We start from the raw sequence: 56,275 nt of genomic DNA, 5'->3' as shown, positions 1-56,275 counted from the left end.
GGATCACCCGCTGGCAGGACATCGAGTACCACGCGCCCTGCCTGTACCTGCTGCACAGCCGCATCGCCCCGGTCGGTGTGCTGCCCGAGGCGGACGGCAGCGACCCGAACGGCTTCCACACCGAGATCACGTACGCCATCACACCGTCCGGCGACGGCAAGGTGTACGACTTCTGGGCCGTCTCCCGCGACTGGGCGACCGACGACGCCGAGGTCACCGAGTTCCTGCGCGGCAACAACCACACGGTCGTGATGCAGGACGTCACCGCCCTCAACCTGCTCCAGAAGACCCTCGGCACCGAGCGCACCGGCTACCAGGAGCTGAGCATCAACATCGACACCGGTGGTCTGGCCGCCCGCCGTATCCTCGCCCGGCTGGTCGAGGAGGGCGAGAAGCCCGTGGAGAAGGTCCAGTGACGAGCCCGACCGGCGAGATCTACCGCATCGACTGGCTGCCCGGCACCGACGTCCTGCACGGCACCTGCCACTGCGGCCGCGAGCACACCGCGCAGGACCCGGTGGAGATGTGGGAGTGGATGCTCGCCCACCCCCAGGGGCACGACGTCGACGAGCCACGAGGAAACAGTTCATGAGCGTCTACGAAGCCGAACTCGTCGTCGAGCGGCGTGAGTTCGCCGCCGACGGCGTGCTCGCCCTCACCCTGCGCCACCCGCTCGGCGAACCGCTCCCGGCGTGGGAGCCGGGCGCCCACATCGATGTCGTGCTCGGCCCCGGGCTGGAGCGGCAGTACTCGCTGTGCGGCGATCCGGCCGACCGGTCGGCCTGGCGGATCGCGGTGCTGCGCGAGCCGGACGGCCGGGGCGGCTCGGCCCATGTGCACGAGCAGGTGGGGCAGGGCGACAAGGTCCGCGTGCGCGGCCCCCGGAACAACTTCGGACTGGAGCCCGCCCCCCGCTACCGCTTCGTCGCGGGCGGCATCGGCATCACCCCGATCCTGCCGATGCTGGCGGCGGCCGAGACCGCGGGCGCCGAGTGGACGCTGCTGTACGGCGGGCGCAGCCGCCGGTCGATGGCGTTCGGCGAGGAACTCGCCCGGTACGGGGACCGGGTGACGATCGCGCCCGAGGACGAGACGGGGCTGCTGGACCTGCCCTCCGTGCTGGACGACGTACCCGAGGGCACGCTCGTCTACTGCTGCGGCCCCGGCGCGCTGCTGGACGCGGTCGAGGAGCGCTGCCCGTCCGCGGTGCTGCGCGTCGAGCGGTTCCGGCCGAAGGAGCAGGAGACGGGCGGCGACACCGGGTTCGAGGTGGAGCTGGCGCGGAGCGGCAGGACACTCACCGTGGCGCCGGACGTCTCCGTGCTGGACGCCGTGCGCGACGCCGGGGTCGAGGTGCTCTTCTCCTGCACCGAGGGCACCTGCGGCACCTGTGAGACCGACGTCCTCGACGGCACCCCGGAACACCGGGACTCCGTGCTCACCCCTCAGGAGCGGGAGAGCGGCGAGACGATGATGATCTGCGTGTCCCGGTGCCTTGGGCGGCGGCTGGTGCTGGACTTGTGATCCGCAGGTCGGCCTCGATCCCGGCGACGGTCGCCAGCAGGTGCGGCAACAGGTCGCGGCGTACGGAGTCGACGGAGTTGCGCCCGGCGTGCACGGCGATGTTGACGGCCGCGACCACCTCGCCGTCCCGGTCCCGCACCGGGGCGGCGACCGACCTCAGCCCCTCCTCCAGTTCCTGGTCGACGACGGCGTAGCCCTGCCGGCGGACGCGGCACAGCTCCGCCCGCAGGGCCTCCGGCGTGATGAGCGTGCGCGGGGTGAGGGGCTTCAACTCCCCCTGGGCGAGCCTGGCTTCGACGTCCTCGTCGGGCAGATGGGCGAGGATCACCCGGCCCACCGACGTCACGTACGCCGGGAACCGGGTGCCGACCGTGATGGACGCGGTCATGATGCGGCGGGTCGGGACCCGGGCGACGTAGACGATGTCGTCGCCGTCGAGGACACAGAGCGAGGACGATTCCCTGACCCGCGCGACGAGTTGCTCGAGGTGGGGCTCGGCGATCTGGGGCAGCGTGTAGCCGGCGAGGTAGGAGTAGCCCAGCTCCAGCACCCGCGGGGTGAGGCGGAAGCGTCGGCCGTCGCTGTGCACGTAGCCGAGGTCGGCGAGGGTGAGCAGGAAGCGGCGCGCAGCCGCGCGCGTCAGTTCGCAGGCCCGCGCGACCTCGCTCAGGGTCAGCGCCGGATGCTCGGCGTCGAAGGCGCGGATCACGGCGAGGCCGCGCTCGAAGGACCGGACGAAATGCGGTGCGCGGGCTTCAGCGGACATCCTGGGCCTCCGGCGTGACGTACGACCGTGCGCTGTGCGCACGCTAGGAGTGCGGATCTCGTGATGTCAACGAGCGGTGCCGGCAAGGGCATTGACCATGGAGCGGACACGGCCATACGTTCTCGCTGAGCACAAGCGTGCTGTCTGCGCACAACCTGTCGGAGAACCACAGCCGGTCCCACAGGAGGAGTCTTGCGTCGTCGTCTCTTCACCCGTCTCGCGGCCGTGTCCGTCCTGCTCGCCGCGGCGGCCTGCGGCTCGTCCGACGGCGGTGGCACCTCGGACGCGGGCGCCTCGTCCGGCGGTGTGACCACCGTCGAGGTCGGGCTCATTCCCATCGTCGATGTGGCACCGCTCTATCTGGGCCAGGAGAAGGGCTTCTTCGAGAAGCAGGGCCTGAAGCTGCGGTTCACCACCGCGCAGGGGGGCGCGGCGATCGTGCCCGGTGTGGCCAGCGGTCAGTTCCAGTTCGGTTTCTCCAACGTGACGTCGCTGATGATCGCCCAGTCCAACAACGTGCCGATCAAGGCCGTCTCGAACGCGATCGCCTCGACCGGTGTCGAGGGCGAGGACTTCAGCGCGATCACCGTGGGCAAGGACAGTCCGATCAGGTCGCCGAAGGACCTGGCGGGCAAGCGGGTCGCCATCAACACCTTGAAGAACATCAACGAGACGTCCGTCCGCGCGTCGGTGCGCAAGGCGGGCGGCGACCCGGACAAGGTGAAGTTCGTCGAGCTCGCCTTCGACCAGATGCCGGCCGCCCTCGACAGCGGGCAGATCGACGCCGCCCAGGTGGTCGAGCCCGCCCTCGCCACCGTCAAGAGCCAGGGCGGACGCGTCATCGCCTCGCCCTTGGTGGACGTGGCACCCGACCTCACCGTCGCGCTGTACTTCACCTCGACCCGGTACGCCCAGCAGAACCCGCAGGTGGTCGAGAAGTTCCGGAAGGCCACCGCCGAGTCCCTCGCCTACGCCGACGCCAACCCGGACGAGGCCCGCCGGATCGTCACCACGTACACGAAGATCCCGGCGGCGGTGCTGGAGAAGGTGACCCTGCCCAAGTGGCCGGCGGAACCGAACCGCGCCTCCATCGAGGCACTGATGAAGCTCGGCGAGGACGACGGCCTGTTCAAGTCGACGCCCGATCTGGACAAGCTGCTGCCGTGAGGGACACCGACGCATGAGGGGTGTGAACGCCGCACTCGGTGCGGCCGGACTCGCCGCCTTTCTCGCCCTGGGCGAGGCGGTGCCGCGGCTCGGCCTGGTCGAGGAGACCTACTTCCCGCCCACCAGCCGTATCGCCGCAGCGCTCGCGGACGAGACGGCCGACTCGGCCTTCTGGACGGCGCTCGGCGACACGCTCACCGGCTGGGCGCTGGGCCTGGCGATCGCGTCCTGCGCGGGGATCGTGGTGGGTGTGCTGATCTCGGTCGTGCCGCATCTGCGCGAGGCGACGGCCTCCACCATCGAGTTCCTGCGCCCGATCCCCTCGGTCGCGCTGATCCCGCTGGCGGTGCTGCTGTACGGCACCGAACTGCGCTCGGTGCTCCTCCTCGTCGTCTACGCGTCGTTCTGGCAGGTCCTGATCCAGGTCCTGTACGGCGTCCAGGACGTCGACCCCGTCGCCGACGAGACGGCGCGGTCGTACGGTCTCGGTACCTGGGCGCGGATCCGGCACGTGCTGTGGCCGACCGCGCTGCCGTACGTCATGACCGGCGTCCGGCTGGCGGCGGCGGTCGCGCTGATCCTCGCCATCACCTCCGAACTCGTCATCGGGGCACCGGGGCTGGGCAAGCGCATCGGGGTGGCACAGGCCTCGCAGGCGGTGCCCGAGATGTACGCGCTGATCGTGGTGACCGGCCTGCTGGGTCTGCTGATCAACGTCGGCGCGCGCACGGTGGAGCGGCGGGCGCTGGCCTGGCACCAGTCGGTGCGCGGGGAGGTGGCGGTGTGAGGCGTCCGCTGCTGCGGCTGGTGTTCGCCGGCGCCCTGCCGGCCCTGCTGGTCACGGTCTGGTGGGTGGCGTCCGCCGGCAGTACGGACGTGTACTGGCCGCCCCTGCGGACGATCCTGGAGGCCTTCCCGGACGTGTGGACGGCGGAGCGCCTGCGGGGTGACGTACTGCCCAGCGTGCTGCGGCTGGCGGGCGGTTACGCGCTGGCGGCGGTCGTGGGGGTGGCGCTCGGCACGGTCATCGGGTCGTACCGGCGGGTGCGGGCGGTGTGCGAGCCGGTCCTGGAGTTCCTGCGGGCGGTGCCGCCGCCGGTGCTGGTGCCGGTCATCATGCTGTTCGCGGGGATCGGCGACACGATGAAGGTCACGGTGATCGCGGCCGGCTGCGTGTGGCCCGTCCTGCTCAACACGGTCGAGGGCGTGCGGGCGGTGGACCCGGTGATGGCCGAGACGGCGCGCTCGTACGGCATCACGGGTGTGGCGCGGCTCAGGAAGCTGGTGCTGCGGTCGGCGAGCCCGCAGATCTTCGCGGGTCTGCGCCAGGCCCTGTCCATCGGCATCATCCTCATGGTGATCAGCGAGATGTTCGCCGCGAGCAACGGGCTCGGCTTCACCATCGTCCAGTTCCAGCGCGGCTTCGCGATCCCGGACATGTGGACCGGCATCCTCGTGCTCGGTCTGCTCGGCTTCCTGCTGTCGGTCGTCTTCCAGTGGGTCGAGCGGCGGGTGCTCGGCTGGTACCACGGTCTGCGCGCCTCGGCCCGGCGATCGCCGTGAGCCTCTCGAAAGGGCGGTCCATGCTCGACGTACGGGGTCTGAAGAAGGTCTACGCGGGGTCGGGGCGGCGGGTCGAGGCGGTCCGCGACCTCACCTTCACCGTCGGCGCCGGTGAACTCGTCTGTCTCGTCGGGCCGTCGGGCTGCGGCAAGACGACACTGCTGAAGTGCGTGGGAGGGCTGCTCGCGCCGACCGGCGGTGAAGTGCTGCTGGAGGGGCGCAAGGTGAGCGGTCCGCCGCCCGGAATGGCATTCGTCTTCCAGGAGTACGGGCGCAGCCTCTTCCCCTGGATGCGGGTCGGCGAGAATGTCGAACTTCCGCTGAGGAAGAAGGCCTTGAGCAAGGCCCGGCGCCGGGGCCTGGTCCGCGACGCGCTGGAGTCGGTGGGGCTGGCTGACGCCGTGGGGGCGTATCCCTGGCAGCTGTCGGGCGGTATGCAGCAGCGGGTCGCCATCGCCCGGGCGCTGGCGTACGAGCCCCGCGTGCTGCTGATGGACGAGCCGTTCGCGGCGGTGGACGCGCAGACCCGGGCCGATCTGGAGGACCTGGTCCGGGGGCTGTGGCGGGAGCGCGGCATCACGATCCTGTTCGTCACCCACGACATCGACGAGGCCGTCTACCTCGGGGAGCGGGTGATCGTGCTGTCCGCGTCCCCCACGGTTGTCCGGGAGCAGCTGAAGGTCGATCTGCCGGTCGAGCGGGATCAGTTGCACACGAGGGTGGATCCGCGGTTCGCCGAGCTGCGTACGCATGTGTACGAGCAGATCCAGGCTGCGAAGAAGGGGGCCGTCGCGTCCTAAGAGCTCGGTCCGGTCTGCCGTCTGGAGGCTGCGGGTCGTGGGGGCTGGTCGCGCAGTTCCCCGCGCCCCTAAGGGGCGCTTGCCCACAGTCCCCGGATGTGTCCGAGGTGACGGGTCATCACCGCCCGTACAGCCTCCTCGTCCCGGGCGAGCAGCGCGTCGAGGATCTCCAGGTGTTCCTCGGCCGATGCCTCCAGCCGTCCCTGCTCGGCTAGCGCGGTCAGGCCGTACAGGCGCGAGCGGCGTCTGAGGTCCCGTACGACGTCGACGAGGTGGTCGTTGCCGGCGAGGGCCAGCAGGCCGAGGTGGAAGCGCAGGTCGGCCTCGACGTAGGCGATGAGGTCGCCGGCCGCGGCGGAGGTGACTATCTCCTGTGCGACCGGCCGGAGTTCCTCCAACGCCACCGGGTCGGCCGTGGCGGCGAGGCCCGCCGTCGTGGGGATCTCGATCAGCGCGCGGATGTGGGTGTACTCGTCGAGCTGCTTGTCGGAGACGGCGGTGACGCGGAAGCCCTTGTTGGGCACGGTGTCGACGAGGCCTTCCTTGGCGAGGTCGAGCATGGCCTCACGCACGGGGGTGGCGGAGACCCCGAAGCGGGCGGCGAGGCCGGGGGCCGAGTAGACCTCGCCGGGGAGCAGTTCGCCTGCGATCAGGGCGGCTCGCAGCGCGTCCGCGACCCGCTCCCGGTGGCTGGGTTTCCTGCTGCCCAGCACGGGCAGGGCGGGGGTGTGCTGCGGGGCCATGACGGTCGGGGTTCCTCTCGTGGTCGGACGTGTGCGGCTTACAGGACGAACCCGGCCGGGAACGGGTCCTCGGGGTCCAGCAGGTACTGGGCGGTGCCGGTGATCCAGGCGCGTCCGGTGAAGCTGGGCAGCACGGCCGGGTGACCGGCCACCTCGGTGGTGCCGAGCAGTCTGCCGGTGAACCGGGTGCCGATGAAGGACTCGTTCACGAACTCGGTGTGCAGCGGGAGTTCGCCGCGCGCGTGCAACTGTGCCATGCGGGCGCTGGTGCCCGTGCCGCACGGCGAGCGGTCGAACCAGCCGGGGTGGATGGCCATGGCGTGCCGGGAGTGGCGGGCGGTCGAGCCGGGGGCCGCCAGGTAGACGTGGTGGAGGCCGTGGATGGACGGGTCGTCCGGGTGGACGGGCGGGTCCTCGGCGTTGACGGCGGCCATGAGGGACAGGCCGGCCCGGAGGATGTCGTCCTTGCGGGACCGGTCGAAGGGCAGGCCGAACCGCTCCAGCGGCAGGATGGCGTAGAAGTTGCCGCCGAAGGCGAGGTCGTACGTCACGGTCCGGCCGTCGGCGAGGGTGGCCTCGCGGTCGAGGCCGACGGCGAAGGAGGGCACGTTCCGCAGGGTGACCGATGTGGCGGCCCCGTCCGCCACGGCCACCTCGGCGACGACCGGGCCCGCCGGGGTGTCGAGCCGGATGGTGGTGACCGGCTCGGTGACCTCGACCATTCCGGTCTCGACGAGCACGGTCGCCACGCCGATCGTGCCGTGCCCGCACATCGGCAGATAGCCGGAGACCTCGATGTAGACGACGCCCCAGTCGCAGTCGGGCCGGGTCGGCGGCTGGAGGATCGCGCCGCTCATGGCGGCGTGACCGCGCGGCTCGTTCATCAGCAACTGCTTGATGGTGTCGCGGTGTTCACGGAAGTACAGCCGTCGCTCGTTCATGGTGGCGCCGGGGATGGTGCCGATGCCGCCGGTGATGACGCGGGTCGGCATGCCCTCGGTGTGCGAGTCGACGGCGTGCAGGACGAGTCCGCTGCGCATGATCCCGCCTTCCCTCACGCCAGTCCGGCCGCGACGGCCTTCTCGGTTGCGGTCCGGACGGCGGCCTCCTGCTCGGGCGGCAGCGGCATGCGCGGCGGGCGGCAGGGTCCGCCGTGGCGGCCGACCAGGTCCATGGACAGTTTGATGGCCTGGACGAACTCCACGCGTGAGTCCCACCGCAGCAGCGGATGCAGCTGCCGGTACAGGGACCGCGCGGTGTCGAGGTCGCCGTCGACGGCCGCGTGGTACAGCTCGACCGAGGCCTGCGGCAGCGCGTTCGGGTAGCCCGCCACCCAGCCCTTGGCGCCCGCGACGGCCAGCTCCAGCAGGACGTCGTCCGCGCCGATCAGCAGGTCGAGTTCGGGGGCGAGCTCGGCGATGCGGTAGGCCCTGCGGACGTCTCCGGAGAACTCCTTCACCGCACGGATGTACCCCTCGCCGTGCAGCCGGGCGAGCAGCTCGGGCACGAGGTCGACCTTGGTGTCGATCGGGTTGTTGTACGCGACGACCGGCAGGCCCGTCTTCGCGACCTCGGCGTAGTGGGCGAGGACGGAACGCTCGTCGGCGCGGTAGGCGTTCGGCGGCAGCAGCATCACCGCCCGGCAGCCCGCCTCGCCCGCCTGCTCGGCCCAGCGCCGGGACTCGGCGGACCCGTACGCGGCGACGCCGGGCATGACGCGCTGCCCGCCGATCGCGGCGACGGCCGTCTCGACCACCCGGGCACGCTCCTCGGGGGTGAGCACCTGGTACTCGCCGAGGGAGCCGTTCGGCACGACGCCGTCGCAGCCGTTCTCGACCAGCCAGGCGCAGTGCTCGGCGTACTTGTCGTAGTTCACGGAGAGGTCGTCGTCCAGCGGGAGCGCGGTGGCGACGAGGACGCCGTGCCAGGGGCGGTGGTCGGTCATGACAGTTCCTCCTGGGTGTGTTGCCGTGCGAGGACGCCGAGCGGTACGGGACGGGCGAGGGGCCTTCTGGAAGGGGCGGGCGGGCAGCCGGCGAGACCCGCGACGGCGGACTGGCACATCCGGCCCTGGCACCAGCCCATACCGGCCCGGGTCAGCAGCTTCACGGTGCGCTCGTCGCCCGCTCCGAGGTCCAGGGCGTCGCGCACGGCACCGGCGGTGACCTCCTCGCAGCGGCAGACCACGGTGTCGTCGGTGACCTGCTCGGGCCAGTGCGCGGGCGGCGCGTACGCGGCGTCGAGGGCGGCCGCTGAACGCCTGAGGTTCGTGCGGGCCTTGAGGGCGGTGGGCGCCGGGGCGGGGGTGGTGCCGCGCAGGTGGGCGGCGGCGGAGCACCCGGCGATGTGCCCCTCGGCGAGGGCGAGGGCCGCGCCGCCGATACCGGTGGACTCGCCTGCCGCCCACACACCGGGGACGTCCGTGCGCTGCTCGGCGTCGACGGCCACCGCCAGCCCGTCCAGGCCGCAGCCGAGGCCCTCCGCCAGGTCGGTGTGCGGGAGCATGCCGTGGCCGACGGCCAGGGTGTCGCAGGGCAACTGCCGCTCGGTGCCGGGCCGGACGCGTCCGGCGGTGTCGAGAGCGGCGACCGTGACTCCGGTCAGCCGGTCGTCGCCGTGGGCGCGGACGACGGTGTGGCGGGCCAGGACGGGCACGCGGTGACGCAGCAGCCGGGCGGCGTATCCGGCGCCCTCCGGGAGCCTGCCGGCCAGGGCCCTGCCGTGGCGGGCCAGGCGCCCGGGGCCGGTGGACTCGACGAGTGCGGCGACCTCGACGCCGGCCGCCGCGAGCCCGGTCGCCACGGGCAGCAGCAGCGGCCCGGTCCCGGCCACGATGGCCCGCCGTCCCGGCACCACAAGGCTGCCCTTGAGCATGGCCTGGGCGCCCCCGGCGGTGACGACGCCAGGGAGGGTCCAGCCGGGGAAGGGCAGCACGTGTTCGTATCCGCCGGTGGCCAGGAGCACGGCACGGGCGTGCACCTCGGCCGGCTCCTCCTGCTCCGGGCCGAGCAGCGCGTGCACGGTGAAGCCGCCGGACGTCCGCTCCACACACCACACATGGTGGTCCGTCAGCACACGGACGGAACTGGCGGCGAGGCCGTCCCGCAGCCGCTCCCAGGTGCGCCACCGGTGGTGCAGCGTCTCGGGCCGCCCGGCCCCGAGAGCGGCGGCGGGCTGCCGGTAGAACTGTCCGCCGGTCTCCGTCGCCGCGTCGACGAGCACGACCCGGGCGCCGCGCGCGGCCGCCGCGAGTGACGCGGCCAGCCCGGCCGGACCGGCGCCGATCACGACGAGTTCAGCCCGCATGACCGTCTCCCCCGTCGTCCGCCCTCACCTGGTCCACGCCCGCATGGCCCGTCCCCTGCTGCGTGCCGATCACGTCTCCCGGCCGCACCGCTACCAGACAAGCGCGTTGGTTGGGGCGGTCGTTGACGGTCACCAGGCAGTCGAAGCAGACGCCGATCCCGCAGAACACTCCCCGCGGACGGCCCTCGCCCCGGGTGGTGCGCCAGGAGGTGACGCCCGCCGCCCACAGCACGGCGGCGACCGTCTGACCCGGCAGCGCCCGGACCGGCCGCCCGTCGAACGTGACCGTGAAGGCGGGGCCGGGCCTGGCCCCCGCCAGCTCCAGTGGATTCACTCGGCCTCCTCGGGAAAGCGGTCGGGCCGGAACGGGACGAGATCCAGATCGGGCGTCCGCCCGGTCAGCGCCTGCGCGATCAACTGCCCGGTGCCGGTGGCGAGACCGATGCCGGCGCCCTCGTGCCCGCAGGCGTGCAGCAGTCCGGGCGCCCGCGGGTCGGGGCCGATCGCGGGCAGATGGTCCGGCAGATACGGCCGGAAACCCGCGTACGTCCGCATGGCCCGGACTCCGGCGAGGAACGGGAAGAGCCGCGTCGCACCCGCCGCCAGCGCCCGCAGTGCCGGGAGCGACAACGAGCGGTCGAAGCCGACGCGTTCGCGGCTGGCGCCGATGAGGACCGGCCCGGCGGGGGTGCCCTCGACGACCGGGGAGGTCTGGAGGGCCGCCGAGTCGCTGGCGACGTCGGCCACGTAGTCGGCGGCGTACACCTTGTGCCGGATGCGGGGCGGCAGCGGCTCGGTGACCAGGACGAAACCGCGCCGGGGCAGCACCGGCAGCGACACCCCGGCGCGGGCCGCCACCTCGCCGCCCCAGGTGCCGGCCGCGTTGACGACGGCCGGGGCGTGGATGTCGCCCCGTCCCGTACGCACTCCGCGCACCGCGCCGTCGGGGCCGCGCAGCACCCCGGTCACCTCCCGGCCGGTGAGCAGCCGGGCGTTCGAGGCGCGCAGCAGGTGGGCCGCCGCCAGAGCGGGCATCACTTGGGCTTCCTGCGGGTAGTGCACGCCGCCCGCGAGGCCGGGGGCCAGACACGGCTCCAGGTCGGGGAGCCGGTCGGGCGCCACCGGGACCGCTTCGACCCCGGCCGCGCGCTGCCCGGCGGCGAGTCTCTCCAGCCCGGCCAGCGCCTCGCCGGTGCCGGCGACGACGACCCCGCCCTTGGCCTCGTACTCGACCGCCTTCCCCAGCCCCTCCCGGGCCAGTTCGGCCCACAGCCGGGCGGACAGCAGGGCCAGGTCGAGCTCGGGGCCGGGTTCCTTGTCGGAGACCAGGAGGTTGCCCTCCCCCGCGCCGGTCGTGCCGCCGGCCACCGGGCCCCGGTCCACCACGACGGTGTCCAGGCCCGCGCGGGCCGCGTACAGGGCGCAGGCGGCGCCCACCACTCCGGCTCCGACCACTACGACATCGCAGGTCAGCGGCTCGCTCACGTCAGTACTATGTCACACACCACAGTGTCTGGGAATGGGGCGAACGCCGGGGATGCGGTGCTGTGGTGACGGGGAACCCGGCGGGGCTCAGTCGGCCGCGGGGACGACCCTCAGATGGGAGGCGGTACGGCGGGTCCGGCGGTCCCGGGACGGGGTGCGGCGGGCATCGCGCAGCGTGAAGGTGAGCCGGGTGCAGCCCAGTTCCTCGAGCGTCCTGGACGTCTCGACGACGATCCGGCAGTCGGTGGCGCCCCAGCGCGGATCCGGGTGCAGCAGCGGCCGTACGGCGCCGTCCTGCTCGACGGCGCTCTCGCCGACCGAACGGATCCAGTGCGGCAGGCCGTGCCGGTAGGCGGCCTCCATGATGGGGTCCTGGGCGATGTCGCGGCGGATGGCCTGGAGGCCGTGGTCGGGGCCGTGGCTCTCCACGGTCCGCGCGAAGTGCGCGAGCATCGGCAGGCACCAGCTCGCCTCGTGCTCGCCGAGCACCGTGGGAGCGTCGGGGTGGAACAGCACGAACCTGAGGAAGTTGTCGCCCGGCATGGCCGTCGGGTGCGGACCGACGCCACCGAAAAGCGACCGGAAGGCGCTGTTGGTCAGCAAGACGTCCCAGGAGCGGTCGACGACGAGCGAAGGGAAGGAGACGGCCTCCAGAAGCCCGGCGTAGTCCCCCAGGTAGGCCTGGACATCGGAAGTCTCGGGGACGGGCCGCGGTGCCGGCCGCTGCCCTCCTGCCTGATATGCCATCGGGAGGTCACCCCTCTTGCCTGTGCGGCCTTGACGCGGCGTCCCGATCCTGCTGCCCCGAGTTGAGGCGTGTCAACTATCGTGGCATTTTATGCCTGTTGACGGCTGAAATTGGCCACAGTTGTGGCGAGACCTGGATGTGAGTTCGAACCACCCGCTACGCTCCGGGAAGTTAACGCCGGGGTAGGTCACGGCATCCACTTGTGAGAAGCCTGTGAGAGACGTAGGAGATCTGTCGGTGACGGGTGGCTTCGTCGAAGGTCCGGGCGCCACGCCGACGGCCGTGCTGGCGGCCGTCGTCTCCCGTGTCACCGCCCTCGCCGACCGCCTCGGCGTGCCGCACGCCGAGGTCTTCGACATCGGCCGGCTGTCCGTCGCCTCCGGAGTTCCGGAGCCCGTGGTCAAGGCCCTGCTCGGCGGCAGGCCGGCGGGCGAACCCGATGTGCAGGCCCGCTTCCTCCAGCGCCTGGACCTGCTGCGCCGGACCCGGCTCAAGCCCAACGGCCGCAAGTACACCCAGCAGGAGATCGCCGACGGAGCGGGCATGTCCCGGCAGCAGGCCGGCGCCCTCATCAACGGCGATCGGCGGCCGACCATGGAGCACTGCGACGCCCTCCAGCGGTTCTTCCGGGTGCATGCCGGTTTCCTCACGGCCGAGGACCCCGAGGCGCTGGTGAGCGCCCTCCAGCACACCGAGCAGGAACTGCTCCAGAAGCTCGCCGACCGCGAGCGGGAGGCGGCCGCGGCGGCCGACGACCCGCTGGAGCGGCTGTTGCAGGACCACGGCGTGCGCGGCATCGCCTGGCGGGCCGCGCAGCTGCCCACCGACCAGCACCGCGACAAAGTGGCGGAGTGGCTGGACATGCTCCTGGAGAGCGTCAAGCGGCCCGAGTCGTGACCGTGGGGAGAACTGTGGGCATCGGTAAGGAAATGCGCCGCCTGTGCGGTGAGCTGGTCGCGGAGCTGACCCTCCCCGCGCCGGCGCGGCCCGACGAGCTGTACGCCGCGCTGTGCGACGCCATGAGCAGACGCCGGGGCCGTCCCGTCCACTTCCGCACGGCCGCCTTCCCGCCCGGGACCGCGAGCGGGCTGTGGCTCGACATGGCCGAGCAGGATCTCGTCGTGATCGAGGAACGCACGGCTCCCGATCACCAGTTGGTGATCCTGGGGCACGAGCTGTGGCACATGAAGGCCGGACACTGCTCCCACCACGTCGAGGGCGCCGCTGTCGCGGCCCGGCTGCTCCACGACGACGCCGACCTCCAGGCGACGGTGCACAAGGTCGCCGCGCGCACCCGCTTCGACCTCGACGACGAGAAGGAGGCCGAGAGCTTCGGCCTGCTGCTGGCCAGCAAGTGCCGGGCGTGGCTGGCGGGTTCGTCGTCGCGGGGGCCGGTGCAGCGGGACCACCTGGCGGGACGGATCGAGGCGTCGCTGGGGTACCCGGGGCCGCAGGGCTGACAGGCGCTGCGCCGGGTCGAGGCGGGGTTTCCCCTCCGCCGAGCGGGCGAACCGACGGGCTGCGGGGCCGGATTGTCAGTGGTGGACGGCAAGCTGGAGGTGCGCCCCCTTTGCGTGCGGGGCGTGACCGATGACTCCGACACGGGGAGAGCCGACCGATGCCCACCGCCGTACTGACGGACCGCGAACGCACCGCCGTCCAGGCCTACCTGCGCCTGCTGCACACCGTCCGGGCCGCCTTCGACCTGGAGACGGACCCGCGCGGCTCCCACCGGCCCCCGGTCGTCCCGCCCGGCGTCCTCGCCGAGGCGGAAGAGGCCCTCGAACGAGCGGGCCTGACCGGCAACGAGGAGGAATTCTTCCGGCTGCTCCAGAACTGGTGCCCGGAGCCGGGGCCCTGAGCCGGCGGTCGACGGCCGGGGGGCAGCCGGGCACCGGACCGGCGGTGGGCAGGGCGCCCTGAGTGCAGGTCCGCAGGCCCGCCCGTCGCGCGGCGGGCTCAGCCGTGCGGTACTGCGACCGCCGTCGCGACCAGGCCCCGGTCGGCGGTCCAGTGGCCGTCGAAATGGCCGAGGCGGCGGTCGCCGACCCGTGGGCCGGGGACGAGGAGTGTGGCGCGGAAGGTGCCGCGCAGGTGTTCGCCGGGGGCGGCGGAGATCTCGATGTCGGCCTCCGTGAAGTCCAGCCACTTGCCGGTGAGGGGGAACCACGCCTTGTAGACGGACTCCTTCGCACTGAACAGCAGCCGGTCCCAGTGGACGTCGGGGCGCTGTGCGGCCAGCCGCCGCAGGCGCTCGGCCTCGGCCGGCAGGGAGACGGCGGGCAGGACCCCTTCGGGGAGCGGCCCGTGGGCCTCGGCGTCGATGCCGAGGGAGGCGAGGTCGGTGGCACGGACCACGGCGGCGGCGCAGTAGCCGTCGCAGTGGGTCATGCTGCCGGCCAGGCCGGCCGGCCAGCGCGGGGCGCCGCGTTCCCCGGGCAGGATCGGCTGCGGCGGCACGCCGAGCTTCTCCATGGCACGGCGGGCACAGGAGCGGACGACGGCGAACTCCCGGCGCCGCTTGGCGACCGCCCGCGCCACGAGCGCCGCCTCCTCGGGGTACAGCGGGGCGTCCACGCTCTCGTGGCCGTATGCCTCCACCGTGACGACGGTCTGTGGCAGCAGGACTTCGATCACCGCTCCTCCCCCTCCGCCGGCAGGATGCGCCGCAGCCGCCCCGGCTCCCCGGACCGCTTGCGCCACTCGCGGGGGTAGCCCACCGACACCTCCTCGAAGCGCACGCCCTCGTGCCAGGTGGTGCGTGGGATGTGCAGATGGCCGTAGACCATGGTGTGGACACGGAACCTGCGGTGCCAGTCGGCGGTCAGATCCGTGCCGCACCACATGGCGAACTCGGGGTGCCACAGCACGTCCATCGGGTGGCGGTGCAGCGGGTAGTGGTTGACGGGGATCACGGGCAGGTCTTCGGGCAGCTCGGCGAGCCTGCGTTCCGACACGGCGACCCGGGCCCGGCACCAGGCCTCCCGGCTCGGGTACGGGTCGGGGTGCAGCAGGTGCTCGTCGGTGCACACGATCCCCGTGCCCTCGGCGTACTCCAGGCCCTGCTCCTTGGTCGCGCACCCGGCCGGCAGGAACGAGTAGTCGTACAGCAGGAACAGCGGGGCGACGGCCACGGGTCCGCCGGGCCCGTCCCAGACGGGGTAGGGGTCCTCCGGTGTCGTCACGCCGAGATCCCGGCACAGCTCGACCAGATGGTCGTACCGGGCGACGCCGCGCAGGGTGACGGGGTCGCTCGGATGGGTCCACAGCTCGTGGTTCCCGGGCACCCACACGACCTTGCGGAAGCGGCCGGCGAGCGTCTCGAGGGCCCAGCGGACGTCGGCCACGGTCTCGGCGACGTCCCCGGCCACGAGCAGCCAGTCGTCGTCCGTCCCGGGCCGCATCCGCTCGACCAGGGCGCGGTTCTCCGGGTAGCCGATGTGCAGATCGCTGATGGCCAGTAGTCGTGCGGAGCCACCGGCCGTCGACGTCACCCCTCGCCCCCCTCCGCACGCCCGAACGCGAACGCCACCACGAGATCACATCCGCGGGCGGGGGGACAAGGGCGGCCTGACGGTCACAGTCGTAAATCCGTAACCCGCGCGTTGCACGACACGGCCCGCCGAAGCCGTATGATCTGCCCCAACACCACCGCTAAGAACTTCCCTCTCACAGGGGCGGTTTGGTGACCCTCCATTCAACCTGCCCGGGCACGGGCTGCTGAGCCCTGCCCGCGAACCGTGAAAGGCGGCCTGCATGGTCTCTCGCGTACGCGTCTGGCTCAACCGCACGTACGCGGAGAACGTGTTCTTCATGGATCAGCTGCGGAGAAATCCCAGCGACCGGGCCGTCGAGATCCATGCCACGCACGGCGACCCCGACTCCCCCGTGCTGGCCGCCGCCGACACCGCCGAGCTGGAGCCCGAGAACCTCTCCCCCGCCGGGTACGTCGAGTACGCGCTGGACCAGTGCGCGCGGCGCGGTATCGACGTCTTCGTGCCCCGGCTGCACCAGTCGGCGATCGTGGCGCACCGCGCCGAGTTCGAGGCGGTCGGTACGGCTTTGCTGGCACCGCCGCCCGAGGCGGTGGCCGTCTTCCACGACAAGGTGATCGCCTACGAGGCGGTCCAGGCGGTCGGCGTGCCGGTGCCGCCGTGGTGGCGGGTACGGTCGAGCGACGAACTCGTCGCGGCAGTCGAGGAGTTGGAGGACGCCGGGCACAAGGCGTGCTTCAAGCCGGCGTCCGGGGCGGGCGGGGTGGGCTTCCGCGTGATCACGCGCTCCCCCTTCTCGATGGTGCACCTGAGCGGCTTCCCGAGCCCGTACGTGCCGCTCGACCTGGTGCTGGAGGCGCTGCGTCGGGCCGAGGAGCCGGTCGACTGGCTGGTGATGCCGCGCCTGGAGCAGCCCGAGGTGTCGGTGGACTGCCTGACCGGTCCGGACAACCGGGTCCGGCTGGCCATCGGCCGCACCAAGAACGGCCGACGCCGGGGCTTCACGCTGCACGAGCAGTGGCTGGAGCCCGCCCGGCTGATCGCGGAGGGCTTCGGTCTGCACTACCTGTCCAACATCCAGTTCCGGATGTTCGGCGACCGGCCGGTCCTGATGGACGTCAACACCCGCCCGGCGGGCGGCCTGCACCAGCTGTCCCTGTGCGGTGTCAACGCGCCCTGGGCCGCCGTCCAGCTGGCGCTCGGCGAGGACCCGGGCGAGGTGGTCCCGCCGTTCCTGGGACAGGACTACACGGTGGTGTCGGGGCCGCGCCCGCTGCGGCCGGTGTCGCTGCCGCACCAGCGGCCGGAGGCGACGGAGCAGCAGCCGCTGCCCGCGGTGCCCGCCGACTCCGTCGAGGCGACGGCCCCGCAGGCCACGGTCGGGGCCCTGCCTCTCTAGCCCCCGATTCCCTTCAGTCCCCGTACCCCCACGCCAGGGACAGTTCCCTCAGGCGTGGGGGGAGTTCGACGTCCGGGGCGGCGGAGCGGGCCGACTGGATGCGGCCGGACTTGATGGTGCTGGACCAGTCGCCGAGCTGGGGGCGGAAGGTGCCGTGGTCCTTGCTGCCGTAGTCGAGCATGCCGGGCTCCCACGGGACGCCGAGGTGGTCGCAGATGCCCCGGGTGACCTTCTCCGGCTCGGCGGTGAGCTCCTCGTAGGTGATCACATGGGGGTCGAGGTTCAGACGGGCCTCCTCCAGCTTCTCGCTGTAGTCGAGGACCTCGGCGCGGACGGCTTCGTGATCGGGGTCGGCGCGTCGGGCGGTGAGGGACGTGACGACCGCGCCGGGGTGGCGCAGCAGCAGGATGTAGCGGGCGTTCGGCCAGCATCGCCGCAGACGGGGCCAGATGAGGGTGTTCGGCGGGGTCTTGTCGACGATGACGTCCTTGCCGCTGCGGGTGAGCTCCAGGTGCAGCACCCGGTCCCACAGCACGTGTTCCAGCTCGTCCTTGTCGAGGTGGAGCGCCCGCATGGCGTCCGCGGTGAAGTCGCGGGACAGGTGGACGTGCACCGTGCGCAGGTGCATCTCGTGCGGGGCGCGGATACGGCTGTGGCTGTTGAGCAGGACGCGCAGCAGTGTCGAACCGGAGCGCACCGACGACAGCACGAAGACCGGCGAGTCCACCAGCCGGGGGGCGGGCGGGGCGGTGTAGGTGTCGGCCGCCGGGCGGGGCGCGGGGACGGCGTCGAGGTTCCGGCGCGGTGGACTGACCGCCTCTATCACCAGCCTTCCGCGACGCTTCAGGCCCTTGCCGATCGCAGCCATACGCGGGTCTCCCACGGTGACACCTTTCGTTCGCGCTGTGCGTTCCGCATCCCAGGGGGAACGGGCGAACTTCAGGTTTCCGGAAGGCGAACCGGCGTGCTCACGGGCGTCCACATACCGCCCGTGAGCAGGCCACTTACCCTTTTTCTTAAACTTTCGTCAGAACCGGCCGGCGCCGCGGTAGAGCTCCAGTTCCCCTTCCAGTTCGACGGCCAGCACCGTGGCGTGCAGGTCGAGGTCCGACGCGGCGGGAGGCTCGATCCACAGGACGCCCGGTGTCTCGTGGAGACCGCCGGTGACCCGGTGGGCCAGTTCCGTGCCGCTGCCGAGCACCGAGACCCCGCGGACCTTGCTGAGCAGCCCGCGCACGTTGATCTCGGCGCGCGGGGCGTCGAAGAGGACGAGGTAGAGGGTGCGGCGGTCCTTGGAGAGGGTGCTCGGGCCGTAGTGATGGCCCGGCGGCAGTCCCCGTCCGGTGCCGTACACCGCCTCCGCGTGCCTGGCGATCCAGTCGCCGAGCCCTTCCAGCCGCTCCGCCTGCTCGGCCGGGATCGTGCCGTCCTCCCGCGGGCCGACGCTGAGCAGCAGGTTGCCTCCGCCGCCGATGGTCTCGGTGAAGTAGCGGATGAGCTGGTCGACCGACTTGTGGTTGTGGTCGTGGTGCTGGTGGCCCCAGGAGTCGTTGATCGTCAGGCACAGCTCCCAGGGGCCCTCCGGCGGAATCACCGGGGCGCCCTGTTCCGGCGTCGCGTAGTCGCCCTCGGAGAGCATGCGGGCGTTGAAGACGACGTCCGGTACCTCGGAGCGGATGAGGGCGGCGAGTTCGGGGATGCGCCACTGCTCCTCGCTGCGGTCCCACTCGCCGTCGAACCACAGCAGGTCCGGCCTGTAGCGGGAGGTCAGTTCGCGGATCTGGCCGTCCCGGTAGGCGAGGAACCTCTCCCAGGCCTGAAGGTCCTCGTCCTCGGCGGCGACCTCCGAGTAGCGGTTGTCCTCCAGCTCCGGCGGTCGGCCCGGCTTGCGGGTGGAGGCGTAGTCGGGGTGGCTCCAGTCCGAGTGCGAGTAGTACAACCCGACCTTGAGACCCTGTTCGCGCAGGGCTCCGGCGTAGCCGCCGATCAGGTCGCGGCCCACGTTCAGGTCGCCGTACGCCGTGTCCCACAGGGCGACGCCGTCGTGGTGGCGGCTGGTCAGCACGGCGTACTTCGCTCCGGCCCGCGCGAAGAGCCTCGCCCAGTCGCGCGGGTCGTAGCGGGCGGCCGTGAAGCGGTCGAACTGGGACATGTACTGGTCGTAGGGGACGATGTCGTCGTAGAACGACCAGGACTCCTGGACGCCGTCGACGGCGTAGATGCCCCAGTGGATGAAGATCCCGAGCTTGGCGTCGGTGAACCAGGGTTGCATGGCCATGCGTCAGCCCCTGCGCAGACGAAGTGTCAGGATCTGGAAGGGCCGCAGTTCCACGGGGACGGCGCCGTCGCCGTCCACGGGCGCCTCCTCCAGCGGCCGCTCCAGCAGGTCGGTGATCTGCGCGCCCGCGAGCGGGAAGCCGGTGCGCAGGGCGCCCCGGGCCCGGCCGCCGCGGGATTCGTAGAGCCGTACGACGACGTCACCCGACGCGTCGTCGGCGAGCTTGACCGCCTCCACGGTCACGCCGTCGCCCTCGGTGGAGACGACCGGTGCGGGGGCGCCCGCCGCGTCGGCCACCCGGAGCGGGAGGTTGAGGGCGTAGCCCTCGGCGACGGCGTCCTCGATGGTCGCGCCGGGCAGCAGCGCGTAGGTGAAGCGGTGGCGGCCCTGGTCGGCCTCGGGGTCCGGGATGCGCGGGGCGCGGACCAGGCTGAGGCGGACGGTGGTCGTGGTGCCGCCGTCCTCGCGGACCGTGCGGGAGACGTCATGGCCGTACGTCGAGTCGTTGATGACCGCGACGCCGTAGCCGGGTTCGCCGATGTGCACCCAGCGGTGGCCGGAGACCTCGAAGCGGGCCGCCTCCCAGCTGGTGTTGGTGTGCGTGGGCCGCTGGATGTGCCCGAACTGGATCTCGGCGGAGGAGTGCGGGGCGCGGACGTCGACCGGGAAGGCCGCCTTGAGGATCTTCTCGGTCTCGTGCCAGTCGATGTCCGTCTCGATGTCGATACGGGGGCTGCCGGCGCGGACGGTGATCGTCTGGGTGATCTTCGAGCCCTTGCCGAAGTCCCTCTCGACGCGGATCGCGCCGACCAGCGGGTCCTGCTCGACGACCGTGACGGACGAGGCGTCGAGGAGGTCCGTGTAGCGGTTCTTGTAGTGCTTGTCGATGTCCCAGGCGTCCCAGTAGTTGGGCAGGTCGGTGTGCAGGCGCAGCAGGTTGCCCGGGTCGGCCAGGACCTCGCGGTTCGCGCGCAGGTCGCGGACGGACGACAGGGTGCCGTCCTCGGCCACCTCCACGCGGACCAGCCCGTTGTCGAGCCCCCGGCCGCTCACCGTCACCGGCTGCGGGGGCTCGGCGTCGGCGAGGGGCGCGGAGCCGCTCGCGGGCACCTCCACGTACACCGGTGCGCCGTCGGCGGTGCGGACCACCTCGGCGCGGTCGTAGGGGCTGGTGTTGAAGACGCGGGTCCCGCCGGCGCCGAGGGCCGTGAGGGCATCGGCCGTCAGCGCCTGGAGCTCGCGGGCCACTCGGGCGTACTCGGCCTCGGCCTCCCGGTGCACCCAGGCGATCGACGAGCCGGGCAGGATGTCGTGGAACTGGTGCAGCAGCACCGTCTTCCAGAGCCGGTCCAGCTTCTCGTACGGGTACGTGTAGCCCGGCGCGTGCAGGGCCGCCGTCGCCGCCCACAGCTCGGCCTCGCGCAGGAGGTGCTCGGAGCGGCGGTTGCCCTGCTTGGTGCGGGCCTGGGAGGTGTAGGTGGCGCGGTGCAGCTCCAGGTAGAGCTCGCCGACCCAGACGGGCGCGTCCGGGTACTCCTCGCGGGCCTTGGCGAAGAACTCGTCGGGGTGTTCGACGACGACCTTCGCGGAGCCCTCCAGGTCCGCCAGCCGGCGGGCGCGCTCCATGATCTCGCGGGTGGGGCCGCCACCGCCGTCGCCCCAGCCGAAGGGGGCCAGGGAGCGGCTGGCGCCGCCCTTCTCCTGGTAGTTGCGGACCGCGCGGGACATCTCCTCGCCACTGAAGCGGGCGTTGTAGGTGTCGACCGGCGGAAAGTGGGTGAAGATGCGGGTGCCGTCGATGCCCTCCCACCAGAAGGTGTGGTGGGGGAACCTGTTGGTCTGGTTCCAGGAGATCTTCTGCGTGAGGAACCACTCGTTGCCCGCGAGCTTGGCGATCTGCGGGTAGGCCGCGTTGTAGCCGAAGGAGTCCGGCAGCCAGACGCCCTTGGTCTCGATGCCGAAGTGCTCGATGAAGAACCGCTTGCCGTGGATGAACTGGCGGGCGACGGCCTCGCCGCCGGGCAGGTTGCCGTCGGACTCGACCCACATGCCGCCGACCGGCGCCCACTGGCCGTTCTTGACGGACTCCTGGATGCGGGCCCAGACCTTGGGGTAGTTGTCGCGCACCCACTCGTACTGCTGGGCCTGGGAGCAGGCGAAGATGAAGTCGTCGTACTCGTCGGCCAGGGACGTGACGTTGGAGAACGTGCGGGACGTCTTGCGCTTGGTCTCGCGGATCGGCCAGAGCCAGGCCGAGTCGATGTGTGCGTGGCCCACGCCGGAGATCGTGTGCGCGCTGGCGTGCGCGGGCTTGGACAGCACCGGCTCCAGCGCTTCACGCACGGCGGCGGCGGAGCCGGAGACGTCGTCCAGGTCCAGCAGGTCCATCGCCCGGTCGAGCGCGTGCGCGATCTCGTGCCGGCGCGGGTCGTGCTCACCCAGCTCGAGCATCAGCTCGCGCAGCACCTGGACGTCGAGGTCGAGGTGCCAGACCTCCTCGTCGAGGATGGCGATGTCGGCGCCGCGGAAGGTGTAGAGCGGCTTGTCGCCGGCGGTGAGGATGTCGCCGAGCGGGGTGGTCCTCGAGAAGTTGTCGGCGAGGATGTCCGGGTTGGAGGCGGCCTCGACCAGGTACTCGACCGTCTCGCCGCCCGTCGCCGGGTTGGCGATCGCCACGTACTGGTTGAGCGGGTTGACGGCCTTCAGCGGGGTGCCGTCCGTGAGGTGCACCAGGGCCTCGGCCTGGTTGCCGGGCCAGTCGCCCACGAATCCGAGGTCGATGACGGCCTCCACGCGGCGGCCCGCCCACGCCTCGGGCACCTGTCCGCGCATGCGGAACCAGGTGGTGCCCCAGGGCGGGCCCCAGGGGGTGCCCATCGCGAAGGGCGCGTACGAGGCGGCGGCGGCCTCCTCGAACGGGACCGGCTCCCCGGGAGCCTGCCAGGCCTCTACCTCGAAGGGGACGGTGGCCGCGTAGATCGCGGCCTTGATGCGCTGGTCGTGAAGGCGCTGCACGCGCTCCTCGATCCGGCGGCTTTCGTCATGCATGAGATGTCTCCAGGAAGCGGGAAGAGCGAGCAGGCGGGAAGCGGTGGGGGAAAGCGCTTACCGAGCGGCGTTCACCTAAGGTACGCCAGCCCGGGGTGGACCTCGGTGTAGCCCTCGACCAGCCTGCGGGCCACATTGACGGAGTCGACGAGCGGGTGCAGCGCGAAGGCCTTCACGGCGGTCGCGCGGGAGCCCGAGTCGGCCGCGGCCAGCACCTCGCGCTCGACCGCCTTGACCGCGCAGACCAGGCCGGTGGCGTGGTCGGGCAGCGGGTCGACGGTGACGGGGTGGGCGCCGTTGGCGTCGACGAGGCAGGGGACCTCGATGACGGCGTCCGCGTCCAGGACCGACAGGGTGCGCTGGTTGCGGACGTTGAGGATCAGGGTCGTGCGCTCGTCCCGGGCGATCGCCCGCATCAGGGCGAGGGCCACCTTCTCGTAGCCGCCGGACAGGTCGTCCTCGTCACGTTCGCCGGCGCCGGCGGTCTCACGGTTCTCGGCCATGTAGGTGGCCTCGCGCTCGGCACGGGTGCGGTCCCAGACCTTCCACGCGGGGGCGTCGGGGTTGCGCATCTCGGCGTAGAAGCGGGCCTGCTGGTCGTGCAGGAAGGCGCCGCGGGTCTTCTCGGCCTGCTGGTAGGCGCGTACGGCTTCCCGGTTGAAGTAGTAGTAGTGCAGGTATTCGTTGGGGATCGCGCCCAGGGACCGGAGCCAGTCGACGCCGAAGAGCTTGCCCTCCTCGAAGGAGCCGAGCAGGTCCGGGTCGGCGAGCAGGCGGGGGAGCTCGTCGCGGCCGGCGACGCGCAGGCCGCGGACCCAGCCGAGGTGGTTGAGGCCGACGTAGTCGATCCAGGCTTCCCTGGGGTTCGCGCCGAGTACCCGGGCGATGCGGCGGCCGAGTCCGACCGGGGAGTCGCAGATGCCGATGACGCGGTCGCCGAGGTGGCGGGACATGGCCTCGGTGACCAGGCCGGCCGGGTTGGTGAAGTTGATGACCCAGGCGTCCGGCGCCAGGCGGGCGACGCGCCGGGCGATGTCGACGGCGACCGGGACGGTGCGCAGGCCGTAGGCGATGCCGCCCGCGCCGACCGTCTCCTGGCCGAGGACGCCCTGGTCCAGGGCCACGCGCTCGTCGTTCGCGCGGCCCTCCAGACCGCCGACGCGGATCGCGGAGAACACGAAGTCGGCGCCGCGCAGGGCCTCGTCCAGATCGGTGGTGGCACTCACCTCGGGCGCGTCGGGGACTCCGGCCGCCTGCTCGGCGAGGACGCGCGTCACCGCGGACAGCCTCGCGGGATCGAGATCGTGCAGGACGACGTGCGTCACCCGGCCCTCGGCGTGGTCCTGGAGGAGCGCCCCGTAGACCAGCGGCACGCGGAATCCCCCGCCGCCCAGAATCGTCAGCTTCACGTCTGCACCCTTCCCGTCACGACGACCTCGACTCCTGCCTCCTGGAGGGAGGACCGCGTCGCCGTGTCGACCGGCTCGTTCGTCACCACCACGTCCAGCTCCTCGGGACCGCAGACCTTCGCCATGCCGTGCCCCGGGAACTTCGCCGCGTCGGCCAGCAGCACGACCTTCTCGCCCGCCTTGATCATCGCGCGCTTGACCGGCACCTCCACGACCGTCGTGTCCATGACCTGCCCGCCGGGCCGCACGCCGCTCGTGCCGAGGAAGAGCCAGTCGGCGTGCAGCTGGCGCAGGTTGTCCTCGGTGAGGAAGCCGACCAGGGAGCGGTACTCGCGGCGGACCATGCCGCCGAGCAGGACCAGCTCGATGCCCTCGTCGTCGGCGAGCTCCTCGTAGACCACCAGGTTGCTGGTGATCACGGTGAGCCGTCGGCCGTGCAGCTGCCGGGCCAGGCGGTAGGCCGTCGTCCCGATGTCCAGCAGCACCGACTGGCCGTCCCTGACCATGGCCGCAGCGCGCTCGGCTATGGCGTCCTTCTCGGCGACGCGCACCTCGGCGACCTCGGCGAAGGGCTGGTCGCCCTCCTCGACCACGGCGCCGCCGTGGACGCGGGTGAGCAGCCCGTCTTCTTCCAGTTTGACCAGATCACGCCTGATGGTGGCGGGACTCACGCCGAGTTGCTCCGAGAGGTCGGTCACGGACGCGGGCCCGCCGGAGCGCAGGGCCCGCAGGATGAGTTGATGTCGTCGTTCTGCCAGCACGGCGTGAACAGTACTCGTCATCTCCAATCATTTCCATGCTCGCTTCTGCTCGGGTATTGACCAATCTCTCCGAGCGGCGCACGATTCCGGTCACCGAAATGAAGAGTTTTGACGAGCTCGCGGGGTGGGCTCCTCGAACGCTTCCGAACGAGAGGACCCCTCCGTGGACGACGACCGGCCCGATGTGCTGCTGACCGGGCTGCTCTTCTACGACCTCGTCCTCACGGGGCTCGGCAAGCCCCCGACCCCGGGCGAGGAGATCTGGACGACGGGCATGGGCTGCGGCCCGGGCGGCATCGCCAACCTGGCGGTGGCGGCCAGCCGCTTCGGCCTGCGTACCTCGCTGGCCACCGTGTTCGGCGACGACCTCTACGGCGAGTGCTGCCGGGACATCCTGTGCGACCAGGAGGACGTCGACCTCTCGCTCTCCCGTACGGCCGACGGCTGGCCCACCCCGGTCACCGTCGCCCTGGCGCACGGCACGGACCGTGCCCTGGTCACCCACGGCCAGGAGCCGCCGTACTCACAGGACGTGCTGGTGGGCGACCCGCCCGCGGCCCGTACCGCCCTGGTGCACCTCGAGGCGCAGCCGCGCGACTGGCTCGCCAAGGCCGCCGCGGGCGGCACGCAGATCTACGCGGACGTCGGCTGGGACCCCAGCCAGGAGTGGTCGACGGCCCTCCTGGACCAGCTCGCGCTCTGCCACGCCTTCCTCCCGAACGAGACGGAGGCCATGGCCTACACCCGCACGGACAGCGCGGTGGCCGCGCTCGGCACGCTGTCCGAGCTGGTGCCGGTCGCGGTCGTCACCCGGGGCGGGGACGGCGCGGTGGCCGTCGACCAGACGACCGGCGAGTACGCCGACGTGCCCGCCCTCGACGTCGAGGTACTGGACGCGACGGGTGCCGGGGACGTCTTCGGCGCCGCGTTCGTCACCGCCTCGCTCGGCGGCTGGCCGCTCGCGGAGCGGCTGCGGTTCGCGGTGCTCGCCGCCGGGCTGTCCGTCCGGCACCACGGCGGGGCGCTCGCCGCCCCCGGCTGGTACGGCGTCGACCGCTGGTGGCACTCCCTGACCGACCCCGATCTGAAGCGGTCCTACGGCTTCCTGGCGGACCGGCTCCCGGAGAACCCCGGGCCGCCGGTCGCGTACGCCCCCGTCACCCCTCCCGCACGGCAGCACTGACCTTCACCCACACCTCGGCACCACGAACAGGAAAAACAGGAGTGACCCGTGGACCTTTCTCGTAGAGGCTTCCTCCAGGCCGCCGCGCTCACCGCGGCCGCCTCCGGCCTGACCGTCGCATGCGGCGGCAGCTCGGGATCGGGCGGTACCAAGAACGGCAAGAGCCTCACCATGTGGTACTGGGGTGGCGCACTGAGCGACAAGGTGGTCGCGGAGGCCAAGGCGCACTTCGGCAGCCAGATCAAGCTGACCGCCGCCTCCATCGGCGGCGACTTCAAGCAGAAGCTCACCACCACGCTCGCGGCGGGCAGCTCCGTGCCCGACATCACCGGCATCAAGGGCGAGGACATCGCGTCCTTCCTGCCCAACGCCGGCCGCTTCCTCGACCTGAACGAGCTGGGCTTCAAGAAGATCTCGTCGCAGTACCTGGACTGGAAGACCAAGCTCGCCCAGACCGAGGACGGCAAGCAGATCGGCTTCCCGATCGACATCGGTCCCACAGCGCTCTTCTACCGCGCGGACCTGTTCGACAAGGCCGGGCTGCCCACCGACCCCGACAAGGTCGCCGCCGAGGCCGGGACCTGGGACGACTACTTCGCGCTCGGCTCCGAGCTGAAGAAGGCCGTGCCCGGCACCTACCTGATCAACAACATGGGCTCGGTGTTCAACATCGCGGTCGGCCAGGGCACCAAGCGGTTCATCGACGAGAACAACCACTTCATCGGCGACCAGGACCACATCCGCGCCGCGTGGACCACGGCGATCCGCCCCTACACGCTCGGCATCGACGCCAAGATCAACGACCAGACCTGGAACGCCGCCATCGGCAAGAACCTCGGCACCGAACTCGGCGCGGCCTGGCACGCGCTGGACATCGAGCAGGCCGCCCCGGGCACCAAGGGCAAGTGGCGGGTCTGTGCCACGCCCGGCGGACCGGCCAACCAGGGCGGCTCCTACCTGGCGCTGCCCAAGCAGTGCCGTAACCCCGAAGAGGCATTCAAGATCATCAGCTGGATCCTCAGCCCGGCCAACAACGCCCGCGGCTTCACCGACGCCGCCATCTTCCCCGCCTCCCCGGCCTCCTACGCCATGCCCGCCATGACGGGCGCCGACGCCTTCTTCGGCGGGCAGAAGGTCATCGAGGTCTTCGGCCCGGCCGCCAAGGCCATCCCGGTCAGTTACGAGGCACCCGCCGACGCCGCGGTCATGGCCCCCTACTTCACCGAGCTGACCAGCATCGAGGCCAAGGGCAAGAAGCCCGACGCCGCATGGAAGGACGCCGTCAGCCAGGCCAAGCAGATCGCCCGGCGACAGGGGGTGAACTGAGGTGTCATCACCTCCGGTCACCGGTCCCGCCACGGTGCCCGAGCACCGTGGCGGGCCGGGCCCGGCCCGGTTCCGCCCGCGGCGCACCCCGCCCGCGGGCGCCGTCCGGCCGAGCCGGCGCGGGGTGCTGTCGCACTGGCGTCAGTACCTGGCGATCTCGCCGTTCTTCCTGATCTTCATCGCCTTCTCCTTCTTCCCCGTCTTCTATTCGCTGTATCTGGCCTTCCAGCGCTACGACGGCCTCGGCACCAAGCAGTTCGTGGGCCTCCAGCAGTTCGAGTTCCTCTGGAACGACCCGGTCTTCTGGCTGTCGATCCGCAACACCCTGGTGATCTGGGTGCTGTCCACTGTTCCCACGCTCTTCGGCGCCCTGGTCCTGGCGACGCTGCTGCATTCGGTGCGCCGCTTCAAGGGCTTCTACCGCATCGCCCTCTACGTGCCGAACGTCACCTCGATCGTCGCGGTGGCGATCTTCTTCGGCGCGGTGTTCAGCAACAACTTCGGCCTGGTGAACGCCATCCTGGGCACGGTCGGCATCTCGCCCGTCCCGTGGCTGAGCAACCCGTGGCTGATCAAGCTGGTCATCGCGCTGCTGATGACGTGGATGTGGACCGGCTACAACATGATCATCTACCTGGCCGGTCTCCAGGCGATCCCGACCTCGATCTACGAGGCGGCGAAGATGGACGGTGCAGGTCCCGTCCGCACGTTCTTCCAGATCACCATTCCGATCATGCGGCCGATCATCCTGTTCACCGTCATCATCTCGACCATCAACGGCCTGCAGAGCTTCAGCGAACCCCAGGTCCTCTTCGCCAGCAACGCCGCCAACCAGAACCTCGGCGGCCCGGGCCAGGCGGGCCTGACCACGCTGCTGTACTTCTACCAGTCGGCCTTCCTCAACAACGACTACGGCTACGGCGCGGCCATCGTGTGGGCCTTCTTCGTACTGATCATGGTGCTCGTCGCCATCAACTGGCGTCTCGTGCAGCGGGGGAGGAAGGCATGACGACAGCCGACACGACGCGGCCGGCCACGGCCACGGCCACGCGGCGGCTGCGCCGCCCCAAGGGCATGACCGCGCACATCCTCCTCATCCTGGCCGTCCTCATCTCGGTCTTCCCGTTCGTGTGGACGATCGTCATGGCGACCAACACCACCGAGGACATCTACAAGAGCCCGCCGAAGCTGACCTTCGGCTCCCACCTGCTGGAGAACATCCGGCATGTGCTGAACACCATCGACTTCTTCGGGTCGATGCTCAACACGATCGTCGTCGCGAGCGTCACCACCGTCCTGGTGCTGTTCATCGACTCACTGGCGGCCTTCGCCTTCGCCAAGTTCGACTTCCCCGGGCGCAAGGTGCTCTTCGGCACGTTGCTGGTGTTCATGATGCTGCCGCTCCAGCTGGCCGTCCTGCCGCAGTTCATCCTCATGTCGGAGATCGGCTGGGTCGGCATGCTCAAGGCGCTGGCCCTGCCCGCCCTGGCCAACGCCTTCGGCATCTTCTGGCTGCACCAGTACATACAGAACGGCGTGCCCGACGAACTGCTCGACGCCGCACGCATCGACGGCGCCGGGTTCTTCCGCCAGTACTGGAACATCGCGCTGCCGATGATCAAGCCCGCGCTGTCCTTCCTCGCCATCTACGCCTTCGTCAACGCCTGGAACGACTACGTCTGGCCGCTCATCGTGCTCACCGATCCCAGCCACGTCACGCTCCAGGTGGAGCTCGCCCAGCTCCATGTCGGCCACACCACCGACTACAGCATGGTCATGGCCGGTGTCCTCATGGCGGCCCTGCCGCTGGTCGTGGTCTTCGCCATCTTCGCGCGCGGCTTCATCGCGGGGGCGACGGAGGGAGCAGTGCAGGGCAGCTGACGCGCCCCGAAAGGGGCGCGGGGAACTGCGCGACAAGCCCCGACGGACGCGCGGTCGACAACCGACAGGAGGCCCCGAGCTCGTGGTCGATAGGGCCAGTGCAGCACCCCCAGCGACGAGGGAGGCAAGCAGTGACGGACAGCAGCGCACGCGCCAAGGTGCTCGTCGTCGGTATGGACGGGCTCCGCCACGACCGGTTGATCCGATCCCACGCCACCGCACCCGTGCTGCACGGCCTGATGGGCACCGGCGCCCACGGCACCAGCATGCTGCCCTACGGCCGGGCCGAGGACGGGCCGTCGGCCGGCACGGCCTACACGGACTCCGGGCCCGGCTGGTCCAGCGTGCTGACCGGGGTGTGGCCCGAGCGGCACGGAGTGACCGGCAACGACTTCCTCGGTGCCGACTACACCCGCTACCCCGACTTCCTCAGCCGCGCCGCCACCGCCCGGCCCGGTCTGCGCACCGCGGCCGTGGTGTCCTGGCCGGAACTGGTCGACCGCGGCGTCCTCGGCCCCGCCATTGGCCGGCGAGTGCGCTACGACGGCGAGTCCGACGGCTACGAATCCACCGACCGCCTCGTCGCCGACACCGCCGCGCGCTGGCTCACCGAGGACGACCCGGACGTCGTGTTCGTGTACTTCGGCGCCACCGACGAGGCCGGTCATGCCACCGGCCCCCTCTCCCCCGCCTACGACCGGGCCCTGCTCGCCCAGGACGCCCACCTGGGGCGGCTCCTGGAGGCGATCGACGCGCGGCGCGCCGACGAGCACTGGACCGTGCTGGTCACCACGGACCACGGTCACCTCGACACCGGCGGCCACGGCGGCGACACGCATGCCGAACGGGAGGTCTTCGTCATCCTCGCCGAGCCCGGCATGCCCGGAGGCACCGGGCTCGACACGCCCCGCCTCGTCGACATCGCCCCCACCGTCCTGGACCGTCTCGGCATCCCTGTCGACCCCGCCTGGGGCCTGCCGGGCCGTGCCCTGCCCCCGCCCACCCCACCGACTTCGGAATGGCCATGACCGACGCACTCCCCGATCCCCTGATCGCCCTGCGCCCCTGGGAAGCACCCGAGGTGACCTCCTGGCGGCGGCTTGCGATGAACGCCGTCGACCGGCGGCCCGGGGCCGTTTCACTGGACGGCGACTGGCGTTTCCAGCTGCTGCCCGCGCCGGACGCCCCGGTGGGCGAGGACTGGTCGGCGGTGTACGTCCCCGGTGTCTGGACCATGCAGGGCACGGACGATCTGCCGCGGTACCTCAACGTCCGTATGCCGTTCGGCGAGTTCCCGCCGGACGCGCCCGCCGCCAACCCGACGGGCGTGTACGAGCGCGCGGTCGACGTGCCGGCCGAGTGGGCCGGGCGGCGGATCGTGCTCCAGGTCGGGGCGGCGGAGAGCGTGCTGCTGGTGCACGTGGACGGACGGCCGGTCGGGATCTCCAAGGACTCCCACCTGGCCGCCGAGTTCGATCTGACGGACGTGCTGCGCCCCGGGGAGCGGGCCGCCCTCCGCCTGACCGTCGTGAAGTGGTCGGACGCCTCGCACATCGAGGACCAGGACCAGTGGTGGCACGGCGGGATCACCCGCTCGGTGCTGCTGTACGCGAGGGACCCGCTGCATCTGGCGGACGTGACCGTACGGGCCCGGCGGGACGGCGACCTGCGCGTGGACTGCCTCGTGCGGCACTCGGACGGGGCCCTGCCCGAGGGCTGGTACGTCAGCGGGGAGCTGGACGGGCAGCTGCTCACGCAGGACACGGAGTTCGACCGGGCCAACGCCGAGGACGAGCGCGTCTCCGGCTTCCTCGGCGAGGCCCGGCTGCGGGCCGCCGTGGCGGACGTGCGCACCTGGAACGCCGAGACACCCGAGCTGTACGGCCTGACCGTCCGCCTCCACCGGGCCGACGGCACGGTCGCCGACACCTCCCGGCACCGGATCGGCTTCCGTGACGTCGAGATCACCGGCCGGGACCTGCTGGTCAACGGCGAGCGAGTGTTCATCCGGGGCGTCAACCGGCACGACTTCCATCCGCTGACGGGACGCACGGTGTCGTACGACGACATGCGCGCGGACCTCGTCCTGCTGAAGCGGTTCGGCTTCAACGCGATCCGCACCGCGCACTACCCGAACGACCCGGCCCTGTACGACCTGGCCGACGAGCTCGGCTTCTACGTCGTGGACGAGGCCGACATCGAGGCGCACGACCACGCGCACGAGATCGCCGACGACCCGCGCTATCTGGGCGCCTTCGTCGACCGGGTCGCGCGGATGGTGCTGCGGGACAAGAACCACCCGTCCGTCATCATCTGGTCGCTGGGCAACGAGTCCGACTACGGCGCGAACCACGACGCGGCCGCGGGCTGGGTGCGCCGGCACGACCCGACCCGGCCGGTGCAGTACGAGGGCGCGGCCAAGCGCGGCTGGGCCGACCCGGACCTGGCCTCCGACATCGCCTGCCCGATGTACGCGCCGCTCCAGGAATGCCTGGCGCACGCCATGTCCGGGCGGCAGACCAAGCCGCTCATCCAGTGCGAGTACTCGCACGCCATGGGCAACAGCAACGGCACGCTCGCGGACCATTGGGAGGCCATCGAGGCCACCCCGGGACTTCAGGGCGGGTTCATCTGGGAGTTCTGGGACCACGGCATCCTCCAGCGTGTGAACGACGGCAGACCGGCCGGGCGTGGGGGCGCCGGGCTCCATGACAACGGTGTCGCCGCGCCCGGCCATCGCTGGGCGTACGGCGGCGACTTCGGGGAGACCGACCACGACGGCGCCTTCATCGCCGACGGGGTCGTCTTCCCCGACCGCACCCCCAAGCCCGTGATGTTCGAGCACCGGGAGATCGCCGCGCCGCTGCGCATCGAGTGCTTCCGGCACGAGGGCGTCGTCCTGGGCAACCACCAGCACTTCCGGGGGCTGGACTGGCTGTCCGGCGAGTGGGAGCTGTCCCTCGCCGACGGCGGCACCCTGACCGCCCCCGCCGAGCTGCCCGGTCTGCGGCCGGGCGAGACGGCCGCCGTACCGCTGCCGTTCGAGCTGCCGGAGGACGGCGGCGAGGCGTGGCTGACACTGCGGGTCACGACGGCCCGGGACGAGCCGTGGGCGCCGCGCGGCACGGTGGTGTGCCTGCCGCAGGCACGGCTGCGGCACGCGTCCCCGGTGCGGCACGTCCCCGTCACGCACCGCCCCGTGGAGGTCGGCGAGGACGGGCTGCTGGTCCATCCGCTGCTGACGGCAGGGCCCACGCTGTCGCTGTGGCGGGCGCCCACCGACAACGACGAACTGGGCGGCATGGCGGCCCGCTGGCGGGACTGGGGACTCGACGCGCCCACCCGCGAGGTCGTCGCCGTACGGCGTGACCCGGGACGGGTGGCGGTGGTCTGCGACTACCTCTGCCCGGGCGGGACCGTCCGGCACGAGCAGGTGTTCACGGCGGTCGAGGGCGGGCTGCTGGTGGAGGAGTGCGCCGAGCTGCCCGAGGAGCTGGACGACGTGGCCCGGGTCGGGTCGGTCTTCGAGACGGCGTCCGGGCTGAACCTGCTGGAGTGGTTCGGGCAGGGCCCCTGGGAGTCGTATCCGGACCGGGGAACGGGCGCGCCCGTCGGCCACCACTCGCTGCCGGTGGACGAGTTGTTCACCCCGTACCTGCGGCCCCAGGAGAGCGGCGGGCGGCACGGCGTACGGCGGTTCACGCTGTCCGCGCCGGACGCGACCGGGCTCGCCGTGCGGCTGGATCGGCCACACCAGGTCTGTGTGACCCGCCATCGTGCGGCCGACCTCGCCTCGGCCGCGCACCATGACGAACTGGTGCCGCGGGCCGGGTGCGTGGTGCACATCGACGCGGCGCACCGCGGGCTGGGCACGGCGTCGTGCGGGCCCGACACCTTCGCCTCCTACCTCGTCGTGTCCGGTGTCCATCGCTGGAGCTGGACGCTGCGCGTTCTCTGAGTTCTCCCCTCCCCGTCCCCTTCTCCGAGCATCCCTCCCCGTCACCCTTCTCCGAGCCTCCCGCCCCGTCACCCTTCATGGAGCACCCGTGTGCGTTTCGCATGACCACCCCCTGGGTGAGGCACCCCAGGCCGATGCCGGAAGACGCGGTTTCCTGCGCGCCACCGCACTGCTCGGCGCCACCGCCACGGCGGTGGCCGCGCTGCCGGCCGTCACCGCCCGGGCGGCGCCGGCGAGTTGGCGACCCGACCCGCGCAGCCGCCGCTTCACGCTCGCCGTGATGCCGGACACCCAGTACCTCTTCGACGGGCCGAGCATCGACAAGGCGCCGGTCGAGGCGTCGCTGCGCTATCTGCTGGAGCAGGGCGGGGAGGAGAACCTCGTCTTCCTGTCCCACCTGGGGGACCTCACGCAGAACGGCGCGAAGGAGGAGTTCGCGGCGATCGGCGAGGCGTTCGCGCTGCTGGACCGGCGGGGCGTCGGCTACAGCGTCCTGGCCGGCAACCACGACGTGAAGTCGTCGACGACCGACCAGCGCGGTGCGACGCCGTATCTGGACGCCTTCGGGCCGAAGCGGTTCAAGGGGCAGCGGACGTTCGGCGGTGCCTCCCCGGACGGCTACAACACCTTCCACCTGTTCACCGCGGGCGGCCGGGAGTGGATGGTGCTCGCGCTGGACTGGCGGCTGTCGCCGCAGGGATACGCGTGGGCGAAGGAGGTCATGGCGCGGCATCCGAAGACGCCCGTGATCCTCACGACGCACGAACTGGTCGTCGAGGACGACTCGTTGTCCGACTACGGCCAGCAGCTCTGGGACCAGCTGGTCGAGGACCACGACCAGATCTTCCTCACCCTCAACGGGCACTACTGGCCCGCCGCCCGCGCGACCCGGAAGAACGCGGCCGGGCACGATGTCCACCTGCATCTGACGAACTACCAGAACCGCTACTTCGGCGGGGCGGCGATGATCCGCCTCTACCGGTTCGACCTGGACCGGAACGTCATCGACGTGGAGACGGTCTCCCCGTGGATCCTGGGGCGGGCCAAGAAGGGGCTCAACGAGCTGGAGCGGCAGGAGATGGAGCTGAGCGGCGACGCCGACCGGTTCTCCGTCGAGATCGACTTCCAGGAGCGCTTCTCCGGCTTCGCGCCCGTGCCCGCCCGTCCGGCGCGCCCCGTCTCGAAGGTACTGGTCCCGGGCACGATGGCGTACTGGCGCTTCGAGAAGCCCGTTGACAGGACGGCCGGCACGGCCGGAACCGTCCGGGACCTGTCCGGGCGCGGCAACGATCTCGCGGTCGTCACGGTGGGCGGCGGCGCCCTGGACTGGTCGGCTGACCACCACCCCGACCAGCCGGGCCACGGCAGCCTGGAGTTCCAGGGCTTCAAGTCCCCGCTGAAGGGCGCCTACCTGCGCACGGTCGACGGCGCCCCGCTCAACTCGGCCACGTTCGAGGACGGCTACACCATCGAGGCGTTCTACCGGCTGCCCGCCGACTGGGACCCGGACCACCACGCCTGGTCGGGCCTGGTCGGGCGCACGGGCACGGGCGGCGCCGCCGGGAAGACCGCCGACGACCCGGACGAACCGCTGGCCACGCTGTCCCTGTCCAACGACCGCGAACCGCAGTGGGCGATGCGCCCGCTCAACCAGCAGGGCATCGCCACCAACTGGGGCCAGGAGACCCCGCTGGAGACCTGGTGGCACCTCGCGGTCGTCAACGACGGCAGGCACACCACGATGTACGTCGAGGGCTGCCCGGTGCTCCGCAACCCCAAGGCGTCCTCCATCGGCATCACCTCCGTCGGACTGCCGTGGCTGCTCGGCGGCTATGAGTACGGCGGCGAGATCGACCAGATCTTCCACGGCCGGCTCGGTGACGTCCGGATCGTCGCGCGGGCGCTGCCCGTCACCTCCTTCATGAACCACTGACCTCCCAGGGAACCCTCATGACAGAGCAGCAACTGCCCGCGTGGGCCGACCCGTCCGTCTCCCCCGACGCCCTCGACCCCCAGGGCGTCTCCCGCCGCGGGCTCCTGCGCCGCGCGGGCCTGTTCGGCGCCGCGTTCGCCCTGGGCTCGGCGGCGACCCCGGCCTTGGCCGCCGACGGCGGCGACACACTGCTGGGCGGCGAGGACCCCCGCCTCGCCTACCTCGTCGGCGACCACCACATCCACTCCGTCTACAGCCACGACGCCAAGTACACGTTCTCCCAGCTGGCCGCCGCGGGCGCGAAGTACGGCCTGGACTGGATGGTGTTCACCGAGCACTCCAACTTCGGTCACGCCGACTTCGGGGCCACGCTGGAGCACCGGGAGATCCTCGAGGCGCGCGCCGAGAACCCGCGTCAGCTGATCTTCCAGGGCCTGGAGTGGTACATCCCGGCGGCCGAGCACTGCACGGTGTTCACCGCTCCCGGACCGCACGAGGTTGACCTGCTGACCCGGTTCGAGCGCGCCTACGACGGCAAACTGCTCGGCTACGACAAGGGCGGCCCCGCCGACGCGGACACCGCCCGCAACGAGGCGCACGCCGTCAAGGCGCTCAAGTGGCTCGCAGAGCAGCGCCGTTCGGGCTACGTCGACGACGTGCTGGTCCTCGCCAACCACCCGCTGCGCCTGGGCATCGACTCCCCGCACGAGATGCGCAACTGGCGGGACGCGGCGCCCGGGATCGTGATCGGCATGGAGGGCGCGCCGGGCGCCCAGGGCGCTGCCATCCCCGGCTGGCGCGGGGCGACCTCGATCCGCGGCGAGTACGAGAACAAGCCGTCCGCGCAGTCCTGGCCGGGCTACCCGGCGGACGCCTACCTGACGTACGGCGGCTTCGACTGGGCGACCGCCACCGTCGGCGGCCTGTGGGACTCGATGCTCGCCGAGGGCCGGCTGTTCTCGGTCACCACCAACTCCGACGCCCACCGGATCGTCTTCGACACCTGGAAGAACGGCGACTGGCAGCCGGGCCAGACCTTCGACAGCACCGGGAAGCTGCCCGACCCGGTGAACACGGACACCCCGCAGCCGGGCAGCGACTTCTGGCCCGGGCAGTTCAGCCGTACCCACGTGGGCGTGACCCGCTACGGCTACCGCGCGGTCATGGCGGGCCTGCGCGCGGGCCGGGTCTGGCTCGACCACGGGCATCTGCTCGACGGGCTCGACGTGCGGCTGAAGCGGGACCTCGACCGGGGCCGGGGGGTGACGCTCGGCGGCCGGCTGCGGGTCCGCAAGGGCGAGAAGCTCACCCTGGACGTCACCGTGACGACCGCCTCACGGCCCAACCCGCAGGGCATCCTGCCCGAGTTGGCGCACGTGGACGTCATCCGCGGCGCGGTGCGCGGCCCGGTCGCCGACCGCGACACCTGGCAGGCCCCCGACACGCGCGTCGTCCGCTCGCAGGACGTCTCCGGCCGCACGGGCACCTACACCCTGCGCGTTCCGCTGACCGCGGGCGAGGAGTCCTTCTACGTCCGGCTGCGCGGCAGCGACGGCAACCGCAACGGCACCGGCTACCTCGGCGCCTCGGTCGATCCGCACGGGCCCGTTCCGCACGCGCCCGGGGACGGTGACCCGTGGGCCGATACGTGGTTCTATTCGAACCCGGTATTCGTCGACGTGGAAGGTGCCTGACCTGATGAGACGTCAACTGCTCGCCGCGACCGCGTTATTAGGCGCCTTCACGCTGGGCGCCGGCACGGCCTCGGCCGCCGGTGCCCCGCAGTGGACCCAGACCGGCACGGCGTACACCGACACCCTCGGCGGCGGGCAGGGCCTGGCCAGCCGCGCGGACGGCTCCCTGCTGTACCGCGGGCTGGCCTCCATCCCGCTGGACCTGCGGGTCAAGGGCTGGAACCACATAGGCGACCCGGACATCGCGCGCGGGCATGTCTTCGACGCCTACCAGGGCGCGGACACGGCCACGTCCAAGATGTTCGCGGTCACCACCCCGGCCGGGAAGCGCTACGAGTACGTCCACCCGCTGAACCCGGGCGAGAAGCTGAACAACTCCTTCGCGACCGTCTCGCCCGACGACCGGTGGCTGGTGTCGGGCGAGTGGGGCACGCAGAACCGGCTCCAGGTCTTCCCGGCGCCCCTGCTGAACCCCTCCACGCCGGCCACCGGCGGCGAGCTGAGGGAGGCCGGGCAGATCACCCTGGACAAGCCCGTGCGCGACATCCAGGGCTGCGACTTCGTCACCGGCACCCGCCTGCTGTGCGCCTCGAACGACGCCTCGGGCACCCTCTTCCCGGAGATCCGGCCGCTGCTCCAGGTCGACCTGCCCCGCGAGCTGGACGGGCAGCCGGTCACCGGCACGGTGACCAGTCTCTTCGCGCTGCCGCAGCGCAGCGTGTGCACGGGCGCCTTCGAGACGGAGGGCGTCGACTACGACGCGAACAGCGGCACCCTGAGGACGCAGATGATCCCGCCGGGCGTGTGCGCGGTGACGACGGCCGTCCACGCGTACCAGCAGGTCACCGACTGATCGGGCGGAGGTACGGTGGGCCGCGTGACCGGTGAAGAGTCGCTGCGGCCCCAGTCCCTCATGCTGACGTTCCTGGGCGACCAGGTGCTCGGGCGCGACGTGTGCGTGTACTCGGGCAGCGTCATCGAGGTGTTCGCCCGCGCCGGTATCGGCGAGCAGGCGACCCGTTCGACGCTGACCCGCATGGTCAACCGTGACCTGCTGCGCCGCCAGCGCGAGGGCCGCCGGATGTACTTCGGGCTGACCGAGCGTTCGGAGGCCGTGCTGCGCGACGGCGAGCGGCGCATCTGGCAGACCGGTGCCGTCAACCGGCAGTGGGACGGCACCTGGACCCTGCTCGGCTTCTCCCTGCCCGAGTCCTGGCAGCGCCAGCGCCACGACCTGCGCTCCCAGCTGACCTGGAGCGGCTTCGGCCCGCTGTTCAACGGCCTGTGGATCGCGCCGGGCGAGGTCGACGTGTCGGCGCTGGTGGCCGAGCTCGGCCTGTCCGCCCATGTGAAGGTCTTCCGCGCGCACGCCGACGCCGGGATGGACATCGGCCAGATGATCGAGGAAACGTGGGAGCTGTCCGACCTGGCCGGGCGCTACGAGGCATTCGTTCGGCGCTGGCAGCCGTGGGAGGACGAGCTGCCGCATCCCGACGACGGGCTCGTGCTGCGGCTGCGGCTGGCGACCGAGTGGCTGCGGATCGTCCGGCGCGATCCGCGCCTGCCCGTCAAGCACCTGCCGGACGACTGGCCGGCGGAACAGGCCGAGAAGACGTTCCGGGCGGTGCACGACCGGCTCTCACCGCTCGCGCGTGACGCCTCGGAACGCCTGCTCGACCTGGTGCCCGCGCGGCCTCAGGCCTAAGGGGTGTCAGGCGTAGAACCGCGACAGGCTCTGGAGCACCGCGGCCGGTTTGGCACCGCCCTCGATCTCGATGGCGCCGTCGACGGTGATCTGCACGCCGCCCGGCACCTCCTCGACCTCGGCGAGCTTCGCCGTCAGCCGGATGCGGGAGCCGACCTTCACCGGGGAGGGGAAACGCACCTTGTTGAGCCCGTAGTTGACCTTCGTCGTCACGCCCTGGACGTCCAGGAGCTCGGTGAACAGCGGGATGAAGAGGGAGAGCGTGAGGTAGCCGTGCGCGATGGGGGCGCCGAAGGGGCCCTCCTTGGCCTTCTCGGGGTCGACGTGGATCCACTGGTGGTCCCCGGTCGCGTCGGCGAAGGTGTCGATCCGCTCCTGCGTGACCTCGATCCACTCACTGGTGCCGAGGTCGCTGCCCGCGAGCTTCTTCAGTTCGTCGAGGCCGTTGACGGTGATGCTCATGGAGCCGTCCTTCACTGGGAGTCGGTGCCGTAGCGCTTGCGCACACGGGACTTGAGGAGCTTTCCGGAGGCGGTGCGGGGCAGTTCGTCCGCCACCACGACCGACTTCGGGATCTTGTACTTGGCGAGGCGGCCGGCGAGCGACGCGAGCACCTCGTCCGGGTCGAGTGCGGCGCCCTCACGGGGCACGACGACCGCGCGGGGCACCTCGCCCCACTTGTCGTCCGGCACCCCGATCACCGCGCACTCGACGATGTCCGGGTGGGCGAGGAGCTGGTCCTCGATCTCGGCGGGGTAGATGTTCTCGCCGCCGGAGATGATCATGTCCTTGAGGCGGTCGACGATGTGGACGTAGCCGTCCTCGTCGATCTGGGCGGCGTCGCCGCTGCGGAACCAGCCGTCCGCGAACGACGCGGCCGTCTCCTCGGGCAGCCCCCAGTAGCCGGGCATGACGTGCGGGCCGCGCACCACGACCTCGCCCACCTCGCCGACGTCGACCGGCGCGAGGTCGGGTCGTACGACGCGTACGTCGCTGAAGAAGTGCGGCACGCCCGCCGACCCGGCCTTGCTGACGGCGTGCTCGGCGTCCAGGAACAGCGTGCCGGGGGCGGCCTCGGTCATGCCGTAGCCCTGGAGGAAGGTCAGGCCGCGCCGCTGGTACGCCGCGATCAGCGGGGTCGGGACCGGGGAGCCGCCGCAGGTCAGGATGCGCAGCGACGACAGGTCGGCGTCCGGCCAGCGCGGGTGCCGGGCCACCTGGTCGAACATGGTGGGCACGCCGAACATGAAGGTGATCCGGTGCCGTTCGATCAGGTCGAAGGTGGCGTCCGGGTCGAAGGCCTCGACCAGGACGCAGGTGCCGCCCTTCAGCAGGACCGGGAGCGTCAGCATGTTCAGCCCTGCGGTGTGGAACAGCGGGGCGGAGACCAGGGCGCGTTCGTCGGCGATCAGGTCGTGGTCGACGAGGACGTTGATCGCGTTCCAGGTGAGGTTGCCGTGGGTGAGCATCGCGCCCTTGGGGCGGCCGGTCGTCCCCGAGGTGTACATGATGATGCAGGTGTCGTCCGGGGCGACCGGCGTGTCGATGGGCTCCCGGGACGCCGAGGCCAGCGCCTCCTCGTACTCGGCGCCCACTTCGACGTACGTACGGACGTCCGTGCTGCCCGGCAGTCCCGCGACCAGACCGGCGTGCGAGGGGCCGTAGACGAGGGCCTTGGCTCCGGAGTCGGCGAGCTGGTAGGCGATCTCGGGGCCGGCCAGCCGGATGTTGAGGGGGACGAAGACCGCGCCGAGGGTGCCGGCCGCGAACATGGTCTCCAGGTAGGCGGGGTGGTTCGGGCCGAGGTAGGCGACGCGGTCGCCGCGGCGGACGCCCCTCTCGCGCAGGGCGTGCGCGAGCCGGGTGGTGCGGTCGTACAGGCCGGCGTAGGTGCGGGTGGTGTCGCCGTGGATCAGGGCGGTGCGGTGCGGGGTCTTGCGGGCCCGGCGTGCGGGCCACGACCCCAGTCCCTCGTTGCGCATGTCACGCCCCTTACGGTTTCGTCAGCCCGAGCAGGCGGGCGGCGTTCTCCTTGAGGATCTTCGGCCGGACCTCTTCCTTGATCGTCAGCTTGTCGAAGTCGGCGAGCCAGCGGTCGGGGGTGAGGACGGGGAAGTCGGAGCCGAAGAGGACCTTGTCCTTCAGCAGCGTGTTCGCGTACTGCACGAGCTGCGGCGGGAAGTACTTCGGCGACCAGCCGGACAGGTCGATGTGCACGCCCGGCTTGTGCGTGGCGACGGCCAGGGCCTCGTCCTGCCAGGGGAACGACGGGTGCGCCAGGATGATCTTCAGGTGCGGGAAGTCGGCTGCGACGTCGTCGACGTGCAGCGGATTGGAGTACTTGAGCCTGATGCCGCCCCCGCCGGGCACGCCGGCCCCGATGCCGGTCTGGCCGGTGTGGAACAGGGCGATCGTGCCGGTCTCCTCGATCACCTCGTACAGGTCGTAGGCCACCGACCGGTCGTTGGGGAAGAAGCCCTGGATGCTGGGGTGGAACTTGAAGCCCTTCACCCCGTACTCCTCGACCAGGCGCCGGGCCTGCTTCACCCCCGCCTTCCCGCGGAAGGGGTCGATGGAGGCGAAGGGGATGAGGACGTCGGCGTTGGCGGCGGCGGCCTCGGCGACCTCCTCGTTGGGGACGGGCGCCGTGCCGGTGGCGGACTCGGCGTCGACCGTGAAGATCACGGCGGCCATCTTCCGCTCGCGGTAGTACGCGGCGGTCTCCTCCAGGGTCGGCTTCCGCTTGCCCTCGACCTTGAAGTAGGCCGAGGAGGCGTCGTGCAGGTCGTCGTCCAGGGAGGAGTGGCCCTTGGAGGAGACCTCCGCATGGGTGTGGACGTCGATCGCGACGAGGTCGTTCAGGTCCATCACGCCTCCGGGAACTTCGGCGCCGGGATGCCGACCGACTGGGGTTCGGCACCGACCGAGGTGGGCCAGGCGTCCGCCAGCGCGCCGGGGGTCCAGCCGCCGTCGGCGTACGCCGCCCTGATCTCCTGCGGGTGCGACCAGAGTGCCACCTTGTCGCCGCCGATGCCGATGCACTGACCGGTCACGCCGCGCGCGGCCTCGGAGGCCAGGAACGGGACGAGGGCGGCACAGTCCTCGGGGGTGCCGAAGCCCTCGCCCTTGCGCAGGAAGTCCGGCAGCGGCTCGCCGTTCCTCATCGCCTCGATGTACGGGGTGAACGCCGGGATCGTCTCGGTCATCGCGGTCGCGGCGACCGGCACGATCGCGTTGACGGTGATGTTCGCGCGGCCCAGCTCCATGGACCAGGTGCGGGCCATCGCCGCGATGCCGGCCTTGGCGGCGGCGTAGTTCGTCTGGCCGAAGTTGCCGCGCTGGCCGGCCGGGGAGCCGACCAGGATCAGCGAGCCGCCCTCGCCCTGCTCGCGCATCCGGACGGCGGCGGCGCGGGCGCAGGTGAAGGTGCCCTTGAGATGGGTGGTGATCACCGCGTCGAAGTCGTCGTCGGTCATCTTCCACAGCACCTTGTCGCGGAGGATGCCGGCGTTGGTGACGAGGACGTCCAGCCGGCCGAACTCCTCGACCGCGCGGGCGACCAGCCGGTCCGCCGCCTCGGCCGTACCGACCGGGACCACCTCCGCCACAGCCTTGCCGCCCGCCTCGGTGATGGACTTCACGGCCGCCTCGGCCACCGCCTCGTCGACGTCGTTGACGACCACGGAGGCGCCGTGGGCGGCCAGGGCGTGGGCGTAGGCGAGGCCGAGGCCCCGGCCGCTTCCGGTGACGACGGCGGCCTTGCCGGTGAGATCGATGGTGGGCACGGGTGAGTCCCTTCGCATGGGGTGCGGTTACGAGTCGCTTGAGGGTGCGGCTACGAGTCGCTCGGGGATGCGGCTACGAGATCGAAGCTAAGAGCAATAATTGTTGACGTCAATAGTTGTTGATGACCCAGGGGTGCGAGATGCTGGAATCCTCAGTAAGCACCGAGCACAGGGAGCCCGTCATCACACGCCAGAACGTCCCCCCGAAGCCCATCGACGCCCAGGAGCCGTGGATGCGCGGGCTGCACGCCGACACGGGCTACCTGCTGTACCGCCTGGGCCTGCGCTCGGGACAGCTCTTCAACGCCTGCCTCCAGGAGTCGGGCCTGCGCCTGCGCCACTACGCGGTGCTGCGCTTCCTCGCCACCTCGGAGGGCGCCCTCCAGCGCGAGCTGAGCACCCGGCTCGGCTACGACCCGAGCGCGATCGTCGGCCTGGTCGACGACCTGGAGAAGCAGGGCTTCGCCGAGCGCCGCCCCTCCCCCGACGACCGCCGCAGCCGGATCGTCGTGCTGACCGAGAAGGGCCGCGCGTTCCTCCGCGACACCGACGAGGCCGGCCAGCGGGTGACGAACGAGCTCCTGGGCCCGCTGGACCCGGCCGACCGGGAGGCGCTGCACGGGCTGCTGCTGCGGATCGCCGAGGACGGACTGAACTGATGTTGTGCAAATGATTGACGGCTGCACGATGGATGCATAACTTCATCGGCCAACCGAGACCCGTCCCCAGGGAGCTCCCGTGCAGCCATCCCCTTCTGCCGCTCAACCTGCCTCCGATTCGCGGCAGTTGCGCCGCGTGGCCGTCTCCGGCCTGCTCGGCACGGCCGTCGAGTTCTACGACTTCCTCGTCTACGGAACGGTCGCCGCGCTCGTCTTCGGCGAGCTGTTCTTCCCCCGGGCCGACCCGGCGGTCGGCACCATCGCGGCGTTCGGCACCTTCGCCGCCGGCTATCTCGCCCGCCCGCTCGGCGGCATCCTCTTCGGCCACTTCGGCGACCGGATCGGCCGCAAGTCGATGATGCTGCTGACCATGGTCCTGATGGGCTGCGGCAGCTTCCTCATCGGTCTGCTGCCGACGTACGACACGATCGGCGTCTGGGCCCCGATCCTGCTGGTCGCCCTGCGCGTGGTGCAGGGCATCGCGATCGGCGGCGAGTGGGGCGGCGCGATGCTCATGGTCGTCGAGCACGCCGAGCACACGCAGGGTTCCCGGCGCGGCCTGTGGTCCAGCTTCACCCAGCTCGGCGCCCCGCTCGGTTCCGTGCTGTCGGCCGGGGTGGTCACCATCGTCGCCGGCCTGCCCGACGACGAGTTCCGCTCCTGGGGCTGGCGGGTGCCCTTCCTGCTGAGCATCGTGCTGCTGGCCGTCGGGCTGTTCGTGCGCCTCAAGGTCGCCGAGAGCCCGCTGTTCGCCCAGGTCAAGCGGCAACCGGTGGACAAGCCGCCGATCGTCGAGGTGCTGCGCCGTCCGAAGCCCGTACTGCTCGCCGCGTGCGTCGGCATCGGCGCCTTCACCGCCCAGTCGCTGCTGACCAGCTTCATGATCTCCTACGCCGTCGACGAGGGGTACACCCGACCGCAGGTGCTGACCGCCGTGACCGTCGCTTCCTGCGTGGCCCTCGTCGTCCTGCCCCTCGCGTCCGCGCTGTCGGACCGGGTCGGTCGCCGGCCCGTCGTGCTCGCCGGAGCGGTCGCCTCGGCCGCGCTCGCCTTCCCCGTCCTGGCGCTGGTCGACTCCGGCTCGCCCGGACTGCTGATCCTCGCCCTCGCCCTCGGTCACGGTGTCGCCCAGTCCACGATGTACGGCCCGCTCGGCGCCCTGCTCACCGAGATGTTCGGCACCCGCGTCCGTTACACCGGCGCCTCCCTCGGCTACCAGGCGGCCACCCTGGTCGGCGCCGGGTTCTCCCCGCTCATCGCCGGCAGCCTCCTCGCCTCGTACGGCGGGGGGAGCACGCCCGTCTCGCTGCTACTGTGCGCCGGCGCGGCGATCACCGCCGTCACCGTGTGGCGACTGCGTGAGACGCACACCGACGCCCTGGACTCCCCCGCCACCACCACCCCCACCCTGGAAGGGACCCCGCGTTGAGGATCCGCCTCGCTTTACTGACCGCCTGCCTGTCCGTGGCGACCGCGCTGCCGGCGCAGGCCGCCCCCACGGACACGCACCTGGAGGGCCGGCTCCCCTCCGGCGCCGCGTACGTGATGGACGTCCCCGCGTCCTGGAACGGCACGGTGCTGCTGTACAGCCACGGCTACTCCCCGGCCGGAGCCCCCAACCCGGCCCAGAACACCCCGGGTGCGGCCGCCCGGGACAAGCTGCTGGCCGAGGGCTACGCCCTGATCGGCTCCTCGTACGCGACGAACGGCTGGGCCGTCACCGAGGCGGTACCCGACCAGCTCGCCACGCTGGACCTGTTCACCGGGAAGTTCGGGGCGGCGCGGCGGACGCTCGCCTGGGGCACCTCGTACGGCGGCTTCGTCACCACCATGCTCGCCGAACGCCACGCCGGCCGGTTCGACGGCTCGCTGTCGATGTGCGGGCTGGTGCAGGGCGGCGTCGCCAACTGGAACAGCACCCTGGACCCGGTGTTCGCGCTGCGCACGCTCCTCACGCCCGACTCCGGGATCCGGCTCGCGGGCTTCACCGGCCAGGCGGAGGCGGTCGCCGCCGGGAAGGCGCTCACCACGAAGGTCGACGCCGCGCAGCGGACCCCGGAGGGCCGGGCCCGGATAGCCCTCGCCGCCGCCCTGCACGGCATCCCCGGCTACAACGACGCCTCGCAGACCGAACCGGGCCCCACGGACTGGGAAACCCAGCAGGTCAACCAGTACACCGCCGTCCGGGGCCTGCTCCAGATGCCCGCGTTCAGCTGGCGGCAGGAGGCCGAGAGCCGGGCGGGCGGCAACCCGTCGTGGAACACCGGTGTCGACTACACCGCCATGCTCGCCCGCTCCCCGCTGTACAAAGAGGTGAAGGAGCTCTACAAGGAGGCGGGACTGTCCTTGCGTACCGACCTCTCGGCCCTGGGCCGGGCGCCCCGGGTGTCCGCCGATCCGCCGGCCGTACGGTGGATGCGGAACACCAGCGTGCTCTCGGGCCGGCTCGCCGACCCGCAGCTGAACATCCACACGACCGGTGACGCGCTGATACCGGTGCAGGCGGAGAGCGCCTACCGGCGGGCGGCAGGCGCGGCCGGCTCCGCACCGCTGTTCCGCCAGGCCTACGTCGACGCCCCCGGCCACTGCACGTTCACCCCCGGCGAGACGCTGGCCGCCCTGCGCACCCTGGAGAACCGCCTGGACACAGGCCGCTGGGACACCTCACCCGCCGCGCTCAACGCCCGTGCGACAGCGGCCGAACCGACGGCCGAGCCCCGCTACGTCCCGTACCGGCCGGCCGCCTACCCCCGCCCCTACGACCTCGCCCACCCGGGAGACACCCGGCCATGACCGCTCTGCCCCGAGCCCTCGGCTCCACCGGCACGGGGGGCTCCCCCACCGCGACCGACCGGTTGCTGTCCGTCCTCGCGGCCTTCGACCACGAGCACCCGGCCCTGTGCCTGACGGACATCAGCCGGCGGGCCGGGCTGAGCCTGACCACCGCGCACCGGCTGGTGGGCGCGCTCGCCGAGTGGGGAGCCCTGGAACGGGACGAGTCCGGCGTCTACCACGTCGGGCTCCGGCTGTGGGAGATCGCCGCACTGGCGCCGCGCGGCCTCGCCCTGCGGCAGATCGCGCTGCCGTACCTGGAGGACCTGTACGAGGCGACGCACGAGAACGTGCAGCTTGCGGTGCGGGACGGCTCGGACGTCGTCTACATCGAGTGGCTGTCGGGGCGCTCCGCGGTCGGCGTGCACATCCGCGTCGGCGCGCGCTGGCCACTGCACGCCACCGGCGTGGGGCTCGCCCTGCTGGCCCACGGGGACCCGGGGTTCCGGGAGGCGTACTGCGCGGGCGAACTCGCCTCCTTCACACCGCACACGATCACCGACCCGGCGCGGCTGCGGCGGGAACTCGCCGAAGTGCGCCGGACCGGCGTCGCGGTGAGCGACCGTCAGATCACGGAGGACGCCCTGTCGGTGGCCGCGCCGGTGCGCACGGCGGACGGCTCGGTGGCTGCCGCCGTGTCCATCGTGGTGCCGCACGCCGACGCCCAGGTGCCGGTGCTGGTCCCGGCGGTACGGGTGGCAGCGCGCGGCATCTCACGGGCCCTGGGGTGGCTGCCGGAGCGAGCGTGAGGCGGCGGGTTCAGCAGGTGCCCGGCATCCGGCTTCCCGGGCGAAGCGGCCGGTGACCCTCAGGCCACGCAGAACTCGTTGCCCTCCGGGTCCCGCAGGACAACGCCGTAGTAGTCCATGTCCGGCTCGTCCATGATCCTCAGCACCGTCGCGCCGGCCGCGGTCAGCCGGTCCACCTTGACCTTGACTCTCCGCGTGCGCTCCGGCAGGGGAACACCTCTCCCACCGCCGACCTTCAGGTCGAGATGCACCCGGTTCTTGACGGTCTTGCCCTCCGGCACCCGCTGGAACCAGACGCGGGGCCCCTGCCCGTCCGGGTCGACGATCGACTCGGGGGTCTCCCCCACCCCCTCGGTCAGTTCGTCCTCGGGCACCCCCGTGTCCGCCCAGTAGGCCCGCCAGGTGGGGTGCCCGCCCGGGGCCGGTTCGGGCACGTAGCCGAGGGCCTCGGTCCAGAAGGTCACGAGCTTCGCCGGGTCGGCGCAGTCGATGGTCAGCTGCAAGGTGACGTCCATGCCGTGAGCATCGCAGCAGGGTCTGACAAGGGCCTCCGAGGGTGAGGCCGTACGTCGCTGGGGCGTGCTCGGCGGGGCCTCAGGCCGGGCGGATGAGGCCGGTCTCGTACGCGAAGATCACGGCCTGTACGCGGTCGCGCAGCTCCAGTTTGGACAGGATCCGGCCGATGTGTCGTTTCACCGTGGGCTCCGCCAGCTGCATGGCGGCGGCGATCTCGGGGTTGGTCAGGCCGTGGGCGACGTTGAAGAAGACCTCGCGTTCGCGCGGGGTGAGCGGGCGCAGACGCTCGTCGCCGCCGAGGGTGGTGGCCGGGAGCTGGTGGGCGAAACTTTCCAGCAGGCGCCGGGTGACGCGGGGAGAGACCACCGCGTCGCCGCGGGCGACGTCGCGGATCGCGGCGAGCAGTTCTTCCGGTCTGGTGTTCTTCAGCAGGAATCCGGATGCCCCGGCCCGGAGCGCGTCGAAGGCGTACTCGTCCAGGTCGAAGGTGGTGAGGATGAGCACGCGCGTCTGCGGCGACTCCCGGATCAGCCGGCGCGTCGCCTCGATGCCGTCGGTGCCCGGCATGCGCACGTCCATCAGGACCACGTCCGGCTTCAGCCGACGCGTCAGGCGCAGGGCTGCGTCGCCGTCCGCCGCCTCGCCGACGGGCTCCATGTCGGGTTCGGCCCGCAGGATCATGGTGAAGGCCACGCGCAGCAGTTCCTCGTCGTCGACGAGGAGCACCCGTGTGCTCATCGGGCGCCGTCCAGGGCCAGGCGCGACAGGACCTGCCATCCTCCGCCGGGGAGCGGGCCGGCGTGCACTGTCCCGCCGTAGGCGGCGGCGCGTTCCCGCATCCCGGCGATGCCGCGCCCGGGCGTCGTGACCGGTGCGGCGGGGCCGTCGTCGGTCACTTCGACCGTGACGGCCCGCGGGGAGCAGGAGACCCGGACCTCGGCGCGCGTGCCTGCGGGCGCGTGTCTGAGGGTGTTGGTCAGCGCCTCCTGCACGATGCGGTAGGCGGTCAGCTGCGCCGCCGCGGGAACGCGGGCGAGGCCGTCGTCCACCCGAAGGCGGGTCGGCAGCCCCACGGCACACATCTGGTCGCACAGGAGTTCAAGCTGCGCGATGCCGGGCAGCGGATGGCGCTCGGCGTCGGGTTCGCCGTCCCGCAGGATCCCCAGCGAACGCCGCATGTCGGTCAGTGCCTGCCGCCCCGTTTCAGCGATCTGGTCCGTCACGGCGAGCGGGTCGTCGGGCCGTGTGTGCACGACCGCGTCGGCGAGGGCGACGATGACGGACAGGGTGTGCGTGACGCTGTCGTGCATCTCCCTGGCGATGCGGGCCCGCTCCTCCACAACCGCGAGCTGCGCCTTCCGGTCGCGCTCGCGTTCCAGATGGGCGACGTGGTCTTCCTGGGCGGCACGCCTGATCCGCGCGTTCACCCCGAGCAGGGCACACGCGGCGACCGCGGCGGTCATCGCGGCGGCGGAGGCGAGGAACTTGCCCTCGGGCGCCCAGCGCGCCGCCGACATCACGGCCCCGGTCTCCAGGACGACCCCGGCCAGCAGCGCGTGCCGCCAGGGGGATCGGGCGGTGACCGTGCCGAGGGCGATCAGCAGCGCGGCATCGGCGGGCAACTGAACGCCCAGCAGCCACTGCGCGAGCGCGACAGCGGCGATCACACCGAACACGGTGAGGGGGGCCCGGCGCCGCCACACCAGCGGCAGCACCAGTGCCGCCTGCAGGCTCAGCCCCGTGGCGCCCTCCAGCCGCCCGGGCCCGAAGGTCACCGCGAAGAGTGCCGCCGCCAGCGCCGCGTCCTGCACGATGGGCGGCACGTGCGCCGCGCGAACCAGCAGACGCTTCACCTGGTGCCCCGGCGGACGGGCCTGGCCCCGACGGTGTGCAGGCACGGCTTCGGCCATCGTGTCCGTCCTCGCAGTGCTTCGTTCGCGGTGGGTGTTCGTCCACGCTAGGGCCGCGGACCGGGGGGCGCCTCCCACCACCGGTGGAGAGCGGTGTGCGCCCCAGGGATGCATGGTCTCCTCCTGCGAGCGTAAGAGGGCTGCCAGGCACGCCGTCCGGCAGGGGCGACCGTGGTGGCACGGCAGCCTCCTCCCAGGGGAGGACTTCTCGGTTCCGAGGAGACCGGCGTCTCCCGGGCGGATCGTCCCGCAGCACGTCGCAGCGGCCGTCACGCCGTTGAAAGGCTTCTCGCATTCCAGCACCCACCCCTCGCAAGGAGCCGGCCATGCCACGTCCCAGCCGCAGAACTCTCATGAAACTGGGGGCCGCCGCCGTCCTCGCCCCGATGAGCACCGCCTGTTCCACGACCGGCTCCCGCACGAGGACCGCCCCCAGTGCCTCACCGACGGGCCGCGCGGTCTCCCTGCCCGCACCCACCGGGCCCTGGCCGATCGGCACCGTCGACCTGCACCTGATCGACCGGACGCGACACGACCCCCTCGTGCCGTCGCAGCCCTTCCGGGAACTGATGGCCAGCGTGTGGTACCCGGCGGACCGGGGAGGGAGGTTCCCGATCGCCCCGTGGCTGACTCCTGCGGCAGCGGCCGACTGGGACAAGCACTCCGCACCGGGGTTGACCATCAAATCCGGCGCGGTGGACTGGCAGGGAATTCAGACGCATGCGCGGACCGGCGCACCGGTCGCCCGGTCGGCCGGGGAACTGCCGGTGGTGCTGTTCTCCTCGGGGGACGGCGGCGACCGCGCGCTCGGCACCACCCTGGTCGAGGAGCTGGCCGCCCGAGGCTACGTCGTGGTCACCGTCGACCCCACCTACGAGGTGGACCAGGTCGAGTTCCCCGGCGGCCGGGTCGAACGAGCCGCCCCGCCGCCCGAGAAGCTCACCCCGGAGGTCATCGCGGCCCTCCTGGAGAAGCACTCCCGCGCACGCGTCGCGGACATGAAGTTCGTCCTCCGGCAGATCGACGCTATGGCACACGGGCGCAACCCCGACGCCGGGAAGAAGCCCCTCCCGGCCGGATTGCCCGCAGCGCTGGACCTCTCCCGCATCGGCGCACTCGGCCAGTCCCTGGGCGGTTCCGTGGCCGCCCAACTCGCCCACGACGAACCGCGCGTCAGGGCTGCGGCAAACCTCGACGGCGAGTTCGTCGGCCCGGTCGTCCGCACCGGCGTCGCCACACCGTTCCTGCTGATGGCGTCCGATGTGAACACCCTGGAGGGAAACGCCAGTTGGAAGGCCTTCTGGGCCGCCTCGACCGGCTGGAAGCAGGCACTTCACCTGCGGAAGGCCAAACACGGCTCGTACACCGACCTGCAGAGCATATTTCCGCAGCTCACCCCCCACATGAAAATCCCCGCGGCCGCCGAGCTCATCGGCACCGTCAACCCCCGCCGGTCCCTGGCGGCCCAACGCGCCGCCGTCACGGCCTTGTTCGACCTCCACCTGAAAGACCGGCCTACCGCCCTCTTCCACAACCCCAGTGGTCAGTACCGCGAGTTGGAGGTCTTGAGCTGAAACCTCCGCATCACCCGGCAGCCAGCCCGTTCAGGACCTGCACTCATCAGCCGCCCCGCACTTTTCCCGGCTTTACCTCTTGACGGCCCGCGTGGCGTGGAGCACATTGACGACACTTTGAGAGCGCTCTCAACCCCCGCATCCGTACCCGAGAGGCATCCCCACATGAGTGACACCTCCGGCAGACTCCCCGCACGGCGCCCCTTGCGGCGGGCGTTCGTCGCCGTCGTCAGCACACTCGGCCTCGCCGTGGTCGCCGCCACCGCCGCGACTCCCTCCGCGAGCGCCTCCGCGCCGCCGCCCCCGTCGGGCTGGAACCAGGTCTTCCTCGACGACTTCAACGGCCCGGCCGGCAGCGGCGTCAACACGGCCGACTGGCAGTACGCGACCGGCAAGGGCTACCCGGGCGGCCCCGCCAACTGGGGCACCGGCGAGATCGAGACGATGACGAGCAGCCCGGACAACGTCTCGCTCGACGGCAACGGCAACCTCCGCATCACTCCCCGTCGGGACGGCGCCGGCAACTGGACCTCCGGCCGCATCGAGACCAACCGCACCGACTTCCAGCCCCCGGCCGGCGGCAAGCTCCGCGTGGAGTCGCGCATCCAGGTGCCGAACGTCACCGGGGCCGCGGCGAAGGGCTACTGGCCCGCCTTCTGGATGCTCGGCGCGCCCTACCGCGGCAACTACTGGAACTGGCCGGGCGTCGGCGAGCTGGACATCATGGAGAACACCCAGGGCATGAACACGGTGTTCGCGACGATGCACTGCGGCACCTCGCCGGGCGGCCCCTGCAACGAGACGAGCGGCATCGGCAGTTCGACCACCTGCCAGGGCACCACCTGCCAGGCCGGCTTCCACACCTACCGGATGGAGTGGGACCGCTCGACGAGCGTCGAGGAGATCCGCTTCTACCTCGACGGCGTCAACTTCCACACGGTGCGCGCCAACCAGGTCGACGCGACGACCTGGCGGAACGCCACGGACCACGGCTTCTTCATCATCCTGAACGTCGCGATGGGCGGCGGCTTCCCGGACGCGTTCGGCGGCGGCCCGGACGCCGGGACGCAGCCCGGCCACCCGATGGTCGTCGACTACGTCCAGGTGCTGTCGTCCGGCGGTGGCACCACACCTCCCCCGACCGGCGACCGCGACGCCTACTCGACCATCCAGGCCGAGTCCTACGACGGCCAGTCCGGTGTGATGACCGAGACGACGTCCGACTCCGGCGGCGGCCGGAACGTCGGCTCGCTGGCCAACGGGGACTGGCTGCACTTCAAGGGCGTGAACTTCGGCTCCAGCGCGGCCCGGCAGTTCAGCGCCCGGGTGGCGAGCGGCGCGGCGGCCGGCGTCAGCGGACTGGTCGAGGTGCGGCTGGACAGCCGCAGCAGCGCGCCCATCGGGAGTTTCGCGGTGGGCAGCACCGGCGGCTGGCAGTCGTGGCGGACCGTTCCGGCGAACATCAGCTCCGTGACGGGCACGCACGACGTGTATCTGACCTTCACCAGCGGACAGCCGGCGGACTTCGTGAACGTCAACTGGTTCACCTTCGGGCACTGACCGACCTCGAACAGGGGGCTCCACGCGCGCGTGGAGCCCCTTTTCGCTGCCCGGATTTCGTGGCCTCAGCGCAGTTCCGCCCGGAACGCCGCCGGCGTCAGGTCCGTGTGCTGGTGGAAGAACTTGGAGAAGTTCGCGGCATCGGGGAAGCCGACCGCCGCGCCGACGCGGCCGATCGGCAGATCGGTGTGGGCGAGGAGGCGTTTGGCCTCCAGGACCACGCGCTTGTCGATGAACGCCTTCGGGGTGTCGCCGGTCGCGGCGCGGACCGCGCGGACCAGCGTGCGGCGGGAGTAACCGAGCGCGTCGGCGTAGGCGCTGACGCTGTGGTTGGTGGCGAAGTCCTTCTCCACGGCCTCCCGGAAGAGGGTGAACGTGGAGTCGGACTGCTGTCGTACCGACTCCGCGGAACTGGCGGCGAGATGGGCGAGCCGGAGCAGGAACGCCGTCAGCGAGTGCTGGAGGACGGCGGTGTGCAGGCTCAGCGGCAGCGTGTCCGTGTCCTCGTACTCGCGTCGCAATTGGCCGAGCGCGTTGCGCAGACCGGCGAGTTGGGCCGCGTCGGGGCGCAGCAGCGGCGGCAGGTCGTAGCGGTAGAGGCCGGTGGCCTCCACGGTCGCGCGGGGCAGGAAGCCGGGCTGCATGGTCAGCACCGTTCCGCGGTACTCGCTGGTGCGGGAGAAGCGGTGGACCTGCCCCGGGCGGATCCACAGCAGGTCCCCGGCCGCGGCCTCGTACTCGGTGAAGTCGACCATGTGCCGGACCGGGCCATCGCCGAACAGCAGCACGACGTGGAAGTCGATGCGGTGCACGCGCTCCAGCGGCGCGTCGGCGTGCCAGGTGCGGCCGGTGCCCATCGGCCCGACCTGCATACCGACGCCGCCGACGCTCAGCTCGACCGGGAAGGGGAACGTTCTGATCCCGTCGCCGCCTTGGATGCTTCTGTCCGCCATGTCCGTCTCGTACCGCCCCGTTCGCGTGCCGCGCTGCCGCTGCGTGTCCCAGTTTCACCACAGGCTGGCACACGGCGACCTTCCATCGAAAAAGTCAGACTTTTAGTTTTGAACACGTCAGACCAGCCACTTCGTTCCTATCGAGGATTTCTTGAAGATGAGCACGCAGACAGCGGACAGCTTCGAATGGACCGAACTCGACCGGCGTGCCGTCGACACCGCCCGTCTGCTGGCGGCCGATGCCGTCCAGCGGGTCGGAAACGGCCATCCCGGCACCGCGATGAGCCTGGCTCCGGCCGCCTACACGATCTTTCAGAAGGTGATGCGGCACGACCCGGCCGACCCGGAGTGGACCGGCCGTGACCGCTTCGTCCTCTCCCCCGGCCACACGTCGCTGACCCTCTACACGCAGCTGTACCTCGCGGGCTACGAGCTGGAGCTGGACGACCTGAAGGCGTTCCGCACGCACGGCTCGAAGACGCCCGGCCACCCCGAGTACGGGCACACCGCCGGCGTGGAGACCACCACCGGCCCGCTCGGCCAGGGCGTCGCGAACGCGGTCGGCATGGCGATGGCGGCCCGCTACGAGCGCGGTCTGTTCGACCCGGACGCCCCCGAGGGCGAGTCCCCCTTCGACCACACCGTCTGGGCCATCGTCTCCGACGGCGACCTCCAGGAGGGCGTCTCCGCCGAGGCCTCCTCGCTGGCCGGCCACCAGAAGCTCGGCAACCTGGTCTTCCTCTACGACGACAACCACATCTCCATCGAGGGCGACACCGCGACCGCGTTCTCCGAGGACGTGCTGAAGCGGTACGAGGCGTACGGCTGGCACGTGCAGCGGATCGAGCCGCGGGAGGACGGCGACGTCGACGTGCACGCGCTGCACGCGGCACTGAAGGAGGCTCAGGCCGAGACCGGGCGCCCCTCCATCATCGCGATGCGCACGATCATCGCCTGGCCCGCCCCGAACGCGCGGAACACCGAGGCCTCCCACGGCTCGGCCCTCGGCGAGGACGAGGTCGCCGCCACCAAGCGCCTCCTCGGCTTCGACCCGGAGAAGACCTTCGAGGTCGCCGACGAGGTGCTGGCGCACACCCGCAAGGCCCTGGACCGGGGCGCCGAGGCGCACGCCGCCTGGGACAAGCGGATCGCCGCCTGGCGCGGCGAGAACCCGGAGCGCGCCGCCACCTTCGACCGGGTCAGCAAGGGCGAGCTGCCCGCGGGCTGGGAGGACGCCCTGCCGGTGTTCGAGCCGGGCAAGGCGGTCGCCACCCGTGCCGCGTCGGGCAAGGTGCTACAAGCCCTCGGCGCGGTCGTCCCCGAGCTGTGGGGCGGCTCGGCCGACCTGGCCGGTTCGAACAACACCACGATCGACAAGACCTCGTCCTTCCTGCCGAGGGGCAACCCGCTGCCGGAGGCCGACCCGTACGGCCGGACGATCCACTTCGGCATCCGCGAGTTCTCCATGGCCGCGGAGATGAACGGCATCGCCCTGCACGGCAACACACGCGTCTACGGCGGCACCTTCCTGGTGTTCTCCGACTACATGCGCAACGCCGTCCGCATGTCGGCCCTGATGCAGCTGCCGGTGACGTACGTGTGGACGCACGACTCGATCGGCCTGGGCGAGGACGGCCCGACCCACCAGCCGGTCGAGCACCTGGCCGCGCTGCGCGCCATCCCGGGCCTGAACGTCGTACGCCCGGCCGACGCCAACGAGACCGCGCTCGCCTGGGCCGAGATCCTCAGGCGGCACACCACCGACCCGGCCCCGCACGGCCTCGCGCTGACCCGCCAGGGCGTGCCCACGTACGAGCCGAACCCGGACGTGGTGCGCGGCGGTTACGTGATGGCCGAGGCGGAGGGCGGTGAGCCGCAGGTGATCCTCATCGCCACCGGCTCCGAGGTGCACGTCGCCGTCGAGGCCCGTGAGCAGCTCCAGGCGGCGGGCGTGCCCACGCGGGTCGTGTCGATGCCGTCCGTGGAGTGGTTCGAGGAGCAGCCCCGCGCCTACCGCGACAGCGTCCTGCCGCCGTCCGTGAAGGCCCGGGTCTCGGTCGAGGCCGGTATCGGCCTGACCTGGCACCGGTTCGTGGGGGACGCGGGACGCATCGTCTCCCTGGAGCACTTCGGCGCCTCCGCCGACGCGAAGACCCTGTTCGCCGAGTACGGCTTCACCCCCGAGAACGTCGTCGCCGCAGCCCGCGAGTCCCTGACCGCGGCTCGTGGCTGATCCGACCGCCCGAAAGAAGATGATCACTGTGACCGAAGCGACCGCGAACGCGGGAGCACTCAAGCGCCTGTCCGACGAGGGCGTGTCGATCTGGCTGGACGACCTGTCCCGCCGGCGGATCGAGTCCGGCGACCTGGCCGGGCTCGTGGCGGCGGGGAACATCGTCGGCGTCACCACCAACCCGTCCATCTTCCAGGCCGCCATCGGCTCCGGCGAGGGCTACGAGGAGCAGCTCGCCGACCTGGCGGTGCGGGGCGTCACCGTCGACGAGGCCGTCCGGATGCTGACGACGGCCGACGTCCGGGCCGCCGCCGACGTCCTGCGGCCGGTGTACGACGCCACCGGCGGCCGGGACGGCCGGGTGTCCATCGAGGTCGACCCGCGGCTGGCCCACGACACGGCGGCGACCGTCGCCGAGGCCCGGCAGCTCGCCTGGCTGGTGGACCGCCCCAACGTGATGATCAAGATCCCGGCGACGAAGGCCGGTCTGCCGGCGATCACCGAGGTGATCGGCGCGGGCATCAGCGTGAACGTGACGCTGATCTTCTCGCTGGAGCGCTACCGCGAGGTGATGGACGCCTACATCGCCGGCCTGGAGAAGGCGCAGGCGGCCGGTCTCGACCTGTCGGCCATCCACTCGGTCGCGTCCTTCTTCGTCTCCCGTGTCGACTCCGAGATCGACAAGCGGCTGACGCTGCTGGGCACGGACGAGGCCCTCGCCCTGAAGGGCAGGGCGGCCCTGGCCAACGCGCGGCTGGCCTACGAGGCGTACGAACAGGTATTCGCCGGGCCGCGCTGGCAGGCCCTGGGCGGTGCCCGTGCGAACCGGCAGCGCCCCCTTTGGGCCTCCACCGGTGTGAAGGACCCCGCTTACAAGGACACCCTGTACGTGGACGAACTGGTCGCCCCCGGCACGGTCAACACCATGCCGGAGGCCACGCTGAACGCCGTCGCCGACCACGGTGACGTCCAGGGCGACACCGTCACCGGCGGTTACGCCCAGGCGCGCGCCGACCTGGCGGCCGTCGAGCGGCTCGGCATTTCGTACGACGAGGTGGTGCGGCAACTGGAGGACGAAGGCGTCGCCAAGTTCGAGGTGGCCTGGCAGGACCTGCTGGACGCGGTCACCAAGTCCTTGAACAGCAAGGGAGTTGACGCGTAATGACTGAGGGCATCCCCCAGACGGCCGAGCAGGAGACCATAGGGACCAAGGAGGACAAGGAGGCCCGGGCGGCGCAGGAGGCCGCCGGGGTCGAGCAGACGGGGGTGAGCGGCCGGGCCGCACCGCGCCCGGAGTACGCCGGCATCGACTTCACCAATCCGCTGCGCGACC

Annotated in this window: 53 protein-coding genes (2 of these 53 only partly in view); 30 read left to right on the top strand and 23 right to left on the bottom strand. The window is 71.6% G+C overall.

The window, feature by feature from the left end; translation table 11 throughout:
- The 3 genes in view from ABFX81_RS04585 to ABFX81_RS04575 are tightly spaced (each overlapping or abutting the next) and all read left to right on the top strand, a layout consistent with a single transcriptional unit that may run on beyond the window.
- On the top strand, positions 1-416 hold the final stretch of the coding sequence (locus tag ABFX81_RS04585; protein ID WP_346137646.1) for an aromatic ring-hydroxylating dioxygenase subunit alpha. Its footprint begins 655 nt before the window's first position; the window shows 416 of its 1,071 coding nt (coding positions 656-1,071); the start codon falls outside the window, past its left edge; it ends in the stop codon at positions 414-416.
- Positions 413-592, top strand: a complete 180-nt coding sequence (locus tag ABFX81_RS04580) for a hypothetical protein (protein ID WP_059416872.1) — start codon at positions 413-415, stop codon at positions 590-592. Before ABFX81_RS04585 ends, ABFX81_RS04580 begins: the two co-directional genes overlap by 4 nt.
- On the top strand, positions 589-1,524 hold the full coding sequence (locus ABFX81_RS04575; RefSeq protein WP_346137645.1) for a PDR/VanB family oxidoreductase: 936 nt from the start codon (positions 589-591) through the stop codon (positions 1,522-1,524). The genes ABFX81_RS04580 and ABFX81_RS04575 overlap by 4 nt, the downstream gene beginning before the upstream one ends.
- Here ABFX81_RS04575 and ABFX81_RS04570 read toward each other — a convergent pair.
- A complete protein-coding gene (locus ABFX81_RS04570) occupies positions 1,439-2,290 on the bottom strand; it encodes an IclR family transcriptional regulator domain-containing protein (protein ID WP_086855073.1) in 852 nt (283 codons plus the stop codon). The genes ABFX81_RS04575 and ABFX81_RS04570 overlap by 86 nt on opposite strands.
- 192 nt (positions 2,291-2,482) lie before the next feature.
- Between ABFX81_RS04570 and ABFX81_RS04565 the strand changes: the two genes are divergently transcribed.
- Genes ABFX81_RS04565 through ABFX81_RS04550 form a run of 4 tightly spaced genes read left to right on the top strand, consistent with a single transcriptional unit; the run spans position 2,483 to position 5,820 of the window.
- Positions 2,483-3,457: an ABC transporter substrate-binding protein gene (locus tag ABFX81_RS04565; RefSeq protein WP_086855072.1), complete on the top strand. Its 975-nt coding sequence runs from the start codon at positions 2,483-2,485 to the stop codon at positions 3,455-3,457.
- 13 nt (positions 3,458-3,470) lie between these two features.
- Positions 3,471-4,244 carry an ABC transporter permease subunit gene (locus tag ABFX81_RS04560; protein WP_086855071.1) on the top strand — a complete coding sequence of 258 codons (774 nt, stop codon included), beginning with the start codon at positions 3,471-3,473 and terminating at the stop codon, positions 4,242-4,244.
- A complete protein-coding gene (locus tag ABFX81_RS04555) occupies positions 4,241-5,020 on the top strand; it encodes an ABC transporter permease subunit (protein WP_086855070.1) in 780 nt (259 codons plus the stop codon). Before ABFX81_RS04560 ends, ABFX81_RS04555 begins: the two co-directional genes overlap by 4 nt.
- A gap of 20 nt (positions 5,021-5,040) precedes the next feature.
- Entirely contained in the window at positions 5,041-5,820 is a 780-nt protein-coding gene (locus ABFX81_RS04550) for an ATP-binding cassette domain-containing protein (RefSeq protein WP_086855069.1), read from the top strand.
- A 68-nt stretch (positions 5,821-5,888) separates the two neighbouring features.
- Here ABFX81_RS04550 and ABFX81_RS04545 read toward each other — a convergent pair whose 3' ends face one another.
- The 7 genes from ABFX81_RS04545 to ABFX81_RS04515 all read right to left on the bottom strand — a co-directional run bounded on the left by ABFX81_RS04545 (position 5,889) and on the right by ABFX81_RS04515 (position 12,101).
- Positions 5,889-6,563, bottom strand: coding sequence for an FCD domain-containing protein (locus tag ABFX81_RS04545; RefSeq protein ID WP_086855068.1), 675 nt, complete (start codon positions 6,561-6,563; stop codon positions 5,889-5,891).
- Positions 6,564-6,601: 38 nt separating this feature from the next.
- On the bottom strand, positions 6,602-7,603 hold the full coding sequence (locus ABFX81_RS04540; RefSeq protein WP_086855067.1) for a proline racemase family protein: 1,002 nt from the start codon (positions 7,601-7,603) through the stop codon (positions 6,602-6,604).
- 14 nt (positions 7,604-7,617) lie between these two features.
- Positions 7,618-8,508, bottom strand: a complete 891-nt coding sequence (locus ABFX81_RS04535) for a dihydrodipicolinate synthase family protein (protein WP_086855066.1) — start codon at positions 8,506-8,508, stop codon at positions 7,618-7,620.
- Entirely contained in the window at positions 8,505-9,869 is a 1,365-nt protein-coding gene (locus ABFX81_RS04530) for an FAD-dependent oxidoreductase (protein WP_346137644.1), read from the bottom strand. Before ABFX81_RS04530 ends, ABFX81_RS04535 begins: the two co-directional genes overlap by 4 nt.
- Complete coding sequence (locus ABFX81_RS04525) at positions 9,859-10,203, bottom strand: (2Fe-2S)-binding protein (protein ID WP_346137643.1); 345 nt, start codon at positions 10,201-10,203, stop codon at positions 9,859-9,861. Before ABFX81_RS04525 ends, ABFX81_RS04530 begins: the two co-directional genes overlap by 11 nt.
- A complete protein-coding gene (locus ABFX81_RS04520; protein ID WP_346137642.1) occupies positions 10,200-11,354 on the bottom strand; it encodes an NAD(P)/FAD-dependent oxidoreductase in 1,155 nt (384 codons plus the stop codon). The genes ABFX81_RS04525 and ABFX81_RS04520 overlap by 4 nt, the downstream gene beginning before the upstream one ends.
- Positions 11,355-11,441: 87 nt before the next feature.
- Positions 11,442-12,101, bottom strand: coding sequence for an MmyB family transcriptional regulator (locus ABFX81_RS04515; protein WP_086847646.1), 660 nt, complete (start codon positions 12,099-12,101; stop codon positions 11,442-11,444).
- A gap of 238 nt (positions 12,102-12,339) precedes the next feature.
- On the opposite strand from ABFX81_RS04515, the gene ABFX81_RS04510 reads away from it, so the two are divergent.
- The 3 genes from ABFX81_RS04510 to ABFX81_RS04500 all read left to right on the top strand — a co-directional run bounded on the left by ABFX81_RS04510 (position 12,340) and on the right by ABFX81_RS04500 (position 13,963).
- Complete coding sequence (locus tag ABFX81_RS04510) at positions 12,340-12,999, top strand: helix-turn-helix domain-containing protein (protein ID WP_010042996.1); 660 nt, start codon at positions 12,340-12,342, stop codon at positions 12,997-12,999.
- Between the two features lie 32 nt (positions 13,000-13,031).
- Positions 13,032-13,562, top strand: coding sequence for a toxin-antitoxin system, toxin component (locus tag ABFX81_RS04505; protein WP_086847644.1), 531 nt, complete (start codon positions 13,032-13,034; stop codon positions 13,560-13,562).
- A 158-nt stretch (positions 13,563-13,720) separates the two neighbouring features.
- Positions 13,721-13,963, top strand: a complete 243-nt coding sequence (locus ABFX81_RS04500; RefSeq protein ID WP_086847642.1) for a hypothetical protein — start codon at positions 13,721-13,723, stop codon at positions 13,961-13,963.
- Between the two features lie 98 nt (positions 13,964-14,061).
- Here the strand turns inward: ABFX81_RS04500 and ABFX81_RS04495 are convergent, their stop codons facing one another.
- Positions 14,062-14,739: a 4'-phosphopantetheinyl transferase superfamily protein gene (locus ABFX81_RS04495; protein WP_086847640.1), complete on the bottom strand. Its 678-nt coding sequence runs from the start codon at positions 14,737-14,739 to the stop codon at positions 14,062-14,064.
- Positions 14,736-15,596, bottom strand: coding sequence for a metallophosphoesterase (locus tag ABFX81_RS04490; RefSeq protein ID WP_086847637.1), 861 nt, complete (start codon positions 15,594-15,596; stop codon positions 14,736-14,738). Before ABFX81_RS04490 ends, ABFX81_RS04495 begins: the two co-directional genes overlap by 4 nt.
- A gap of 262 nt (positions 15,597-15,858) precedes the next feature.
- Between ABFX81_RS04490 and ABFX81_RS04485 the strand changes: the two genes are divergently transcribed.
- Positions 15,859-16,995 carry an ATP-grasp domain-containing protein gene (locus ABFX81_RS04485; RefSeq protein ID WP_346137641.1) on the top strand — a complete coding sequence of 379 codons (1,137 nt, stop codon included), beginning with the start codon at positions 15,859-15,861 and terminating at the stop codon, positions 16,993-16,995.
- Positions 16,996-17,008: 13 nt separating this feature from the next.
- Here the strand turns inward: ABFX81_RS04485 and ABFX81_RS04480 are convergent, their stop codons facing one another.
- The 5 genes from ABFX81_RS04480 to ABFX81_RS04460 all read right to left on the bottom strand — a co-directional run bounded on the left by ABFX81_RS04480 (position 17,009) and on the right by ABFX81_RS04460 (position 24,491).
- The gene (locus ABFX81_RS04480; RefSeq protein WP_428837143.1) at positions 17,009-17,863 is read right to left on the bottom strand and encodes a sulfotransferase family protein; all 855 of its coding nucleotides are present in this window, start codon (positions 17,861-17,863) and stop codon (positions 17,009-17,011) included.
- Between the two features lie 159 nt (positions 17,864-18,022).
- Complete coding sequence (locus tag ABFX81_RS04475) at positions 18,023-19,273, bottom strand: alpha-L-fucosidase (RefSeq protein WP_086852403.1); 1,251 nt, start codon at positions 19,271-19,273, stop codon at positions 18,023-18,025.
- Between the two features lie 3 nt (positions 19,274-19,276).
- Positions 19,277-22,321, bottom strand: a complete 3,045-nt coding sequence (locus ABFX81_RS04470; protein ID WP_086852405.1) for a glycoside hydrolase family 38 N-terminal domain-containing protein — start codon at positions 22,319-22,321, stop codon at positions 19,277-19,279.
- Positions 22,322-22,392: 71 nt separating this feature from the next.
- Positions 22,393-23,730 carry a family 4 glycosyl hydrolase gene (locus tag ABFX81_RS04465; RefSeq protein WP_086852407.1) on the bottom strand — a complete coding sequence of 446 codons (1,338 nt, stop codon included), beginning with the start codon at positions 23,728-23,730 and terminating at the stop codon, positions 22,393-22,395.
- A complete protein-coding gene (locus tag ABFX81_RS04460; protein ID WP_346137771.1) occupies positions 23,727-24,491 on the bottom strand; it encodes a DeoR/GlpR family DNA-binding transcription regulator in 765 nt (254 codons plus the stop codon). The genes ABFX81_RS04465 and ABFX81_RS04460 overlap by 4 nt, the downstream gene beginning before the upstream one ends.
- A gap of 163 nt (positions 24,492-24,654) precedes the next feature.
- Here ABFX81_RS04460 and ABFX81_RS04455 point away from each other — a divergent pair, with 163 nt between their 5' ends.
- The 10 genes from ABFX81_RS04455 (at position 24,655) to ABFX81_RS04410 (ending at position 38,171) form a co-directional block, all read left to right on the top strand.
- Positions 24,655-25,674, top strand: coding sequence for a PfkB family carbohydrate kinase (locus tag ABFX81_RS04455; RefSeq protein WP_086855344.1), 1,020 nt, complete (start codon positions 24,655-24,657; stop codon positions 25,672-25,674).
- A 48-nt stretch (positions 25,675-25,722) separates the two neighbouring features.
- Positions 25,723-27,000, top strand: a complete 1,278-nt coding sequence (locus ABFX81_RS04450; protein WP_086855343.1) for an extracellular solute-binding protein — start codon at positions 25,723-25,725, stop codon at positions 26,998-27,000.
- Between the two features lie 124 nt (positions 27,001-27,124).
- Positions 27,125-28,009, top strand: coding sequence for an ABC transporter permease subunit (locus ABFX81_RS04445; protein ID WP_086855347.1), 885 nt, complete (start codon positions 27,125-27,127; stop codon positions 28,007-28,009).
- The gene (locus tag ABFX81_RS04440; protein ID WP_086855342.1) at positions 28,006-28,881 is read left to right on the top strand and encodes an ABC transporter permease subunit; all 876 of its coding nucleotides are present in this window, start codon (positions 28,006-28,008) and stop codon (positions 28,879-28,881) included. The genes ABFX81_RS04445 and ABFX81_RS04440 overlap by 4 nt, the downstream gene beginning before the upstream one ends.
- Before the next feature lie 131 nt (positions 28,882-29,012).
- The gene (locus tag ABFX81_RS04435) at positions 29,013-29,909 is read left to right on the top strand and encodes an alkaline phosphatase family protein (protein ID WP_346137639.1); all 897 of its coding nucleotides are present in this window, start codon (positions 29,013-29,015) and stop codon (positions 29,907-29,909) included.
- On the top strand, positions 29,906-32,839 hold the full coding sequence (locus tag ABFX81_RS04430) for a glycoside hydrolase family 2 TIM barrel-domain containing protein (RefSeq protein ID WP_346137638.1): 2,934 nt from the start codon (positions 29,906-29,908) through the stop codon (positions 32,837-32,839). Before ABFX81_RS04435 ends, ABFX81_RS04430 begins: the two co-directional genes overlap by 4 nt.
- Before the next feature lie 88 nt (positions 32,840-32,927).
- Entirely contained in the window at positions 32,928-34,772 is a 1,845-nt protein-coding gene (locus ABFX81_RS04425) for a LamG-like jellyroll fold domain-containing protein (RefSeq protein ID WP_086854656.1), read from the top strand.
- Between the two features lie 17 nt (positions 34,773-34,789).
- Complete coding sequence (locus ABFX81_RS04420) at positions 34,790-36,466, top strand: PHP domain-containing protein (RefSeq protein ID WP_086854655.1); 1,677 nt, start codon at positions 34,790-34,792, stop codon at positions 36,464-36,466.
- A 4-nt stretch (positions 36,467-36,470) separates the two neighbouring features.
- Positions 36,471-37,319, top strand: coding sequence for a hypothetical protein (locus tag ABFX81_RS04415; RefSeq protein ID WP_086854654.1), 849 nt, complete (start codon positions 36,471-36,473; stop codon positions 37,317-37,319).
- A 24-nt stretch (positions 37,320-37,343) separates the two neighbouring features.
- The gene (locus tag ABFX81_RS04410) at positions 37,344-38,171 is read left to right on the top strand and encodes a PaaX family transcriptional regulator C-terminal domain-containing protein (RefSeq protein ID WP_086854658.1); all 828 of its coding nucleotides are present in this window, start codon (positions 37,344-37,346) and stop codon (positions 38,169-38,171) included.
- Between the two features lie 6 nt (positions 38,172-38,177).
- Here ABFX81_RS04410 and ABFX81_RS04405 read toward each other — a convergent pair whose 3' ends face one another.
- Genes ABFX81_RS04405 through ABFX81_RS04390 form a run of 4 tightly spaced genes read right to left on the bottom strand, consistent with a single transcriptional unit; the run spans position 38,178 to position 41,956 of the window.
- Entirely contained in the window at positions 38,178-38,633 is a 456-nt protein-coding gene (locus tag ABFX81_RS04405) for a MaoC family dehydratase (protein WP_086854653.1), read from the bottom strand.
- Between the two features lie 11 nt (positions 38,634-38,644).
- Positions 38,645-40,153: a long-chain-fatty-acid--CoA ligase gene (locus ABFX81_RS04400; RefSeq protein WP_086854652.1), complete on the bottom strand. Its 1,509-nt coding sequence runs from the start codon at positions 40,151-40,153 to the stop codon at positions 38,645-38,647.
- A 10-nt stretch (positions 40,154-40,163) separates the two neighbouring features.
- Complete coding sequence (locus ABFX81_RS04395; protein WP_086601287.1) at positions 40,164-41,039, bottom strand: amidohydrolase family protein; 876 nt, start codon at positions 41,037-41,039, stop codon at positions 40,164-40,166.
- Positions 41,039-41,956, bottom strand: a complete 918-nt coding sequence (locus tag ABFX81_RS04390; protein WP_086854651.1) for an SDR family oxidoreductase — start codon at positions 41,954-41,956, stop codon at positions 41,039-41,041. Before ABFX81_RS04390 ends, ABFX81_RS04395 begins: the two co-directional genes overlap by 1 nt.
- Positions 41,957-42,189: 233 nt before the next feature.
- Between ABFX81_RS04390 and ABFX81_RS04385 the strand changes: the two genes are divergently transcribed.
- The 4 genes from ABFX81_RS04385 (at position 42,190) to ABFX81_RS04370 (ending at position 46,196) form a co-directional block, all read left to right on the top strand.
- Complete coding sequence (locus tag ABFX81_RS04385) at positions 42,190-42,615, top strand: MarR family winged helix-turn-helix transcriptional regulator (protein ID WP_086854650.1); 426 nt, start codon at positions 42,190-42,192, stop codon at positions 42,613-42,615.
- Positions 42,616-42,751: 136 nt separating this feature from the next.
- Positions 42,752-44,044 (top strand): MFS transporter, encoded by a 1,293-nt coding sequence (locus ABFX81_RS04380; RefSeq protein WP_346137637.1) that lies wholly within the window; start codon positions 42,752-42,754, stop codon positions 44,042-44,044.
- Positions 44,041-45,408 (top strand): alpha/beta hydrolase family protein, encoded by a 1,368-nt coding sequence (locus ABFX81_RS04375; RefSeq protein WP_346137636.1) that lies wholly within the window; start codon positions 44,041-44,043, stop codon positions 45,406-45,408. The genes ABFX81_RS04380 and ABFX81_RS04375 overlap by 4 nt, the downstream gene beginning before the upstream one ends.
- On the top strand, positions 45,405-46,196 hold the full coding sequence (locus ABFX81_RS04370) for an IclR family transcriptional regulator (protein ID WP_346137635.1): 792 nt from the start codon (positions 45,405-45,407) through the stop codon (positions 46,194-46,196). The genes ABFX81_RS04375 and ABFX81_RS04370 overlap by 4 nt, the downstream gene beginning before the upstream one ends.
- A 59-nt stretch (positions 46,197-46,255) precedes the next feature.
- On the opposite strand, the gene ABFX81_RS04365 is transcribed toward ABFX81_RS04370, so the two are convergent.
- From ABFX81_RS04365 to ABFX81_RS04355, 3 genes are all read right to left on the bottom strand, one after another.
- Positions 46,256-46,711 carry a VOC family protein gene (locus ABFX81_RS04365; protein WP_086853225.1) on the bottom strand — a complete coding sequence of 152 codons (456 nt, stop codon included), beginning with the start codon at positions 46,709-46,711 and terminating at the stop codon, positions 46,256-46,258.
- A gap of 79 nt (positions 46,712-46,790) precedes the next feature.
- A complete protein-coding gene (locus tag ABFX81_RS04360) occupies positions 46,791-47,450 on the bottom strand; it encodes a response regulator (RefSeq protein ID WP_086853227.1) in 660 nt (219 codons plus the stop codon).
- Entirely contained in the window at positions 47,447-48,610 is a 1,164-nt protein-coding gene (locus ABFX81_RS04355; protein ID WP_346137634.1) for a sensor histidine kinase, read from the bottom strand. The genes ABFX81_RS04360 and ABFX81_RS04355 overlap by 4 nt, the downstream gene beginning before the upstream one ends.
- Positions 48,611-48,948: 338 nt before the next feature.
- Here ABFX81_RS04355 and ABFX81_RS04350 point away from each other — a divergent pair, with 338 nt between their 5' ends.
- Both ABFX81_RS04350 and ABFX81_RS04345 read left to right on the top strand, forming a co-directional pair.
- Entirely contained in the window at positions 48,949-50,196 is a 1,248-nt protein-coding gene (locus ABFX81_RS04350) for an alpha/beta hydrolase family protein (protein WP_346137633.1), read from the top strand.
- Positions 50,197-50,361: 165 nt separating this feature from the next.
- Positions 50,362-51,756, top strand: a complete 1,395-nt coding sequence (locus ABFX81_RS04345; protein ID WP_086853233.1) for a carbohydrate-binding protein — start codon at positions 50,362-50,364, stop codon at positions 51,754-51,756.
- A gap of 65 nt (positions 51,757-51,821) precedes the next feature.
- On the opposite strand, the gene ABFX81_RS04340 is transcribed toward ABFX81_RS04345, so the two are convergent.
- Positions 51,822-52,709: a helix-turn-helix domain-containing protein gene (locus ABFX81_RS04340; protein WP_086842034.1), complete on the bottom strand. Its 888-nt coding sequence runs from the start codon at positions 52,707-52,709 to the stop codon at positions 51,822-51,824.
- Positions 52,710-52,866: 157 nt separating this feature from the next.
- Here ABFX81_RS04340 and tkt point away from each other — a divergent pair, with 157 nt between their 5' ends.
- The 3 genes in view from tkt to zwf are tightly spaced (at most 19 nt apart) and all read left to right on the top strand, a layout consistent with a single transcriptional unit that may run on beyond the window.
- Entirely contained in the window at positions 52,867-54,942 is a 2,076-nt protein-coding gene (gene tkt / locus ABFX81_RS04335) for a transketolase (protein WP_086842036.1), read from the top strand.
- 19 nt (positions 54,943-54,961) lie between these two features.
- The gene (tal, locus tag ABFX81_RS04330; protein WP_086842099.1) at positions 54,962-56,104 is read left to right on the top strand and encodes a transaldolase; all 1,143 of its coding nucleotides are present in this window, start codon (positions 54,962-54,964) and stop codon (positions 56,102-56,104) included.
- Positions 56,104-56,275: the 5' portion of a glucose-6-phosphate dehydrogenase gene (zwf, locus tag ABFX81_RS04325; RefSeq protein ID WP_086842038.1), read on the top strand. It continues 1,496 nt past the right edge of the window; 172 of the gene's 1,668 nt are visible here — the first part of the coding sequence; the start codon lies at positions 56,104-56,106; its stop codon lies off the right edge, out of view. Before tal ends, zwf begins: the two co-directional genes overlap by 1 nt.

This window comes from Streptomyces coeruleofuscus (genome assembly GCF_039532725.1).
Lineage (GTDB): Bacteria > Actinomycetota > Actinomycetes > Streptomycetales > Streptomycetaceae > Streptomyces > Streptomyces coeruleofuscus.
This window is presented reverse-complemented; position numbering and strand designations above follow the sequence as displayed.

What these genes read in the sequence shown, in the direction of transcription:
- ABFX81_RS04575 (WP_346137645.1), top strand. Translation starts at nt 589, where the DNA reads ATGAGCGTCTACGAAGCCGAACTCGTCGTCGAGCGGCGTGAGTTCGCC.
- ABFX81_RS04570 (WP_086855073.1), bottom strand. Translation starts at nt 2,290, where the DNA reads ATGTCCGCTGAAGCCCGCGCACCGCATTTCGTCCGGTCCTTCGAGCGC.
- ABFX81_RS04560 (WP_086855071.1), top strand. Translation starts at nt 3,471, where the DNA reads ATGAGGGGTGTGAACGCCGCACTCGGTGCGGCCGGACTCGCCGCCTTT.
- ABFX81_RS04550 (WP_086855069.1), top strand. Translation starts at nt 5,041, where the DNA reads ATGCTCGACGTACGGGGTCTGAAGAAGGTCTACGCGGGGTCGGGGCGG.
- ABFX81_RS04545 (WP_086855068.1), bottom strand. Translation starts at nt 6,563, where the DNA reads ATGGCCCCGCAGCACACCCCCGCCCTGCCCGTGCTGGGCAGCAGGAAA.
- ABFX81_RS04540 (WP_086855067.1), bottom strand. Translation starts at nt 7,603, where the DNA reads ATGCGCAGCGGACTCGTCCTGCACGCCGTCGACTCGCACACCGAGGGC.
- ABFX81_RS04535 (WP_086855066.1), bottom strand. Translation starts at nt 8,508, where the DNA reads ATGACCGACCACCGCCCCTGGCACGGCGTCCTCGTCGCCACCGCGCTC.
- ABFX81_RS04530 (WP_346137644.1), bottom strand. Translation starts at nt 9,869, where the DNA reads ATGCGGGCTGAACTCGTCGTGATCGGCGCCGGTCCGGCCGGGCTGGCC.
- ABFX81_RS04515 (WP_086847646.1), bottom strand. Translation starts at nt 12,101, where the DNA reads ATGGCATATCAGGCAGGAGGGCAGCGGCCGGCACCGCGGCCCGTCCCC.
- ABFX81_RS04505 (WP_086847644.1), top strand. Translation starts at nt 13,032, where the DNA reads ATGCGCCGCCTGTGCGGTGAGCTGGTCGCGGAGCTGACCCTCCCCGCG.
- ABFX81_RS04500 (WP_086847642.1), top strand. Translation starts at nt 13,721, where the DNA reads ATGCCCACCGCCGTACTGACGGACCGCGAACGCACCGCCGTCCAGGCC.
- ABFX81_RS04485 (WP_346137641.1), top strand. Translation starts at nt 15,859, where the DNA reads ATGGTCTCTCGCGTACGCGTCTGGCTCAACCGCACGTACGCGGAGAAC.
- ABFX81_RS04480 (WP_428837143.1), bottom strand. Translation starts at nt 17,863, where the DNA reads ATGGCTGCGATCGGCAAGGGCCTGAAGCGTCGCGGAAGGCTGGTGATA.
- ABFX81_RS04475 (WP_086852403.1), bottom strand. Translation starts at nt 19,273, where the DNA reads ATGGCCATGCAACCCTGGTTCACCGACGCCAAGCTCGGGATCTTCATC.
- ABFX81_RS04470 (WP_086852405.1), bottom strand. Translation starts at nt 22,321, where the DNA reads ATGCATGACGAAAGCCGCCGGATCGAGGAGCGCGTGCAGCGCCTTCAC.
- ABFX81_RS04440 (WP_086855342.1), top strand. Translation starts at nt 28,006, where the DNA reads ATGACGACAGCCGACACGACGCGGCCGGCCACGGCCACGGCCACGCGG.
- ABFX81_RS04430 (WP_346137638.1), top strand. Translation starts at nt 29,906, where the DNA reads ATGACCGACGCACTCCCCGATCCCCTGATCGCCCTGCGCCCCTGGGAA.
- ABFX81_RS04420 (WP_086854655.1), top strand. Translation starts at nt 34,790, where the DNA reads ATGACAGAGCAGCAACTGCCCGCGTGGGCCGACCCGTCCGTCTCCCCC.
- ABFX81_RS04415 (WP_086854654.1), top strand. Translation starts at nt 36,471, where the DNA reads ATGAGACGTCAACTGCTCGCCGCGACCGCGTTATTAGGCGCCTTCACG.
- ABFX81_RS04405 (WP_086854653.1), bottom strand. Translation starts at nt 38,633, where the DNA reads ATGAGCATCACCGTCAACGGCCTCGACGAACTGAAGAAGCTCGCGGGC.
- ABFX81_RS04400 (WP_086854652.1), bottom strand. Translation starts at nt 40,153, where the DNA reads ATGCGCAACGAGGGACTGGGGTCGTGGCCCGCACGCCGGGCCCGCAAG.
- ABFX81_RS04395 (WP_086601287.1), bottom strand. Translation starts at nt 41,039, where the DNA reads ATGGACCTGAACGACCTCGTCGCGATCGACGTCCACACCCATGCGGAG.
- ABFX81_RS04385 (WP_086854650.1), top strand. Translation starts at nt 42,190, where the DNA reads ATGCGCGGGCTGCACGCCGACACGGGCTACCTGCTGTACCGCCTGGGC.
- ABFX81_RS04370 (WP_346137635.1), top strand. Translation starts at nt 45,405, where the DNA reads ATGACCGCTCTGCCCCGAGCCCTCGGCTCCACCGGCACGGGGGGCTCC.
- ABFX81_RS04365 (WP_086853225.1), bottom strand. Translation starts at nt 46,711, where the DNA reads ATGGACGTCACCTTGCAGCTGACCATCGACTGCGCCGACCCGGCGAAG.
- ABFX81_RS04360 (WP_086853227.1), bottom strand. Translation starts at nt 47,450, where the DNA reads ATGAGCACACGGGTGCTCCTCGTCGACGACGAGGAACTGCTGCGCGTG.
- ABFX81_RS04350 (WP_346137633.1), top strand. Translation starts at nt 48,949, where the DNA reads ATGCCACGTCCCAGCCGCAGAACTCTCATGAAACTGGGGGCCGCCGCC.
- ABFX81_RS04345 (WP_086853233.1), top strand. Translation starts at nt 50,362, where the DNA reads ATGAGTGACACCTCCGGCAGACTCCCCGCACGGCGCCCCTTGCGGCGG.
- ABFX81_RS04340 (WP_086842034.1), bottom strand. Translation starts at nt 52,709, where the DNA reads ATGGCGGACAGAAGCATCCAAGGCGGCGACGGGATCAGAACGTTCCCC.
- tkt (WP_086842036.1), top strand. Translation starts at nt 52,867, where the DNA reads ATGAGCACGCAGACAGCGGACAGCTTCGAATGGACCGAACTCGACCGG.
- tal (WP_086842099.1), top strand. Translation starts at nt 54,962, where the DNA reads ATGATCACTGTGACCGAAGCGACCGCGAACGCGGGAGCACTCAAGCGC.